Origin of the sequence: Pantoea sp., assembly GCF_039594315.1 — a bacterium.
Classification (GTDB): Bacteria; Pseudomonadota; Gammaproteobacteria; order Enterobacterales; family Enterobacteriaceae; genus Pantoea.
The window spans coordinates 114,978-171,735 of sequence record NZ_JBCNNP010000003.1; the positions used below are offsets into that span (position 1 = coordinate 114,978).

General features: G+C 52.8%; 54 protein-coding genes (2 of these 54 only partly in view). 35 read left to right on the forward strand and 19 right to left on the reverse strand.

The genetic code is table 11. The annotated features are described in order from the left end of the window. From ABDW13_RS03630 to ABDW13_RS03670, 9 genes are all read left to right on the forward strand, one after another. Window positions 1–918 carry the 3' portion of a C45 family peptidase gene (locus ABDW13_RS03630; RefSeq protein WP_343551047.1) on the forward strand. Its footprint begins 99 nt before the window's first position, so 918 of the gene's 1,017 nt are visible here — the last part of the coding sequence; its start codon lies beyond the left edge, outside the window; it ends in the stop codon at window positions 916–918. A 271-nt stretch (window positions 919–1,189) separates the two neighbouring features. After that, complete coding sequence (locus tag ABDW13_RS03635; RefSeq protein ID WP_343551048.1) at window positions 1,190–2,302, forward strand: lactonase family protein; 1,113 nt, start codon at window positions 1,190–1,192, stop codon at window positions 2,300–2,302. 152 nt (window positions 2,303–2,454) lie between these two features. After that, window positions 2,455–3,885, forward strand: coding sequence for a hypothetical protein (locus ABDW13_RS03640; RefSeq protein WP_343551049.1), 1,431 nt, complete (start codon window positions 2,455–2,457; stop codon window positions 3,883–3,885). Between the two features lie 421 nt (window positions 3,886–4,306). After that, window positions 4,307–5,512, forward strand: a complete 1,206-nt coding sequence (locus tag ABDW13_RS03645; RefSeq protein WP_343551050.1) for an SfnB family sulfur acquisition oxidoreductase — start codon at window positions 4,307–4,309, stop codon at window positions 5,510–5,512. Window positions 5,513–5,521: 9 nt separating this feature from the next. After that, complete coding sequence (locus ABDW13_RS03650) at window positions 5,522–6,724, forward strand: SfnB family sulfur acquisition oxidoreductase (RefSeq protein WP_343551051.1); 1,203 nt, start codon at window positions 5,522–5,524, stop codon at window positions 6,722–6,724. Beyond that, a complete protein-coding gene (locus ABDW13_RS03655) occupies window positions 6,721–8,082 on the forward strand; it encodes an LLM class flavin-dependent oxidoreductase (protein ID WP_343551052.1) in 1,362 nt (453 codons plus the stop codon). The genes ABDW13_RS03650 and ABDW13_RS03655 overlap by 4 nt, the downstream gene beginning before the upstream one ends. A 20-nt stretch (window positions 8,083–8,102) precedes the next feature. Continuing rightward, on the forward strand, window positions 8,103–8,909 hold the full coding sequence (locus ABDW13_RS03660) for a MetQ/NlpA family ABC transporter substrate-binding protein (RefSeq protein ID WP_343551053.1): 807 nt from the start codon (window positions 8,103–8,105) through the stop codon (window positions 8,907–8,909). A gap of 2 nt (window positions 8,910–8,911) precedes the next feature. Further along, window positions 8,912–10,012 carry an ATP-binding cassette domain-containing protein gene (locus tag ABDW13_RS03665; protein ID WP_343551054.1) on the forward strand — a complete coding sequence of 367 codons (1,101 nt, stop codon included), beginning with the start codon at window positions 8,912–8,914 and terminating at the stop codon, window positions 10,010–10,012. Continuing rightward, window positions 9,996–10,646, forward strand: a complete 651-nt coding sequence (locus ABDW13_RS03670) for a methionine ABC transporter permease (RefSeq protein ID WP_343551055.1) — start codon at window positions 9,996–9,998, stop codon at window positions 10,644–10,646. The genes ABDW13_RS03665 and ABDW13_RS03670 overlap by 17 nt, the downstream gene beginning before the upstream one ends. Window positions 10,647–10,705: 59 nt before the next feature. Here the strand turns inward: ABDW13_RS03670 and ABDW13_RS03675 are convergent, their stop codons facing one another. Beyond that, on the reverse strand, window positions 10,706–11,608 hold the full coding sequence (locus ABDW13_RS03675; RefSeq protein ID WP_343551056.1) for a LysR family transcriptional regulator: 903 nt from the start codon (window positions 11,606–11,608) through the stop codon (window positions 10,706–10,708). Between the two features lie 100 nt (window positions 11,609–11,708). Here ABDW13_RS03675 and ABDW13_RS03680 point away from each other — a divergent pair, with 100 nt between their 5' ends. Further along, window positions 11,709–12,776 carry an SDR family oxidoreductase gene (locus tag ABDW13_RS03680; RefSeq protein ID WP_343551057.1) on the forward strand — a complete coding sequence of 356 codons (1,068 nt, stop codon included), beginning with the start codon at window positions 11,709–11,711 and terminating at the stop codon, window positions 12,774–12,776. 63 nt (window positions 12,777–12,839) lie between these two features. Here the strand turns inward: ABDW13_RS03680 and ABDW13_RS03685 are convergent, their stop codons facing one another. From ABDW13_RS03685 to ABDW13_RS03700, 4 genes are read right to left on the reverse strand one after another with little or no spacing between them, the layout of a single operon-like run. Beyond that, a complete protein-coding gene (locus tag ABDW13_RS03685) occupies window positions 12,840–13,469 on the reverse strand; it encodes an NrsF family protein (protein ID WP_343551058.1) in 630 nt (209 codons plus the stop codon). Continuing rightward, on the reverse strand, window positions 13,456–14,016 hold the full coding sequence (locus ABDW13_RS03690) for a sigma-70 family RNA polymerase sigma factor (protein ID WP_343551059.1): 561 nt from the start codon (window positions 14,014–14,016) through the stop codon (window positions 13,456–13,458). Before ABDW13_RS03690 ends, ABDW13_RS03685 begins: the two co-directional genes overlap by 14 nt. A gap of 18 nt (window positions 14,017–14,034) precedes the next feature. Further along, window positions 14,035–15,267 (reverse strand): thioredoxin family protein, encoded by a 1,233-nt coding sequence (locus ABDW13_RS03695; protein WP_343551060.1) that lies wholly within the window; start codon window positions 15,265–15,267, stop codon window positions 14,035–14,037. A gap of 15 nt (window positions 15,268–15,282) precedes the next feature. After that, complete coding sequence (locus ABDW13_RS03700) at window positions 15,283–15,849, reverse strand: peroxiredoxin (RefSeq protein ID WP_343551061.1); 567 nt, start codon at window positions 15,847–15,849, stop codon at window positions 15,283–15,285. A 293-nt stretch (window positions 15,850–16,142) separates the two neighbouring features. On the opposite strand from ABDW13_RS03700, the gene ABDW13_RS03705 reads away from it, so the two are divergent. Next, on the forward strand, window positions 16,143–16,484 hold the full coding sequence (locus tag ABDW13_RS03705; RefSeq protein ID WP_343551062.1) for a type II toxin-antitoxin system RelE/ParE family toxin: 342 nt from the start codon (window positions 16,143–16,145) through the stop codon (window positions 16,482–16,484). Next, a complete protein-coding gene (locus ABDW13_RS03710; protein ID WP_343551063.1) occupies window positions 16,481–16,819 on the forward strand; it encodes an XRE family transcriptional regulator in 339 nt (112 codons plus the stop codon). The genes ABDW13_RS03705 and ABDW13_RS03710 overlap by 4 nt, the downstream gene beginning before the upstream one ends. A 78-nt stretch (window positions 16,820–16,897) precedes the next feature. Here the strand turns inward: ABDW13_RS03710 and ABDW13_RS03715 are convergent, their stop codons facing one another. Next, window positions 16,898–17,569 (reverse strand): TetR/AcrR family transcriptional regulator, encoded by a 672-nt coding sequence (locus ABDW13_RS03715; protein ID WP_343551064.1) that lies wholly within the window; start codon window positions 17,567–17,569, stop codon window positions 16,898–16,900. Window positions 17,570–17,648: 79 nt separating this feature from the next. Between ABDW13_RS03715 and ABDW13_RS03720 the strand changes: the two genes are divergently transcribed. Next, window positions 17,649–19,166: an MDR family MFS transporter gene (locus ABDW13_RS03720; protein ID WP_343551065.1), complete on the forward strand. Its 1,518-nt coding sequence runs from the start codon at window positions 17,649–17,651 to the stop codon at window positions 19,164–19,166. Window positions 19,167–19,420: 254 nt separating this feature from the next. After that, window positions 19,421–19,972 (forward strand): NlpC/P60 family protein, encoded by a 552-nt coding sequence (locus ABDW13_RS03725; protein WP_343551066.1) that lies wholly within the window; start codon window positions 19,421–19,423, stop codon window positions 19,970–19,972. Window positions 19,973–20,004: 32 nt separating this feature from the next. Here ABDW13_RS03725 and fhuE read toward each other — a convergent pair whose 3' ends face one another. After that, window positions 20,005–22,152 (reverse strand): ferric-rhodotorulic acid/ferric-coprogen receptor FhuE, encoded by a 2,148-nt coding sequence (gene fhuE, locus ABDW13_RS03730; protein WP_343551067.1) that lies wholly within the window; start codon window positions 22,150–22,152, stop codon window positions 20,005–20,007. Between the two features lie 476 nt (window positions 22,153–22,628). Between fhuE and ABDW13_RS03735 the strand changes: the two genes are divergently transcribed. Continuing rightward, window positions 22,629–23,723, forward strand: coding sequence for a YncE family protein (locus ABDW13_RS03735; RefSeq protein WP_343551068.1), 1,095 nt, complete (start codon window positions 22,629–22,631; stop codon window positions 23,721–23,723). Between the two features lie 31 nt (window positions 23,724–23,754). Here the strand turns inward: ABDW13_RS03735 and ABDW13_RS03740 are convergent, their stop codons facing one another. Continuing rightward, window positions 23,755–24,624, reverse strand: coding sequence for an AraC family transcriptional regulator (locus tag ABDW13_RS03740; RefSeq protein WP_343551069.1), 870 nt, complete (start codon window positions 24,622–24,624; stop codon window positions 23,755–23,757). A 472-nt stretch (window positions 24,625–25,096) separates the two neighbouring features. Between ABDW13_RS03740 and ABDW13_RS03745 the strand changes: the two genes are divergently transcribed. From ABDW13_RS03745 to ABDW13_RS03760, 4 genes are read left to right on the forward strand one after another with little or no spacing between them, the layout of a single operon-like run. Continuing rightward, window positions 25,097–26,506 (forward strand): sugar porter family MFS transporter, encoded by a 1,410-nt coding sequence (locus ABDW13_RS03745; RefSeq protein WP_343551070.1) that lies wholly within the window; start codon window positions 25,097–25,099, stop codon window positions 26,504–26,506. 17 nt (window positions 26,507–26,523) lie between these two features. Beyond that, complete coding sequence (locus tag ABDW13_RS03750; RefSeq protein WP_343551071.1) at window positions 26,524–27,534, forward strand: Gfo/Idh/MocA family oxidoreductase; 1,011 nt, start codon at window positions 26,524–26,526, stop codon at window positions 27,532–27,534. Window positions 27,535–27,569: 35 nt separating this feature from the next. Beyond that, entirely contained in the window at window positions 27,570–27,998 is a 429-nt protein-coding gene (locus ABDW13_RS03755; RefSeq protein ID WP_343551072.1) for a PTS sugar transporter subunit IIA, read from the forward strand. A gap of 19 nt (window positions 27,999–28,017) precedes the next feature. Then, window positions 28,018–28,959: a sugar phosphate isomerase/epimerase gene (locus tag ABDW13_RS03760; RefSeq protein ID WP_343551073.1), complete on the forward strand. Its 942-nt coding sequence runs from the start codon at window positions 28,018–28,020 to the stop codon at window positions 28,957–28,959. 115 nt (window positions 28,960–29,074) lie between these two features. On the opposite strand, the gene ABDW13_RS03765 is transcribed toward ABDW13_RS03760, so the two are convergent. Both ABDW13_RS03765 and ABDW13_RS03770 read right to left on the reverse strand, forming a co-directional pair. Then, a complete protein-coding gene (locus ABDW13_RS03765; RefSeq protein ID WP_343551074.1) occupies window positions 29,075–30,154 on the reverse strand; it encodes a mechanosensitive ion channel domain-containing protein in 1,080 nt (359 codons plus the stop codon). A 357-nt stretch (window positions 30,155–30,511) separates the two neighbouring features. Then, window positions 30,512–30,826: a hypothetical protein gene (locus ABDW13_RS03770; RefSeq protein ID WP_343551075.1), complete on the reverse strand. Its 315-nt coding sequence runs from the start codon at window positions 30,824–30,826 to the stop codon at window positions 30,512–30,514. A 163-nt stretch (window positions 30,827–30,989) separates the two neighbouring features. On the opposite strand from ABDW13_RS03770, the gene ABDW13_RS03775 reads away from it, so the two are divergent. After that, window positions 30,990–32,144 carry an epoxide hydrolase family protein gene (locus ABDW13_RS03775; RefSeq protein WP_343551076.1) on the forward strand — a complete coding sequence of 385 codons (1,155 nt, stop codon included), beginning with the start codon at window positions 30,990–30,992 and terminating at the stop codon, window positions 32,142–32,144. A 67-nt stretch (window positions 32,145–32,211) separates the two neighbouring features. Here ABDW13_RS03775 and ABDW13_RS03780 read toward each other — a convergent pair whose 3' ends face one another. After that, a complete protein-coding gene (locus ABDW13_RS03780) occupies window positions 32,212–32,694 on the reverse strand; it encodes a glutathione peroxidase (RefSeq protein ID WP_343551077.1) in 483 nt (160 codons plus the stop codon). Between the two features lie 294 nt (window positions 32,695–32,988). On the opposite strand from ABDW13_RS03780, the gene ABDW13_RS03785 reads away from it, so the two are divergent. The 10 genes from ABDW13_RS03785 (at window position 32,989) to ABDW13_RS03830 (ending at window position 42,199) form a co-directional block, all read left to right on the forward strand. After that, the gene (locus ABDW13_RS03785; protein ID WP_343551078.1) at window positions 32,989–33,528 is read left to right on the forward strand and encodes a sugar dehydrogenase complex small subunit; all 540 of its coding nucleotides are present in this window, start codon (window positions 32,989–32,991) and stop codon (window positions 33,526–33,528) included. A 20-nt stretch (window positions 33,529–33,548) separates the two neighbouring features. Continuing rightward, window positions 33,549–35,177 carry a GMC family oxidoreductase gene (locus tag ABDW13_RS03790; RefSeq protein WP_343551079.1) on the forward strand — a complete coding sequence of 543 codons (1,629 nt, stop codon included), beginning with the start codon at window positions 33,549–33,551 and terminating at the stop codon, window positions 35,175–35,177. After that, a complete protein-coding gene (locus tag ABDW13_RS03795; RefSeq protein WP_343551080.1) occupies window positions 35,177–36,553 on the forward strand; it encodes a cytochrome c in 1,377 nt (458 codons plus the stop codon). Before ABDW13_RS03790 ends, ABDW13_RS03795 begins: the two co-directional genes overlap by 1 nt. A gap of 51 nt (window positions 36,554–36,604) precedes the next feature. Further along, window positions 36,605–37,102, forward strand: coding sequence for a sugar dehydrogenase complex small subunit (locus tag ABDW13_RS03800; RefSeq protein WP_343551081.1), 498 nt, complete (start codon window positions 36,605–36,607; stop codon window positions 37,100–37,102). A gap of 21 nt (window positions 37,103–37,123) precedes the next feature. Continuing rightward, window positions 37,124–38,728, forward strand: coding sequence for a GMC family oxidoreductase (locus ABDW13_RS03805; RefSeq protein WP_343551082.1), 1,605 nt, complete (start codon window positions 37,124–37,126; stop codon window positions 38,726–38,728). Beyond that, complete coding sequence (locus ABDW13_RS03810; protein WP_343551083.1) at window positions 38,721–40,046, forward strand: cytochrome c; 1,326 nt, start codon at window positions 38,721–38,723, stop codon at window positions 40,044–40,046. Before ABDW13_RS03805 ends, ABDW13_RS03810 begins: the two co-directional genes overlap by 8 nt. A gap of 73 nt (window positions 40,047–40,119) precedes the next feature. After that, window positions 40,120–41,013 carry a dihydrodipicolinate synthase family protein gene (locus ABDW13_RS03815; RefSeq protein ID WP_343551084.1) on the forward strand — a complete coding sequence of 298 codons (894 nt, stop codon included), beginning with the start codon at window positions 40,120–40,122 and terminating at the stop codon, window positions 41,011–41,013. A gap of 115 nt (window positions 41,014–41,128) precedes the next feature. Beyond that, a complete protein-coding gene (locus ABDW13_RS03820) occupies window positions 41,129–41,344 on the forward strand; it encodes a YdgH/BhsA/McbA-like domain containing protein (RefSeq protein ID WP_343551085.1) in 216 nt (71 codons plus the stop codon). A 191-nt stretch (window positions 41,345–41,535) separates the two neighbouring features. Continuing rightward, a complete protein-coding gene (locus tag ABDW13_RS03825; protein ID WP_343551086.1) occupies window positions 41,536–41,751 on the forward strand; it encodes a YdgH/BhsA/McbA-like domain containing protein in 216 nt (71 codons plus the stop codon). 136 nt (window positions 41,752–41,887) lie between these two features. Then, window positions 41,888–42,199, forward strand: a complete 312-nt coding sequence (locus tag ABDW13_RS03830; protein WP_343551087.1) for a cupin — start codon at window positions 41,888–41,890, stop codon at window positions 42,197–42,199. On the opposite strand, the gene ABDW13_RS03835 is transcribed toward ABDW13_RS03830, so the two are convergent. Then, entirely contained in the window at window positions 42,196–42,945 is a 750-nt protein-coding gene (locus ABDW13_RS03835) for an IclR family transcriptional regulator (RefSeq protein ID WP_343551088.1), read from the reverse strand. The genes ABDW13_RS03830 and ABDW13_RS03835 overlap by 4 nt on opposite strands. Window positions 42,946–43,084: 139 nt before the next feature. Here ABDW13_RS03835 and ABDW13_RS03840 point away from each other — a divergent pair, with 139 nt between their 5' ends. Continuing rightward, window positions 43,085–44,224: an MFS transporter gene (locus ABDW13_RS03840; protein ID WP_343551089.1), complete on the forward strand. Its 1,140-nt coding sequence runs from the start codon at window positions 43,085–43,087 to the stop codon at window positions 44,222–44,224. A 176-nt stretch (window positions 44,225–44,400) separates the two neighbouring features. On the opposite strand, the gene ABDW13_RS03845 is transcribed toward ABDW13_RS03840, so the two are convergent. Continuing rightward, window positions 44,401–45,054 (reverse strand): GntR family transcriptional regulator, encoded by a 654-nt coding sequence (locus ABDW13_RS03845; protein ID WP_343551090.1) that lies wholly within the window; start codon window positions 45,052–45,054, stop codon window positions 44,401–44,403. A gap of 126 nt (window positions 45,055–45,180) precedes the next feature. Then, window positions 45,181–46,053, reverse strand: a complete 873-nt coding sequence (locus ABDW13_RS03850; RefSeq protein ID WP_343551210.1) for a transporter substrate-binding domain-containing protein — start codon at window positions 46,051–46,053, stop codon at window positions 45,181–45,183. A gap of 216 nt (window positions 46,054–46,269) precedes the next feature. On the opposite strand from ABDW13_RS03850, the gene ABDW13_RS03855 reads away from it, so the two are divergent. Further along, a complete protein-coding gene (locus ABDW13_RS03855) occupies window positions 46,270–47,691 on the forward strand; it encodes an FAD-dependent oxidoreductase (protein ID WP_343551091.1) in 1,422 nt (473 codons plus the stop codon). Window positions 47,692–47,931: 240 nt separating this feature from the next. Here ABDW13_RS03855 and ABDW13_RS03860 read toward each other — a convergent pair whose 3' ends face one another. The 5 genes from ABDW13_RS03860 to ABDW13_RS03880 form a co-directional block, all read right to left on the reverse strand. Next, window positions 47,932–48,894, reverse strand: a complete 963-nt coding sequence (locus ABDW13_RS03860) for a dihydrodipicolinate synthase family protein (RefSeq protein ID WP_343551092.1) — start codon at window positions 48,892–48,894, stop codon at window positions 47,932–47,934. Between the two features lie 119 nt (window positions 48,895–49,013). Continuing rightward, window positions 49,014–49,922 carry a dihydrodipicolinate synthase family protein gene (locus ABDW13_RS03865; protein WP_343551093.1) on the reverse strand — a complete coding sequence of 303 codons (909 nt, stop codon included), beginning with the start codon at window positions 49,920–49,922 and terminating at the stop codon, window positions 49,014–49,016. A gap of 24 nt (window positions 49,923–49,946) precedes the next feature. Beyond that, window positions 49,947–51,008: a proline racemase family protein gene (locus ABDW13_RS03870; protein ID WP_343551094.1), complete on the reverse strand. Its 1,062-nt coding sequence runs from the start codon at window positions 51,006–51,008 to the stop codon at window positions 49,947–49,949. Beyond that, window positions 51,008–52,114 (reverse strand): mandelate racemase/muconate lactonizing enzyme family protein, encoded by a 1,107-nt coding sequence (locus tag ABDW13_RS03875; RefSeq protein WP_343551095.1) that lies wholly within the window; start codon window positions 52,112–52,114, stop codon window positions 51,008–51,010. The genes ABDW13_RS03870 and ABDW13_RS03875 overlap by 1 nt, the downstream gene beginning before the upstream one ends. Before the next feature lie 107 nt (window positions 52,115–52,221). After that, window positions 52,222–53,448 (reverse strand): D-arabinono-1,4-lactone oxidase, encoded by a 1,227-nt coding sequence (locus tag ABDW13_RS03880; RefSeq protein WP_343551096.1) that lies wholly within the window; start codon window positions 53,446–53,448, stop codon window positions 52,222–52,224. A gap of 142 nt (window positions 53,449–53,590) precedes the next feature. On the opposite strand from ABDW13_RS03880, the gene ABDW13_RS03885 reads away from it, so the two are divergent. The 3 genes in view from ABDW13_RS03885 to ABDW13_RS03895 are tightly spaced (at most 20 nt apart) and all read left to right on the forward strand, a layout consistent with a single transcriptional unit that may run on beyond the window. Further along, complete coding sequence (locus ABDW13_RS03885; protein ID WP_343551097.1) at window positions 53,591–54,520, forward strand: amino acid ABC transporter permease; 930 nt, start codon at window positions 53,591–53,593, stop codon at window positions 54,518–54,520. Window position 54,521: 1 nt separating this feature from the next. Next, a complete protein-coding gene (locus tag ABDW13_RS03890; protein WP_343551098.1) occupies window positions 54,522–55,301 on the forward strand; it encodes an amino acid ABC transporter ATP-binding protein in 780 nt (259 codons plus the stop codon). Window positions 55,302–55,321: 20 nt separating this feature from the next. Beyond that, window positions 55,322–56,758 carry the 5' portion of an aldehyde dehydrogenase gene (locus ABDW13_RS03895; RefSeq protein WP_343551099.1) on the forward strand. The gene runs 36 nt beyond the window's last position, so only the first 1,437 of its 1,473 coding nucleotides appear in the window; it begins with the start codon at window positions 55,322–55,324; the stop codon falls past the right edge of the window.

The window sequence follows — 56,758 nt, forward strand, 5'->3', positions numbered from 1 at the left end:
CTGTGGCAAACCGTCATCGCCATGAAAGATGCGCCCCAAACGCTGGCGATGCGCGCGGCAGTGCAAACGCAGTTTCCGCTGATCTGGCAGGAGTTTGAAGGCATGGCGGCGGGCTTGCACGCGCCGATAGATGAGGTGTTTGCGTGGAACTGTCGCGGCGATCTGGTGCGCTCAACCTCGGACGGTTGCACCACGGTAGCTGGCGTAAGCGCCAACGGTGAGCGAGTGATTGCCCATAACGAAGACGGTTTCCCGCAGTTGCGCGAGGATTGTGCGCTGGTCAGCATCACGCCAACTGACGGTTTGGCCTTCACCAGCTTTGCTTATCCTGGCTCGATTTGCGGTCATACTTTTGCGGTGAATGAAAAAGGGCTGGTCAACACCGTTAACAATATTCGTGCTGTCGAACGTCCAGCTGGCATGCCGCGCCAGATTTTGGCGCGCGCCGCGTTGAATGCGCATACACTGGATGAAGCCATTGGCATTCTCACTGCCGCGTCGCGCGCAGGCGCGTTTCATCACACTTTAGGACAGCTCGGCGATTCTCGCGTATTCAGTGTCGAAGCCACAGGAACCGGCTGTTCGGTGCTGCCACTTGCAGCCGTTTTTGGTCACGCTAACCATTTGATACATCAGCAACTTGCTCCGCTGGAACAAGTGGTGACGGCAAGTTCTGGCTCGCGTCAGGCGCGGTTGCAAGATTGGCAGCGAACGCAGGCGCAACTGAATGCAGAGGATGCGCTGAAGATTCTGTCGGATCAGCATAATGCTGAATTACCAATCTACCGTCTGTCACCGCACGATCCCGATGAAGAGAACACGCTGGCAACAGCGATTTTTGTGCTCAGCAACCTGCAAGTCAGCGCGCAAATATTCACTGAAAATCGTGACGTTGCCGCATTGAAGCTGACGGTATAGCGCTTTTTTCCTAACAAATCTGCAACATTGTGAGCCCGATCACCTTGCTCGGGCCCCATTCAATTCAATCCCACTATAGTCGTTAAGCGGCCCGCATCTGTGGCGGCCATTCCGATAATAAATCCAATTTTTCAGTGATGTTTTGCTTAGAAAATTCCGATTATGGTGAGGTAGATCTATGAATAAGCACAATAAATCCGCTTATGGCGGTTTGGCATCGCGTTTATCCGTGGCATTATCGCTAGCTGTTTTTACTTTAGCGGGGAGTGCAATGGCAAACGCAGCGCAACACACCAATCAGACAGCTTTAGTGGGCACATGGACCAGCATCCCGGATGCGCCGTTGGTGCAAAATCCCGGTCATCCCAGCGAAGGTTTATACCGTCTGAAGGTCAATCACGACGGCAGCCTGACGCAGCTTGATTTCATCAAAATGAAAAGCCCATCGTGGATTGTGAAATCGCACGATGGGCATTTTGCTTACACCACTAATGAAGAAAATGCCGGTGCGGTCACTGCGTTGGCGATTGATAACAGTGGTAAAGTCCGCGTAATCAATGCCGTGGACAGCCATGGCCAACAGCCTACGCACGCGACTATTAGCCCGGACGGCAAATTCCTGTTTGTTGCCAACTATTCGGTGGCCAAAGGTGGCGCCAGCGTAGCGGTGTTCCCGATCCGTCATGACGGATCGCTGGGCGAACAGGTGCAGAATTTCCCGTTTGCCAGCGGAACGGGCGCGGTTAAAGATCGTCAGGATGGCGGCCATGCGCATTCGACCACCTTCACCCATGATGGCAAATATCTGTACGCGGCGGATCTCGGCGGCGACAAGTTGCATGCTTTTGCTTATCACGCCGGTAAAACTCAGCCATTAGTGGCCGATACCGCGCGTGATGTCAGCTTTACGCCAGGTTCTGGTCCGCGCCACATGCTGTTCTCGCCAGACGGCAAACATGCTTATGTCACCACCGAAATGGCCGGTGAAGTGGTGGTGTTTGCGGTGAAAGACGATCGTCTGGAGCCGCAAGCCAAAGTGAAGTTGAACACGGAAAACAGCAGCACCGAATTCAAAAGTGCCGGTGGCATAATCTTGAGCCCGAACGGCAAATATGTGATTGCCGCCAATCGTGGATCGGATAACAGTTTAGTGGTGTTCAAAATCGGCGCGGATGGCATGCTAATCGAACCGAAACGCTACAAAGCCGATGGTATTGAACCGCGCGCCTTCTCCTTTGATAACAGCGGCAAATATCTTTACGTTGCCAACGTGTTCACCAACAACATCACCCTGTTCCATTTCGATGCGCAAAGCGGCGCGCTGCAAGCAGCGGGTGAAGTGGCGAAGATGCCGAATCCTACCGATATCAAATTCTTTAACTGACTTTTGATGAAGGTGCGCATTAATGCGCACCTTTAATTCGTGCCAACTCTCACGGTCACCATAAATGGCGACCACATCACAAAAACGTGGCTAAAGCTACCCGTCTCAATGCCGATAACTCTCAGGAATAGTACACAACGAGGATTATTTTCATGCTAAACGGGATTGGCAGCAGCGTACTAAGAAATCTTATTGCGTCGAATGCGGTGGTCACGCCGTCGATCAACAACAAAAATGCGCAAAGTGCCTTAACGGCGGAAGCGTCAACCAAAGTGACGTTCAGTGAGGCCAGCGACGAAATCGCGGCGATCTATAAAATCGAACCGGCTAAGGTACAAAGTTCGGGCGATATCAGCAGCAAGCTACAAGCACAACTCAACGGCGCGGCTAATTCAGGCGGCGTGGCAATGAACGGCCTCGGCAGCACCTTGTTGAGTAATTTGGTCAGTCAGCGCGGCGATGTGACTTTGAGTGTCCCGGCGAGCGCAGCGGTTAGCGGCGCGCAAAGCAGCAGCCAAAGCGCATTGGCAATGACCATCACCACGCAATCTGGCGTGCAGGTCAGTTTGCAGATGACGCGTCAGCAAGACGGCATGGTGGTCGAGTTGAAAACCAGCGGCGGTCAGTTGAGTAATGACGAGGCGATGGCGATCGGCCAGTTATCCGCCGGTTTGCAAAAGACACTAGATGGTCTCGATGGCAGCAGCACCAAGCTCGATATCAGCGATTTAATGAAGTTTGGTAGTTCGCAATTGAAAAGCGTCGATTTGAAGACCGATCTGCGTAATGGCGACAAGGTGACACAATCACTGAATCTGCATGCGGATGATCAGGAACGTTGGCTCGGTTTCCATAATGGTGATGTCAGTATCAAGCTGGATACCGATGTGTCGAAACTGACCCAAGCGGGTAGCGCAGCACAGCAGCAAGCGGCGTTGGATCAGTGGAGCAGCAAGTTCGATCAGGCAGCGGCGCGCGGTCACGGCAATCGTGACATGCTGGATTTGTTTAAAGACAGCTTCCGCGCGCTCAATACCACCGACGGTAAAGCCAGCGAAAGCATTAATACCCAGCGCGTGAAGTCGATTGACGCTAATGCAGCGAAGAATGGTGCCATCAGCGGCTTGGCGGATTTCTCGGCTTCGTATCAGCAGACGCCGGTTTCCGGTAATCCGTACAAGCCGGAAGAGGAAGATACCTTCTCGCTCAACGTGGCGCAGAAAACCACTTCGCAGCAGCATGGCGACACGCAGGAGCTCAGCCAACAAACGCTGTTTAAACTCAAAGCCAGTTTCCATACCGCGCTGGATTCCGCTTCAGCGGCGAAGCTCACTGAGCAGAAATCCTCGCAAAACTACAAATATCATGTAATCGATGATGAAGAACGCAGCCAAACGGCGGTGACGCAGAATAAGAAAGGCGAACTGACGGCACACTATTCGCAGCAATTAACGCAGAACGAAACGGTGCAAACCTATCAGCTGGCGAAATTGGTGGATAGCGTGCAGATTCCGCATAGCGCGAAAAATGAATCCACGCGCAGTTTTGCCGCGGCGCTGTTTGACCCAGAAGTTAATAATTAAAATTTAAGCGCCGCTACTCAATCTCGCACGATCTGTAGCGGCGCGATTTATCGCGTTGTTTTGACTTTCTCGCCCCGACGCAACATTGCGCAATAAATTGCGCCGCTACGCAATGTGCGGGTATCGGCATTAATAACTATATGCGTAATTTAAAATTGAATTGCGTTATTTGATCTTAAGAATTACTCGCCGCATTTATATACGCATTAATTCCCCGCAGCGCCGCCGCCAGCCTATTGTTGTGCTTCAATAAATCCATAGCTTAATAATAGAAACCCATTGCAAGATATAGCATAACCTCGCTATTTACTTGTTTTAATCGCACTGATTATCATCGCGCTCAATGTGTTATTCATTTTAGGGTTCGCAGTACTTTTATTGCGGACTGACTCTTTACTGCGTCGTAAAAGTGGTATCCGCGATGACTCAGATCAGTGACTTTATTATTGACCATGCCGCTGTTTTAGATAGCGATGCCGCAGCGATTACCGCTGCGCGCCAAATTGCCGAACAGGCGAAAAAGGGTGCGCTAGAGCGCGATCAGCAGCGCCTTTACCCTATCGATTTCCTTAACCAATTCACTGCATCCGGCTTGGGCAGTATCAGCGTGCCGCGTGAGTTTGGCGGGGCGGGATTGTCGTTCCAAACCCTGGCAGAGGTTTTTCGGCTGATCTCCGCCAGCGATCCCTCGCTGGGACAAATTCCCCAAAATCACTTCGGCTTAATTCAGTTCATCCTCGGTGAAGGCACACCCCAGCAACAGCAACAGCTGTTGCGTGCGGTGGTCGGCGGGCAGCGTCTCGGCAATGGTGGTCCAGAGAAAAACACCAAACACACGCGTGATGTGCAGGCACAGCTGGTGACGACGTCACACGGCCTGCAACTCAATGGCGAGAAGTTTTATTCCACTGGCGCGTTGTTCTCCGACATTCTGGCCACCACCGCCATGCAGGATCAGCAACCGATGATGGCGTTTGTGCCGCTGCCCGCCAGCGGCGTGGAGATTGTGGATGATTGGTCGGGTATTGGCCAACGGACCACCGCCAGCGGCACGGTAAAACTGCAACAGGTGGCGATTGATCCGGCACTATTAATTCCGCTGCCTGGCGCTGATAAGCCGACGCTGCGCGGTGCGGTTTCTCAGCTGATTCAGGCGGCGATTGATGCCGGTATTGCGCAGGGAGCGCTGGATGACGCACTGGAATTTGTGCGCAGCAGTTCGCGTCCATGGGTCGATGCCAATGTCAGTCGCAACGCTGACGATCCCTACATCCTAGCCGATGTCGGGCGCATCAGCACCGAGCTTAGCGCCGCCAATGCGCTGTTGGTGCGAGCGGCAAAAGTGCTGGACCGTATCGACTTGCAATCGTTGACTGCCGAAAGCTGCGCCAGGGCATCGATTGCGGTGGCCGAAGCCAAAGTGCTCACCACTGAAGTCGCCCTACGCGCCAGTGAGAAGTTGCTCGAATGGGGCGGCAGTCGCGCAACGTTATTGCGCCATGGGCTTGATCGCCACTGGCGCAATGCACGAACCCATACGTTGCACGACCCGGTGCGTTGGAAGACGCACGCCATCGGCAACTATTACCTCAACGACGCGCTGCCTGCGCGTCATGCGTGGATTTAAGGAGCGAACATGACGCAGGTATCACCCAAGCAGCGGGCTTTGCGCATTAACAGTGCTCAGCAAGCCTTACAGCTGGCGCAAGAATTGGCGACACGTTTTCAAACTGGCTCCGCGCAGCGCGATCGCCAGCGTGAGTTGCCGCACCTTGAACTTCAGCAACTGTTTCAATCCGGACTCGGTGCCATCACCGTGCCGCGAGCTTTCGGCGGGATTGAGATTTCCACCGCCGCATTGGCCGAGATTTTCGTGATATTGAGTGCCGCGGATGGCTCGATTGGTCAGGTGCCGCAAAACCACTTTTACGCGTTAGAAGTGTTGCGAATTAACGGAAGCGAGGCACAAAAACAGCGTTTGTATGCCGAAGTGTTAGCCGGTGTTCATCATGGCAATGCCTTGGCGGAGTTCAGTTCAGCGGCGGCACATCAACGTTCAACCTCAGTGTCGCACCAGGCGCAAGGCTTACGTCTCAACGGCAACAAGTTCTACTGCACCGGCGCACTGTATGCCGATCGCATTCCAACGTTAGCGATTACCGATGACGGCAAAGAACAACTGGTGTTTGTACCGCGTCAGCAATCCGGCGTCGTCGTCATCGACGACTGGAGCGGCTTTGGACAACGCACCACCGGCAGCGGCAGCGTGCAATTTCATGATGTGGCGATTGCCGCGGAGGATGTCGTGCCATTCCAGACGGCATTCGAGCGCCCAACCACTGTGGGCCCGTTTGCGCAAATCATGCATGCCGCCATTGATCAAGGCATCGCACGTGCGGCGTTTAACGACATGCTGGATTTCCTGCGTCAGCGAGCGCGTCCGTGGCCAGACAGCGGCGTGGATCGTGCCACAGACGATCCGTTAACACTGGATCGCACCGGGCGTTTGGCGGCACGACTGAGTGCGGGCGATGCCTTGCTGGCGCTAGCAGGTGATGCTGTTGATGCTGCGCAGCGCGATTCCAGTGCAGAAAAGGTGGCGCTGGCCTCGATTGAAGTGGCTAAGGCACGGGCCTGGACCACCGAGGTGTCACTGGAAGCCAGCAATCTGCTGTTTGAACTCGGCGGTTCACGTTCCAGCCTGCGTGAACACAATCTTGATCGCCATTGGCGCAATGCGCGTACCCATACGTTGCACGATCCGGTGCGCTGGAAATATCCGGCGATTGGCAACTATCTGCTAAATGGCGTACTGCCGCCTCGTCGGGGAACGATATGAGCCAAAAACAGATTCTGCTCAACGCGTTCAATATGAATTGTGTTGGGCATATTCATCACGGTATGTGGACGCATCCGCAGGATCGTTCGGTGGATTTTAACTCGCTGGATTACTGGCTGGATCTGGCGCGTTTGCTGGAGCGCGGGCTGTTTGATGGCTTGTTTATCGCCGATATTCTTGGCGTGTATGACGTCTATCAGCACAGCATCGGCTTAACGGCTAAAGAGTCGATCCAGTTGCCGGTTAACGACCCCTTGATGCTGATTTCTGGCATGGCGAGCGTTACGCAGCATCTCGGTTTTGGCGTCACGGCCAATCTGAGTTATGAAGCGCCTTATCCCTTCGCGCGTCGCTTTTCAACGCTTGACCATCTTACTAAAGGCCGCATTGGCTGGAATATTGTCACCGGTTATCTCGACAGCGCCGCGCGCGCCATGGGTCAGCAGCAGTTGCTGGCTCACGATCGTCGTTACGATCAGGCCGATGAATTTCTTGATGTGGCTTATCAGCTGTGGGAAGGCAGTTGGCAGGATGATGCGCTGAAGCAGGACAAAGTGAATCGGGTATACGCCGATGCCGATAAAATTCGGCAAATCAATCATCAAGGCGAATTCTATCAAGTGCAGGGCTATCACCTGAGTAGTCCTTCGCCGCAGCGCACGCCGTTGCTGTTTCAGGCGGGATCCTCGGCGCGCGGCGTGCAGTTCGCCGGACGTCATGCTGAGTGCAGCTTTGTGAATGCCGCTTCGCCAGCGGCAATGCGCGAGCAATCATCCCGCTTACGTCATGCGGCGGTAGCGGCCGGCCGCCATCCAGACGATCTGCGCATTTTTATGGGCGTGAGTGTGATTGTGGCTCCGACAGAACGTGAGGCGCAGGAAAAACAGCGCAGCTATCTCGAATACGCCAGCCCGGAAGCGGGCATCGCGCACTTCTCCAGTTCGATTGGCTTGGATTTGGCGGCCTTCGAACTGGATGAGCCAATTCAAACTGGCGACACGCGCGCCATTGAATCGGTGAGCAAAGCCTTCAGCGGCTGGACGCGACGTCGCTTGCTGGAGCAACACGCCATGGGTAGCCGTTATCCGCTGATTGTTGGCAATCCTAACCAGGTCGCGGATGCGCTGATTACGTGGATCGATGAGGGTGATATCGACGGTTTTAACCTGACACGCATCCTTAATCCGCAGAGTTACCGCGATTTCATCGATTTAGTGGTGCCAGAACTGCAACAGCGCGGGCGCTTCAAAACCGCATATCAGCCCGGTTCGCTACGGCATAAAATCTTTCAACAACATGACCGTTTGCCCGATCGCCATCCGGCGGCGCGCTGGCGTGACACTTTTAACCTTCGCTAATTTAACCTCAGGGATCTGTTATGAACATGACTCGTCATTTTGCGCTGGCCGCCAGCGCCGCATTGCTAGCGTTTAGCGCCGTCGCCGCCGATAACTACAGCGGCACGCTGAAAGTGGGTACCACCGCCGCTTTTGCGCCGCCGCTGGAAACTGCGGTGGCTGAAGCCAAAAAACAGGGCTTGAATGTTGAGCTGGTGGAATTCACCGACTGGACTGCACCTAACGTCAGCGTGGAAAACGGTGATATTGATGTGAACCTGTTCCAGCACAAACCTTTCCTCGAGAACGCGAATCATCAGGGCGGATTCCATCTGGTGCCCTTTGCACCGGCAATCATCAATAACATCGGCCTTTATTCCAAAAAACATAGCGCGATTGACCAGATTCCCGATGGCGGCACGGTGGCGATTGCCAACGATCCGATTAACGGCGCACGCGGCCTGCTGCTGTTGCAAAAAGCCAAACTGATTACCCTGAAACCGGGCGTGGGTCTCAAATCCACCGTGGATGACATCGTCGCGAATCCAAAGCATCTCAAGATTATTGAAGTGGAAGCGGTGCAGCTTTCACGCTCGCTGGATGAAGTGGATCTCGCACAGGGCTATCCACACTATCTGCGCCTGTCGAAAACCATCGATCCCAACAATGCGCTGCTGTTTGATGGCCTCGAGCATCCCGAATATGTGATTCAGTTTGTGGTGCGCGATGGACATCAGAACGATCCGCGGTTGGCGAAGTTTGTTGATATCTACCAACATTCTCCAGTGGTGCGCGCCAAACTGGATGACTTCTACGGCAAGCTGTATCAACCGGGCTGGAGCCAGTAAGCATGGTTAGCCTGAGCCTCCCCGGGGAGCGCGATGCGCTGCTGTCACCGACGGCCGAGACGACAGGGAACGTTCATGTGCAGATTCGTGGCTTGACGAAGCGCTATGCCGGACAAACGCAGGAGGCGCTGAAGAATGTCGATTTGCAGGTCAAGCGCGGCGAGATCTTCGGCATTATCGGCCGCAGCGGTGCGGGTAAATCGACGCTGATTCGCTGTCTCAATCGGCTGGAAAATCCCACCGGCGGTAAGGTAGTGATTGATGGTATCGATCTCGGCAGTTTAAGCGATCGTCAGCTGGTGGATTGGCGGCGGCGTACCGGGATGATTTTTCAGCACTTCAATTTGCTGTCGGCGAAAACGGTGCGTGAAAACATCGAATTGCCACTGAAAGTGGCCGGAGTACCGGCGACAGAACGTCAGCGCAAAGTAGACGAGCTGCTGGCGCTGGTTGGGCTGGAAGCGCGTCAGCATGCGTGGCCCGCGCAGCTTTCTGGTGGGCAGAAACAGCGCGTCGGTATTGCGCGTGCGTTGGTGCACGATCCGGAATTGCTGCTCTGTGATGAAGCCACGTCGGCGCTCGATCCGGAAACCACGCGATCCATCCTGGCTCTGTTGAAGAAAATCAATCAGCAGCGTCACATCACTATCGTGCTGATTACCCACGAAATGGATGTGGTGCACGATCTCTGTCATCAAGTTGCGGTGATCGATCAGGGGGAAATCATTGAGCGCGGTGCGGTGTGGCAGGTTTATAGCAATCCGCAGCAAGAAACGACGCGGCAACTGCTCAATCCGCAATTCAGCACGCTGCCGGAAGCGGTTCAACCGTTATTAACGCCAACACGTCAGCGGGCAGATTCCCGCGTGCTGGTGCGCTTACGTTATACCGGACAAGGCGCGCAGCCGGATTTGGCCGCGCTCAGTGCGCGGGTTTCCGGCGAGTTAACGCTGGTGTACAGCGCCGTTGAGTGGGTGGATGGCAAACCTACTGGACAGATGTTGCTGCTGCTGGATGCGCGCCATGAAACGGATGCGGTGCAGCCGGTGTTGACACAACTGGCTGATCAACTGGAGATACCCGGCTATGTCACTGGCTATTGATCGTTTATGGATAGGGCTGCTGGATACGCTGCTGATGGTGGGCGTGTCATCGCTATTGGCGCTGGCGTTGGGATTGCCGATGGCGGTGATTTTGGTGGTAACCGGACGCGGCGATCTCTTTCCCAATCCGCTGTTAAATCGCGTGCTAGGTTGGTTGGTGAATCTGTTCCGCTCGATTCCTTTCTTAATTTTGATGGTGGCGCTGATTCCGTTTACCCGCTGGATTGTCGGCACCACTTACGGCGTATGGGCGGCGGTGGTACCGTTAACGCTGGCGGCGACACCCTTCTTTGCGCGTATTGCGGAAGTGAGCCTGCGCGAAGTGGACAAAGGGTTGACTGAAGCGGCGCAGGCCATGGGTTTTCATCGCTGGCATATTATCTGGCATGTGCTGCTGCCTGAAGCGCGCCCCGGAATCGTCAGCGGATTTACCATTACGTTGGTGACGATGATCAACGCCTCGGCCATGGCGGGTGCGATTGGAGCGGGCGGTTTAGGCGATCTGGCGTATCGCTACGGTTACCAGCGTTTTGATATGCAAGTGATGTTGACGGTGATTGTGGTGTTGGTGGCGTTAGTGACCGTATTGCAGTTCTGCGGCGATCGGTTGTCGCGGCGATTGAATCATCGTTAATTGCGGTGCGGTGATGGGCAGGGTCGCCATGGATGGCGACCTTACGGCGCGTATGGAATTTACCGAATCTGCAATCCTTCTAACGCCGCCAGCAACGCATCGACTTTCGGTAGCAGTTGTTTGCGGCGCGGCCAAATCAGCGACAACGCCAAGCCGTCCGGTTGCTGTTCGGGCAGAATAATCTCCAGATCGCCGCGCGCCAACGCTTCACGCACCAGCCATGACGGCATTTGCGCCACGCCCAGCCCGGCAATCAATGCCTGCATCTGCGCATCGACATCACCTAACGCCATGCGGTGCGGCACATTGCGCCAATGCGGATGCCCATCTTCGGTCATAAATAGCCACGGCTTGGTGCTGCCATCAACGCGTTCATACATGATCGCCTGATGTTGCAGTAATTCACTTTCACTGTGCGGACGATCCACGCGGTTTAGATAGGCGGGTGCGGCGCAAAACACCATGCGCTCGCGGCCCAGCTGTCGACATCCCAAAGAGGCAGGCAGATCGGGCGAACCGCCAATGCGCACTGCCATATCAATCCCTTCATCAAACAAGTCGATAAAACGATCGGAGAAACTCAGATTGAGTTCAACCTCCGGATGCTGCTGGCAAAACGGGATCAGCAGCGGCATCACTTCCAGCCGACCGTAAGTATTCGGCACCGCCAGGCGTAAACGCCCAGAAGGAATGGTGCGCTGCGCCGCCAGCACCGCCTCCGCTTCGGCCAACTCTTCCATGATGCGCAAACAAGTTTGGTAATAGGCGTTACCGGCATCGGTAAGTTTCAGGCTGCGCGTGGTGCGCTCCAGCAGACGCGAGCCAAGACGTGTTTCCAGCCGCGTGACGCTTTTGCTGATTGCGGAACCGGTGAGATGCAGGCGTTCAGCCGCGGCGGCGAAACTGCCACTCTCGACGCTGGCAACAAAGGGGACGATATCTTTCAGGCGCTGATCGTGCATCGATTAGTGAACTCAGGTTGTGAATGCTGTGAATTAATGCCAGAGATGAGAATTTTATTCTCTATTAAACTCATCATTACTGAAACTGAGGAGAATTGAAATGCAAAAGCAGGCATTGATTGTGGGCATCAGCGGTGTGATTGGCCGCGCGCTGGCAGAAAAATTACAGCACGAAGGTTGGCAAGTGTCCGGCTTGTCGCGTGGACGTGGCGCGGTGCCAGACGGTTGCCGCAGTTTGACCGCTGATCTTTCTGATGAAGGTGCTGTACGCGAGGCGCTGGCGCAGGAAAAACCCGATGCGCTGTTCTTTAGCGTGTGGTCGCGTCAGGAAAATGAGAAAGAGAACATCCGCGTGAATGGCGCGATGGTGCGTAATGTTATTGAGGCGTTGGGGGAGCGTTTGAACGGCGCGCATGTGGCGTTGGTCACTGGCCTCAAACACTATCTCGGTCCATTTGAAGCCTATGGCAAAGGTGCCGTGCCGACCACGCCATTCCGCGAGGAGCAGGGCCGCCAGCCGGTTGATAACTTCTATTACGCCCAGGAAGACGAAGTGTTCGCTGGTGCGGAGAAATATGACTATCGCTGGAGCGTACATCGTCCGCACACCATTGTTGGCTATGCGCTGGGTAACGCGATGAACATGGGCCAAACGCTGGCGGTGTACGCCACGCTGTGCCGTGAACAAGGTTTGCCGTTTATTTTCCCCGGATCACCAGAGCAATGGAATGGCGTCTCGGATGTCACCGATGCCGGTTTGCTGGCGGAACAACTATTGTGGGCAGCAACCTCACCTGACGCAGCCAATCAGGATTTCAATGCGGTTAACGGCGATGTGTTCCGCTGGAACTGGCTGTGGCCACGTTTGGCGGCTTATTTCGGCGTGGAAGCGGCGGCGTATCCGGCGCAGATGATGCCGTTGGAAGGGCGCATGCAGGATGCGGCTGACGCTTGGCGCGAAATCGCGGCACGTTATCAATTGCGTGAAGCCGATATTAACAAACTGGCTTCGTGGTGGCATACCGATGCGGATTTAGGGCGTCCGATGGAAGCGTTTACCGATATGAGTAAAAGCCGCAAAGCGGGTTTCACCGGTTATCGCTCTACGCTGGATGCGTTTACTCAACTGTTTGATCGGTTAAAAGCGGAGAAGGTGATTCCGCAGTAAGTTGCCGGAGGTGCGCAAAAATGCGCACCCAACGCTGTAAGGTCGCCATTTCTGGTGACCGGATCATTTCATCGTCACCCAGCGTTTCCCCACCAGCACCGTCATCGCCACAATCGTCACGATGGCCGCCAGATGCATCACGAAATCCAGCGGATGCAGATGCACCGGATGGCAAAATGCCAGCAGCGTCACCGCCATGCAGGATACGCCTAAACCGGCCATCGCCAAACTGCGCACCGGATGCAGTGCGCGGGTGCGGCGCAGGCTGGCGATCATCAACGCCATCATCGGCGTACTGACCACTAACAGAAAAGTGAAGCAGCGCGTGCTGTCGTTATCATGCTCGATCGGCGCCTGGCCGGGGATTTGGCTAAGGCTAATGCCGAGCCACAGTAGCGCAATCGGTAATAATGCTTTCCAACTGATGCTGCGACGTCCTGGAATGCTCATGTTGAATGCGCTACGAATCGCCAATGTGCCGAGCACAAAAGCCAGCACCAGTTGCACCATCGCTTGCATCGCGCCGGGCTGCGACCAGTCGGTGAAGCTGCGTTGTACCAACAGGCTCGCCAGTATGCCGCACGGCAACGCCAGCGCCAGCCAGCGAATGACGCGCCAACCGGTGGATCGCAGCGGTTTAACCGGCCGCATTTCGCGCCCGAGTTTTTCAATTAACAGGTCATGATCGGTCATGATTGGCTCCAAAACGGCGCAGATTGGTTAGCGCACGGTGTAACAGCGATTTCACCGCGGCGACACTCAAATTGTTATGCGCGGCCGCTTCCGTCAGGCTCATTTCGCACAGATGCACATGTTCCACAATTTCACGCTGACGCGAAGGTAACTGGCGCAAATAGCCGGCCAATTCATCCTGCGTATCATGCTGTCGTGGCGATTCCGGTGCGCTGGCCGCCGCCGACTGCGCTTCATCGTGGATTTCCCATTGTTGATGGCGGCCACGGCGACGCAGCGCATCAATGGCGCGCGCCGAGATGATGGCCATCAACCATGGCAAAAAAGGGTAGGCCGGATCGTAGGTGTGACGCACCCGATGCACCGTTAGCAGCACATCCTGAATCACATCTTCTACCAGTGCGTCATCGGTGAATTGTTTGCGTATTTGCCCACGAATCACCGGCACCAGTGCTTTCAGCAGTCGGGTATAGGCGAGTTGATCGCCCGCCTGCGCCCGTTCCATTAGCGCGGGCCAACTTTCGCGCGCGCTATCGCTTGTTTGCATAATCCGCCTTGTTGATCTTTACGCCTTTTTGCTTGCCGCCTCGTTCAACGCATTCACCACAATGCTCGGTGTTAACACCTGCGGCAACACTTTCGGCGGTCCGCCATCAGCGGGGTACACCAAATACATCGGTAAGCCACCTTGACCGAACTCGCTCATGGTGTCATCCACGTCCGGGTTAAATTTAGTGGAATCTGCCACCATGTACAGCGTACCGGTTTTGGCTAAGGCGTCCTTAACGGCTTGGGTCGAGAGTGAGGTTTTCTCATTTACCTGACAGGTGATGCACCACGATGCGGTGAAATCGACAAAAATGGCTTTACCGTGCCCGCGTTGCGCTTCGACCGCTTGCGGCGTCCATTTGGCTTTGGCTACTTCAGCGGTGACTTGATCGCCCGCTAATTCTGCGCCGGGTTTGATCAGGCTTGGCAGCGGGGCGATAACGGCCACAATCAGCACCGCGGTCACCGCAAATAATACCTTGTGGCTTTTGCCAGCAAAGTGGCGATGTTGCGCCATGCCATACAACCAGCCGGCGAAAGCGACAATCACCGAGGCGGCCAGTAAGGTTGCCAGTGCGGCGCTGCCGGCTTGTTGCGCCAGAATCCACACTAACCAGGCGTAAGCGCCAAACATCGGGAAGGCCAATCCGCGCTTTAACACATCCATCCACGCGCCAGGACGTGGCAGGAATTTTGCCAGCACCGGGAACAACGAAACCAGGGTGAATGGCGCGGCAAAACCTAACGCTAACGCGAAGAAGATCACCAATGCGATGGCGGGCGGCTGCACCAGCGCATAGCCAATTGCACTCGCCATAAACGGTGCCGCGCACGGCGTAGCGACAATGATCGCCAGCGCGCCAGTTAACGCTGAGCGCACAAATGCACCGCGACCGACTTCCATCGATCCTACCCGCTGCACGCTTAAACCCACTTCAAATACGCCGAGTAGATTGAGCGCAGCGGCAAGGATTACTAGCGAAAGCAAGGCAATAACTAATGGCGATTGCAGCTGGAAACCCCAGCCAACGGCGGCACCGCCAGCGCGGGCTGCCAACAATATACCGGCCAGCGCCATCATGGTGACGACCACGCCGAGTAAAAAGCCCAAACCTTCACGCCGCGCATTCGCAGCATTATCTGTGTGACGTAATAAACCCAGCGCTTTCAGCGAGATCACCGGAAACACGCAGGGCATTAAGTTGAGAATGATGCCGCCAATAAAGGCGGCCAGCATGGCGGTTAACATCGCTGGCCTCTTTGCTTAGTTAGTTTGCGGATGAGATGCGTCGTATTGCTTCACGGCGTCCATCGCTTTGGCGATATGCGTTTCAGGGTTTCTATCAGTGTAACTCAGCAGAATGTTGCCATCTGGCGCGATCACGTACGAGGTGCGATCCGACAAGGTTTTGCCTTTCATCTGCATGGTGGTTTCATATTGTGCCGCCACTTTCGCGCCGGGATCGGCTGCTACTGCAAACTTATCGCGGCATTCCAGTTTGGAGAAATCGCTGACCTGATCGGTATTACCGGCGGTAACGCCGACAACAGTGGCACCCATTTTGGTAAAGCTATCGGTGGCTTCAGCAAAATCGTGTGCTTCGATGGTACAACCGGCACTAAACGCCGCTGGGAAGAAGTAAAGAACAACCGGGCCTTTCTGGAGAGCTTTTTGCAGCGAGAACGTCATTGGTTTACCCGCCAGCGCACCTTGCAACTGGAAGTCAGGTGCTTTCGCGCCCACCGGCAATGCGGCACCGGCGTTAAATGCCGATAAGCCCAGCGCGGCGGTAATGCTCAGGGTACAAACAAGGGATTTCATGCGTTTCATTTTCTGCTCCTGCGAAGTAGGGGAGTTCCGATTTGGGTGACTCATTAATGCAGTTCGCTGGGGCGGGGAGGAAAGTTTCGGTTGAGGTGAAAAATATTTTTTACGAGCACTTCAGGCTGATGCGCTGATGCACACGGCATCCATCGTTAGGATTAGCTGTAAACTTTACCGCTAATGTTGATTGCGACGAACCTCGTTTTCACAGTTTGGTTTATTGGCTGTTATTTGTGCTCTCTTGAATAGGGTGTGTATAATATTTTATACGCACACGGATTCGTGTGGGGCATAATGCAATGGATGAAAAGATAATCGATTGGCGAGGAACGTCGCTGGAGGATGTGAAAGTTTTTCCACAGGACGTAAAAAAGGAAGTGGGTTTTGAGCTTAATAAGGTGCAGCACGGACATAGCCCAACTAATTTCAAACCTGTTAACCGCTGGGGGGCAGGTGTAATTGAAATCAAAATTAAAGGTGAAGATGGCGAGTATCGAGTTGTCTATGTTGCTAAATTTGCAGAGGCTATTTATGTTTTACATGCTTTCAATAAAAAGACCCAGCAAACTAGCCCAAAAGATGTGAAGACCATTTCGGAACGTTACAAGGTAGTTGTTGAAGAGCGGAGAAAATTACTATGACCGATGATATTGATACTTCATCGCGACACAAGACCAACGTCGGTGGCAATGTTTTTGCTGATCTCGGTTTCGAGAGAAGTGAAGCGGATGCTCTTCTTGCGCAATCTCAGCATGAGATCAGTCGGGCCGACGAACTCAAAAAACAGCTCATGAAGGAAATTGCTGAATGGATATCTTTCAGTGGGCACAAACAAATTGATGCAGCGAAAATTTTGCATGTTTCCAGGCCCCGAGTATCTGATGTGGTAAATCAAAAAACGGAGAAGTTCACAATAGATTCTTTGGTTTGCATGATTGCGGCGATGGGGAAAAAAGTACAATTGGTTATTGAGTAATCATGTTTTGCAAGATGATCAATTCTCTTACGTAACATGGCCAGATTTATCGCTGGCCGTTTGTATGTTGAGAGCGACTTAGATCTGATTCGTCGGCCGTATCCCCCGACAAAACAAACTCAACGTATGCTGCACAATGATTTCGCGGTTAAAAGCGGGATCGTTGGCAAAGCGGGTAAACGGCACCAGCACCAGACTTAGAATCGACGTCATTAGCAGTTGCGGTTCCAAATCCGCGTTGAGTAGACCTTGTTGCTGCCAGCCTTCAATCAGCTTTTTCACTTCATCACGTTCACCGTGGCCAAAACGTTTTTTGATGTGCTGACCTAAACCGCCTTCACCTTGCATCACTTCCTGCATCCACAACGGCGCAAACCAACTATTCGAACTGACAATATCCGCTACTTCGCGGATGAACGCGCTGAAAGTGGTGACAGGGTCACGCGGATCATTCGTGAAATGCGAGACTAAGCGCTGGCGCAACGGTAAAAACCGCTCTTCAACCACGATATCCAGCAAACTTTCCCGCGACTGAAAATAGTAATTGAGCATCGCCGGACTCACGCCCGCCTTGCGCGCAATCGCATTCAATGAGGTTTCACCGATGCCATTTTCGGCATACAGCGCCAGTGTGATATCCAGCAGCAATTCACGTTGCTGCACGTTGATCGCACCACCGCGCGGCCTGCCGGGACGGCGCGGTTTGGCGGCTGTGGTTTTCTCATCTTCAGGGACTTTTCGTGCGGTCATCTTTACTCGCTTGCTTGATTCGTGTCAGACTGCGCTCAATATTAATTGTGTATTTAATTAATTTCAATCGGTGTCTGTTATGAAACCCCAAACACTCGCGCCGCAATCGACCAGCGAGAAGGAGAATCCTCCTTCAGTCCGCTTACTGATGGGCGCTTTATTACTGGTCATGCTGCTGTCTGCATTAGACCAAACCATCGTTTCTACTGCCTTGCCAACCATCGTTGGTGAGTTGGGCGGGCTAGATCGCCTGTCGTGGATCGTCACCGCCTATATGCTGGCATCGACCATTGTGGTGCCACTGTACGGTAAATTTGGCGACCTGTTCGGGCGCAAAACCGTGCTGCAAATCTCGGTGATTCTATTCCTGATTGGCTCAGCGCTGTGCGGGCTGGCGCAAAATATGGAGCAGTTAATCTTTACGCGTGCGCTGCAAGGATTGGGCGGCGGCGGTTTGATGGTGGTGAGTATGGCGGCGGTGGCCGACGTCATTCCACCGCAGGATCGCGGTAAATATCAGGGCTTGTTCGGCGGCGTGTTTGGCCTCGCTACGGTGATCGGCCCGCTGCTGGGCGGATTTATCGTGCAGCACGCCTCATGGCGCTGGATTTTCTATATCAATCTGCCGCTGGGTTTGTTCGCTTTAGTGATCATCAACGCGGTGTTCAAAACCGATAACAAGCGCAAGCCGCATGAAATCGATTATCCCGGCGCGGTGTTTCTCAGTCTGGCGTTAGTTGGCATTACGCTGTTCACCAGCGAAGGTGGCACGCTGCGTGAGTGGTCTGATCCGATTTTATGGTGCGTGCTGGCCTTTGGTTTAATTGGCGTGATCGGTTTTATTTATGAGGAGCGTCGCGCATGGGAACCGATTATTCCGTTGTCGCTGTTCCGCAATTGCAGCTTTTCACTCGCCAGTTTGATGGCGTTTATTGTTGGGATGTCGCTGTTTGGTAGCGTGACGTTTTTACCGCTCTATTTGCAGGTAGTGAAAGGCTCTACACCAACCGAAGCCGGTTTGCAGTTGCTGCCATTAATGGGCGGATTGTTGGTTACCTCGATTATCAGCGGGCGCATTATAAGCCGCACCGGCAAATATCGGCTGTTCCCGATTTTCGGCACTCTGTTAGCGACCATTGGTATGGCATTGCTGACCACGCTGACGTTGGATGCGCCGCTGTGGCACATCTACCTGTTTGCCTGCGTGTTGGGAATGGGCATGGGGATGGTGATGCAAGTACTGGTGCTGGCGGTGCAGAACACCGTAACGCCGGACAGTATCGGCGTAGCTACTTCGTCGGTGACGCTGTTCCGTTCAGTCGGCGGTTCGATTGGCGTGGCATTGTTTGGCGCGGTATTTAGTCAGGTGTTGAAATCGGGACTGACTACGCTGGTGGAGCAGGGCAAGGAGTTACCCCGCGCGTTAGATCCGGTTGCGGTGCATCATTTGCCGAATGATGTGCAGCAAGCTTATTTACAGGTATTTGGTGACGCGGTACACGCGGCATTCCAAATGGCGGCGGGCGTTATGCTGCTCGCATTTATATTGTCGCTGTTCCTGCCTGAATCACCGTTACGTAATCAAGCCAAACGCTAAGAGAATTCTGCACTGATGTCGTGACATCGGTGCAGAATAAATTATCAGCACAGATTGACGGTTAAATAATCTCCGCTCAGTTAAACCTGCCTCGAAATATAGATTTTTAACTCAAATACAAGATGTTACCGTTACGTAAACTTAGGTAAAAACCCTCCGCAATTAAAAGTTTTCAGTGCGCAGCTATTTATTTCTGCAACTTTTTTACGGTATAAGTCTCTAAACACCGTCTCCCTCAGCGAAAACATCATCACATGATCAATTCTGCGGCCACCAAAGTTATTGCCTGCCTGTTCCTTTTTGCTCTGGCAGGATGTTCATCAAAGTCTTCACATGCGCCAGCCGATGAAAGCGTGGATACTTCCGCAGACGGTGGCAAGCAGCCGGATTTGATTCCGGTGATCGCGGCACTGCACGATCAAATGCATTCGTGGGAAGGCACCAAATATCAGTGGGGCGGTACGCAATTAACCGGCGTGGATTGTTCAGGTTTTGTCTGGCGCACGCTGAAAGATCGTTTCAATATTCCAATGGATCGCGTTACCACCAAAGAATTAATCGCCATGGGCAAACCGGTTGATCAAGCGCATTTGCAACCCGGTGATTTGGTGTTCTTTCGTATCAAGCGCGAGCTGCACGTCGGTTTTTATGACACCGATCACCAGTTCCTGCACGCATCCGTTAGCCAGGGCGTAATGCGTTCGTCGCTGAATAATCCGTATTGGAAATCAGTTTATTTAGAAGCCCGCCGCTTACCGAAAGAGCAAAATTCGCAGATCAGTTTCAATTATAAAAATAAGGTGTGATGTTGGGTGGCCTTTTACAGCCACCTAATGGATTAAAACTGATACGAAACGCTGATTGAGAAACTGCGCGGCGCACCATAAACATAACTGTTCATGTAGCTGTAATACTCGCGGTCAAATAGGTTATCGACGTTAGCTTGTACCGCCACTTGTTTCGTGACCTGATATTTCGCAAACAGCGACGCCAGTGGGAAGCTCCCTTGATACACGCGTACGGTATCACCTGATGCATTCGTCGCATCCTCAAAGACACGATTCTGCCAGTTTAGCCCGCCACCCACGGTTAAATCCGGCATCATCGGCAATTGATAGCGGGTAAACAATTTGAATGAGGTTTGCGGCTGATAACTGTTAAAGCGCCCCAGTTTATCGCGCGCTACATAACGTGTTGCGCCAAAAGTGAGTTGTAGATTGTCCGTCAACGCGCCATTTAGCTCAAACTCCGCACCTTTACTGATCGCCCCTTTCGCTGGCGCATAAGCCTGTTCGCTGCCGCTGAGATAAACCCCATCAATAGCCTGACCCACGTTATCCTGCTCAATGCGGAATATCGCCATCGTGGCTGTCAATCGTCCATCAAACCACGCTGATTTCAAACCGGTTTCGTAGCTTTTACCAGTGACCGGCGCCAGGTATTTTCCGCTGGTATCGCGGTAAGTTTGTGGCAGGAAGATCGAGGTGTAACTGCCATAAGCCGACCACGTATCGTTGATGTCGTACACCAATCCGGCGTACGGCGTAGTGTTGTTTTTGGTCATATCGCCGCTGCTGCCGTTGGTGCTCCATTGGGTGTAGCGCGCGCCGATGATCAACGACAAGGGATCGGCCAACGAGAAGCGGGCGGCGGTGTAAGCGGATTTTTGGCGGATGGTGTCGTTGGCATTCAGATACCAGCCTTGCCATTGCGGCTCGGCAATATTGCCATTCCAGCTGTTGTTGAAAATGCCCATATCGCTGGCTGCAATATCGTAGTTTTCAAGGTCGGTCACGCCATCCTGGCTATAGGTGGCATTGTGCTGACGACTGTAGCTTACGCCAGCCATTAATTGATGCTGGCGTCCTAATAGCTCAAATGGGCCGCTGGCGTAACCGTCGAACGAATCCATCTGACGCTTGCCACGATCCATGCTGCCGTAGCCGGTGGCACCTTCACCGCTGTCCTGATCGGCATAGCCCGTGACATACAGCAGTTTGTCGTTAAAAGTATTCTCCGCGTGCGTGCCATTGACGTGGATATTCCAACCGTTATCAAAATTGTGGTCGATATCGGCGAAGACTTTGCGGGAGTTGGTGTTGTAGCGCGCCCAGTTTGCGGCGGAATTGAGGCTGCGATCGTAATGTGTGGTGGCGTTGTTGCTGTAGAACATCGGCAAGCCGCCCCACGTTGGATTGCCGGTATTGGCATCTTCGTAGTCATAGCCCAATGACAGCGTGGTGTGTTCGCTGATGTCGGCATCAATTACGCCGTACAGAAAATTTTTGGTTTTGTGGTAGCGATCGAGCCAACTGTCTTCATCGCTATAACCTGTTACCACGCGACCACGCAAACTGCCATCCTGATTGAGCGGTGATGAGATGTCGGCAACGTAACGCTGTTTGTTCCAGCTGCCGTAACTGGCGCTAACCGTGCCGGTGAACGTTTTGCTGTCGGCATGTTTGCGCACCATGTTAATTGAGGCAGAAGGGCTGCCCGCGCCAGTCATCAAACCGGTCGCACCGCGCACGATTTCAATGCGATCGTAAATCGCAGTATCGGAAGCGGCATCACCGTAGTTCCAACTGTCATTAACTGAGGTGGGAATACCATCAAAGCTGAAATTGCTGATTTTGAAGCCGCGCGAATAGTATTCCGAACGTTCGCTGTCGATCAGATTGGTGGAGATGCCGGTGGCATTGGTTAGCACATCATTTACTGATTGCAGATTTTGATCCTGCATGCGCTGTTGCGTCACCACGCTGAGAGATTGCGGCACATCGCGCGGCGTCAGTAGCAATTTGGTGCCAGCGCGCGTGGTTTTCACTGCGTAATCCTGCTTTTCACTGTCGTCATTGCCATTGGTGTCGGCGTTAACCACTAAGTCTTGTTGATCTTCGTCGCTGGTTGCGGCGGCTTGTGCCATTGCGGGGATCAACAAGGCGTGAATCGCCATCGCCAGCAATGAGACGTTAAAGGTTTTCATAAACATTCCCTGAAAATAATTTTAATTGAGGCTTTGCTGCCTCGTTTGTATTTGTCTGCCACTTCCGTGTATGCCGATGCCGATGCTGGGGCTGGGGCAGGGGCAGGGGAATGGCATACAATGCGCCACTGATATTTGTTGAGAAAGCTAATGATAATCATTTGCTTTAAATAATCTTGCGAGGTTTTATCGGCAATTGAAACAATATGTAAACATTTTATTAATCAATATAATAAGACGTAAATTAACCGGTTAATTGCTGTTGTTTACGGAATTCAGGGTGGGATCGCAGGGCGGATTGACAATTTTTAAAGACTTGATGGCATGTGATTTAGAGCAAAAAGCGGGTGGGGGATGAGGTTAACTAACAAGAAAGTTGCTTCCTGTATGCTAATGCGTATGATTCTCATTCTTCTTGTACTCCTCCGTGCGCGTGCTCGCGTAACGGAGTCGTTCATCCATTGATGGAGTTGAGCATGAAATCGTTATTTAGCCCGCGCAAAGCCGCCGTTGCCGCAGCGATTGTTGCTGCATTCAGCCTGACGGCTTGCCAGGCACCTGCTAAAAAAGCCGAATCGCCTACCGCAGCTGAAACTAAGAAACCTGTCGATACCGCAGTCACACAACGCACCTTGGGCGATGGTCTGTACGAAATGGCCTATTCTCCAGCTGCGAAAGCGCTTTATGTTGCCAGCGCGCAGAGTTTCAAAGACGTTAACGGTGGCGTGATTTATCGCCTCGATCCAACCAGCCTGGAAACGAAAGGTCAGACGCATACCGATCTGAAAAACTTCGGCACCGCAATTGATGAGCAGGGCAACGTTTTCTACACCACTAACTCGCTGGATGGCGCCATCTCGAAAGTGGATGCGCAAAGCGGCAAAGTGCTTGAACGTTTGGTATTCCCAGGCAAAAAGGACAAAGAAGGATATCCGGCGGGCGCACGTGAAGTGTTGTGGCACGGTAACGAATTGTATGTCGGTCGTGTAGCGGATCCTGGCTACATTTCAGTGGTGGATGTTAAAACTTTCAAGCTGAAAGCCACGATTAAAAATGCAGGCAAGTGGGTCACCGGGATTATCTATTCACCTCTGACCGAACGCATTTACGCCACTAATGGCGCAGGCGAAATTCTGGTGATCAACCCACGCACGCATAAAATCGAAAAACGCTGGACTGCGGGCGATGGCAAAGAATATCTGTTCCTGAACATGGCAGAAGATCCTGCCACCGGTCGTCTATTTGTGACCGATGATTCCAAGGGCAAAGCGACGCTGGTATTTGATGAGCGCAGCGGAAAAGTGATTAAACGTATTGCAGGCGATGCATTGGGCATTAAATTCAACGCCAAGCGTAATGAGCTGTATATCAGCCAGCGCGAATCGAAGAAAGTGCTGCAATTGGATGCCACCACTTATGCGGTAAAGAACAGCTGGTCGTTTGATAATAATCCAAATAGCTTGCTGATTGGACCGGACAACAACACGTTGTATGTCACGTTGAAAGCCGAGTTCAATAAAGACTCTTCCACTAAAGGACAGGATCAGATTGCGCGTATCGCATTGAAATAAGGCTGGGCAGCAGGGCGGCTGTATCGCCGCCCTACGATTTTATTTGTCCAGTAAGCCAAAACTTCTTATAACGTGCTGGCGGATGACCGACCAAATTATGAAAGATACGATGGAAATTATTCACGTTATCGTAACCTACCGCATTCGCCACTTCCGTCACGCCTAATTCGGTACTTAATAATAAATTTTGTGCTTCGCCAATGCGACGGCGCGTTTGATATTGTTTGGGTGAATAGCCGGAATACGCTTTAAAAACATGCGCCAGATAAAATTGGTTCATGTTCATGGCGGCGGTAATTGAACTGAGAGCAATGTCTTCTTTATAATGGTTATCGATATAATCTTTAATGCGCTGACCTAACAAAGTATTGCTGCTTTCTTGTTCCTGCTTATTCTCAATCCAAATATTACGACATAGCAGCAATAACACGCCTAATAAATGATCGCCCATTTCAGAACTGTATAAACGCTTACTGCTGACGTGCGACCACATTTGATCAAACAGTTGGCAAATCTCCTGATAAAACTCACCGCTCGGCATCACCGCGGTTTGATTGCGCGGGGTAAGCACATTCATCGGTAAACCATCAATTTTTAACTGCTCAACGCCGCAGCTATAAATCAGTAAATCTTCCGTCGCGTCTGGATTTTCGTCATGTAATACGTTGGCATTAAACAGCAGTAAATCGCCTTGTTTAACGTTGTAGCCGCGTCCATCAATATTATAAATGCCGCGACCAGCGCGGATAAACATCACCTCAAAGCGATCGTCATGCTTATGCATCACCCGTGGAATGGCTTCTTCTGGGCCTTCAGCGCGGCAGATAAAGCTCAAGCGCGGCCGCAGATTGTTGTCGAAGCCGCGTGCAGAGGGATGCTCGTTCAGGCAAAAAGTGATCATAATCTCTCCTTTGAGGATGCCGCTATTCTGGCATGAGTTCAGACCGTGCGTAATCATCAATATTGCTTTTTATTAACCTCATTAAAATTATCGCAACATTCTTTCGTGTCGCAATAAGCTTGCATCCCTGCTTGCTAGCAAAAAATAGAGACAAAAAGCCTGTTTTAATCTATCTCCAATCTTGCTTTGTCAACGCGCCAATTCTCCAGTGTGATAACGATCACTGCATAACGTGCTTTATCGATTATTTATTTGATCGCCAGCACGCCGTGAAATCAGGCGCTGAGTCGCGACTGGTGTTTGTATTTAACTTCGGTATAACGTTGTCGTAACGATAAGGGCGGGCAAACGCTTTCTGTAAAAACAAATCGCGATAATTAAATTCTGATTCCGGCTGAAGTAATTAGCAGTCTGTAACTGACCGAAATAAACGGCCTGTAACGGTATTATCTTAAAACCAGATGGAACAGCTATGTATAACAAAACGAACCTGCAAAATCCGCAGCGCATGCGGCTGATTACTCTCGTCTCAACAATTGGTGGATTGTGTTTTGGTTATGATACTGGGGTTATTTCCGGCGCACTGATTTTTATGAAGTATGATTTAAATCTAACCCCAACGCAGGAAGGTTTTATTACTTCATTCCTGTTATTCGGTGCGGCGCTGGGTTCATTGTGCGGCGGCTATTTATCCGATAAACAAGGGCGACGTAAAAATCTTTTATGGGTGGCGGCAATATTCATGCTCGGCGCATTAGGCACCGCGTTTGCCTGGGATGTGCCATCGATGATAGTGGCGCGCTTTGTGTTGGGATTAGCGGTGGGTTGCGCATCGGTAACGGTGCCGATTTATATTTCTGAACTGGCGCGCGCCGATCAGCGTGAAAAGATGGTCACCGTTAATGAACTGATGATCGTTACCGGACAATTTCTTGCTTATTCGGTCAATGCCGCCATCGTTAATCTTTATCCAGAAATGCAACACAACTGGCGCATTATGTTAGCGATTCCCGCTTTACCCGGCGCGCTATTGTGGATTGGCATGTTAATGATGCCGGAATCACCGCGCTTCTTTATTCGTCGTGGTGAAACCGATAAAGCCGTCAAGGTATTAAAAACCTTGCGACTGCCGGAAGAGGTCGATCGCGAAGTCAGAGAGATTCAGCAAATTGTGAAAGCCGACGCGGTGAAATTCAATTTGCTCGACGAGTTGAAGCATCGCTGGGTGATTCAACTGGTGCTGATTGGCTTAATGATTGTGCTGGCTACGCGCGTCACCGGCGTTAATACCATCATGTATTACGCGCCAACCGTACTTAAAGCCACCGGATTGGGTGATGCGGCGGCGGTAACCGGCGCTGTGGCGAACGGCATTATTTCGGTGCTGGCAACGCTGTTGGGGATGGCGCTAATCGGCAAACATTCGCGCCGCCGAATGTTCTTCACCGGGCAGGCGGGCGTCACGTTGAGTTTGGTCGCCATTGGTTTGGCATTTAACTACTTTTTCCACACCGAAACCGTCAACGGCGTTGAAAGCTTGCACGCCAATTTCGCCAACGCACCTTACGTTATTCTCGGCTTGATGCTGGTTTTCCTGGTGTTTATGCAAGGCTGGATTGCCCCGGTATTTTGGTTGATGTTGGCAGAAATTTATCCGTTAAGAATGCGCGGTGTCGGCATGGGCTTTGCGGTATTTGGTTTGTGGATATTTGATTTCATCATCCAATCGATCTTCCCGTTCCTACTTAATCATTATGGCGGCGGCATGACATTTGGCTTCTTTGGTGCCAGCAACGTCATCATGCTTATTTTGTTGGTGAAATATCTGCCGGAAACACGTGGCCTAACATTAGAGCAAATCGAAAAGAAATTTCGTTTTTAATTACTGAGGATATTTAAATGACTGTCAAAATTGGCTTAATTGGTCTGGGCATGATTGGTCGCGATCATCTGAAACGATTCCAGCAGGTGATTTCCGGTGCGCAGGTCACGGCGGTTTGCGATATTAATCGCGCGGCGGCAGATGCCATCGCCAGCGAATATCATGCCACGGCGTTTTATGATGCCGAAGAAATGATTAATTCTGAATTAGTCGATGCGGTATTTATTTGCTCAATTGGACCGGTACATAAAGCGCAAATTCTGGCGGCGTTTAATGCGGGCAAGCCGGTATTTTGTGAAAAGCCGCTGACGCCAACCGCGGATGAATCACAGGAAATTATTGCGGCAGAAGTGAAAGCGGGAAAACGGCTGCTGCAGCTCGGCTTTATGCGCCGTTTTGATCCCGGCTATCAGGCGCTAAAACAAACGTTGGACAGCGGAGAATTGGGCGAAGTGATGTTGATTCACTGCGCACACCGTAATCCTTCAGTGCCAGACAGCTATACGCTGGAAATGGCGATTAACGATTCTGCCACGCACGAAATCGATATCATTCGCTATCTACTCAATGAAAACATCACCTCAGTACGCGTGGATAAACCGGGTAAAAAGACGCGTCGCGCCTTGCCACATCTGCAAGATCCACTGATCGTGATTTTTGAGACCGAATCGGGTGTGCGCATTGACGATGAGTTGTTTGTGAATTGCCATTACGGCTACGACATTCGTTGCGAAGTGATTGGCGAAGAGGCAATTGCGGCTTTAACCGAGCAACAAACCATCAGCACGCGTTCGCGCCACGGCAATGCGCATCATATTGCGCAAACCTGTATGGAACGTTTTGCCACCGCCTACGATCGCGAAGTGCAGCATTTCGTGGATAACGTTAAAGCCGGGAGTGAAATGAGCGGGCCATCATCGTGGGACGGCTATGTAGTGGCGTTGGTGTGCGATGCCGGTTTAGCTTCGCTAAAAGACGGCGAAAAACATCGGGTAGCTATTCCTGAACAACCGGCGCTGTATCGCTAATTCATTTCCATTGCGAGTCAGTAAGGAAATAAATAATGGTGCAATTAACAGCAGAGGCTTTGCATTTGCAATGCGAGGCCGCGAATAAAATTGAAGCAATTCAGCTTGCGGCGCATGCGTTAGAAAAAGCCGGCTATGTGAAATCCGGTTTTTTACACGGCATGCTGACGCGCGAAAAAAACGTATCGACCTATATTGGCGCCGGTATCGCCTTTCCACATTGCGCGAAAGAGAATATCGATCAGGTGATTAAAACCGGATTTCAGGTATTTCAGTTTCCGCATGGCGTCAGCTGGGGAAATGGCAAAGTGGCGTTTGTAGTGGTGGCTGTTGCCGCGACCGCGAATGAACATATTCAGGTACTAACGGATATTGCAGACTTATTGGGTGATGAAGTGAAAACCACCTTATTAGCTAACGCGACCAATAAACAAGAATTTATTGAGCAATTTACCAAAGCGTAATTTTCTCCGAGGAATATAGATGAAACTTGCATTGTGTACCGACGTTCTGGCGGATTTATCGTTTACTGCGATGCTGGATAAAGTCAAAGCTTACGGTATTAACGGCGTAGAGATGACGGCTGGCGGTTGGTCGCCATGCCCGCATGTGCAAACAGAAGCATTATTGGCTTCACCGGAAAAACTGGAGCAATTCAAAAAAGAGCTGGCCGACCGCGATATGCGCATCGTCGCCTTGAACTGTTCGGGCAACCCGTTGGCGCCGGGTGCATTGGGCGAGGCTCACAGCCACAGCAGTTATCGCACCGTCGAATTGGCCGCCAAACTGGGTGTGAAGAAGATCGTGATGATGAGCGGTTTGCCGGGCGGCGGGCCGGAAGATAAGGTGCCGAACTGGATCACGTCAACCGTTTCATGGCCGGATTACATGCCGGGCGTAATCGATTATCAGTGGAATCAGGTGGCGATTCCGTGGTGGAAAAAGTTTGTACAGCACGCCAAACAGCACGGTATCCAGCAGATCGCATTAGAAGAGTTCCCAAGCCAGTTGGTGTACAACCCATCAACGCTGCTGCGCCTGCGCAATGCGGTGGATGAGATGATTGGCATCAACCTTGATCCGTCGCATCTGATTGCGATGGGCGCCGATCCGATTGCGGCTGCGCGCGCGCTGGAAGGTGCGGTGTTCCATGTGCATGGCAAAGATGCCCGTATCGAACGCGGTTTGGCGGATATCGATGGATTGATGGAATATCAGCCGGTAACCAACACAAAAACCCGCACGTGGAATTATGTGGCGGTGGGTTGCGGTAAGGATCTGAAGTGGTGGAAGGAGTTTTTCTCGGTGCTGCGTATGACCGGCTACGATGGTGATGTGTCGCTGGAAATGGAAGATCTCACCATGAGCGTGGAAGCGGGATTGGAAACTTCAATTGAAGCGTTAAATGCCACCTTGAGCCGATAATAAACTGCCGGTCACCATAAATGGCGACCCTACAAAACCTTGCCTCGTCGTAGGGTCGCCATTTATGGTGACCGATGTGCCGGTGCGCAATAATGCGCACCTTACATTTACAGCGTTAATCTGCTGGCTTATCCAATCCAGCCTCTGTCAATGTCGCCCTCAGACGAGGCAGGCTTTGCGGGTAATTTTGCTGAACAAACTCAATCATTTTTTCTCGCACATGGCAGCGTAAATCCCAGGCTGTAGGCGAATTTTGTGCGGTCATCAATAAACGAATGGTCATGGTTTTATCTGTGGTGTCCGTCACCTGCAGCACCTGAGTTTGTTGATCCCACAACTTGGTTTCACTGAGCACTTTTTCAAAATGCTTGCGCAATGGTTCCAAAGGCATGGAGTAATCAAGGTAGAGAAACACCGAGCCCAATATTTGCGCGTTATTACGCGTCCAGTTCTGGAAGGCATTTTCTGTAAAGTAGGTAATGGGTAGTACCAGGCGTCGCAGATCCCAGATACGCACCACCACGTAAGTAAGGTTTATTTCCTCAATCCAACCCCACTCATTTTCAACTACCACCGCATCATCAATTTTAATCGGTTGCGTAAAGGCAATCTGAATGCCTGCAAACAGGTTAACCAGCGACTTCTGCAAGGCAAAGCCAATGATGATTCCCGCCACGCCAGCACCGGCAAGGATCGTCGTGCCGAATTTTCGTACACCAGGAAAGCTCAGCAAAATCAGTGTCAGGCAAAAGGAGACCAGAATGACAATCGCGACCTTTTTAACGTAGATGATTTGCGTGCGAATTTTACGCGCACGAAGATTATTAGACAGGTTGATGTCATAGCGGATAAATAACATATCCTGCGCGACATTCGTCAGGCGAATTAAAACGGAACACAATGACAATATAATAAATATGTTCAGCGTAGTAATAATAAAGGAGAGCGAGTCTGGGCTAACATTGACGTAACTTACCCCGACATTAATCAGCAGTAAGGGAATGAATAAAAACATCGATCCGCGCAAATGTTTTTCAAGTGATTTGAAGAGCTTCCTATCACGATTCTGCCAGTAGCGGATAAAGCGTAAGAGCAGGAATCGGGCGAGAAAACCCACGATTAAAGAGAGGGTGACGAGCAATACAGCAGGCACCCAAGTTGGAGCGCCAGATAACTCACCAAAAATTAACGGCATTATTTCTCCTTATATTGTGCTAACAATCTGTGATTGTCAGATAAGTCTCAAAAAATCCGCAATCGATAACCTCTCGGTTATCTAAGGATGACAACATCTACCGCTAATAGTTTATGAAAGATTGAGCTGACTGGTATTGTTAACGCATAAAAAAATGGAAATAAGTCTGATGGTCCAATAGGAAAATATTTTTTCAATAGGAAGGGCTACCACTTTACTTTCAAGGATGCAGGCAAAGGAAGGAAAAAATCTTGGGTGGAGGGTGTGGTTAATCTTTAATCCAAGATGCACGTCAGCACTGCGAATATTTTTGATGCTTTCCGTGTTTGATCTGTTGACCATCAACCATGACAGCCGTTAGTGGCGATTTTTCTTCCAGTAGCGCCAGGATTTAAACGAAAGTAGCGGAGGTTGGATAAAGGCCACAATCAGCATGGTGAGCAACAGCCCAATGCCGACTGATAGAGCATAGAGTCGGTCATGGGTAAACAGTACCCAAAGAAATACTGCGATACAGGCCAAATTGATCCAAAGAACAACCTTAAATCGGTTCGCAAGGCTTTGAATGGCTTCACCCAGCGTACCGCCATAGCTATCCACATTATTACGAATCTTTTTCAGATCGGAAGCTGTGAATCCAGCTCTGTGTAATGCTTCCTCACTCACTTTCATTGCTTTTGAGCCCTCATTAACGAATCAACCCACGCAGGTATAGAAGATTATTTTGACCTAATCGACTCTGTGATCTGGCTAACAGAGCGCCTTTGGTGCGGTTCAAGCTATGATGATGTTTATCTGATTTACTTCTTCAGCACCATCAATAAGGCCAAGCGCAATGAACGTGGAACGGTTTGAAATCAACGTGCCAGATGAGGAAATTGCTGATCTACATCTGCGACTGAAAAACACGCGCTGGCTTGAAGATCTCAACGCAAACGTGAACGAAGGGATTAGCCACGCTCTTTTAAAACGCGTGGTGAACTACTGGGCGGAAGAGTTTGACTGGCGTGAGCAGCAAAGGCGGCTTAATGCCTTTAGCCATTTTAAAGCCAACATCAACGGTCACAGCATTCACTACATTCACCAGCGTGGAAACGGGCAGAACCCGATGCCGCTTATACTGACGCACGGCTGGCCTGGCTCATTTGTGGAAATGTTGTCACTCATTCCTTTGCTGACCGATCCCGGCGCTTATGGCGGGGACCCGGCTGATGCCTTTGATGTGGTGATCCCGTCATTGCCAGGCTATGGATTTTCATCTATTCCCACGGAAAAGGGCACTGGCTCATACGAAGTGGCCGCGCTATGGAAAGCACTTATGAATGGATTAGGGTACCAGCGATTTGGCGCGCAGGGCGGTGATCTGGGGGCGGGTGTTTCGACGTGGTTGGCGTACCGATATCCGCAGGCGGTTACGGGCATTCATCTCAATTATATTCCGGGCTCCTATGCTCCTCCGCTTAGTGCCACTGAACCGCCAGTGACGGAACAAGAGCAAAAGTATCTGGATTATGTTCAGACGTGGAGTAATGAAAATGCGGCCTATAGCCGGTTACAGAGCACCAAACCGCAGAGTCTTGCTGCCGGTTTAAATGACTCGCCAGCGGGTTTGGCTGCCTGGATAACGGAGAAGTTTGCAGCATGGTCAGATAACCATGGAAACCTCGAAAGTGCTGTACCGCTTGATGTCTTACTGACGAACATCTCCCTGTATTGGTTTACGCGGACTATCGGCTCATCATTCAGAATGTACGTTGAGGGCAAAGCCAGACCAGCCGCCTTCAAAAGCGGTGAGCGTGTTTACCCGCCGCTGGGGGTCGCCTTATTTCCTGCTGAACTTCCCCTGCCACCACGTTCGTGGGTGGAGCGTGGTTATAACCTGACGCACTGGGAATCTATGCCTGCTGGCGGGCACTTTGCTGCACTTGAACAGCCACAGATTTTGGCCGCCGATATTCGAAAATTCTTTCGGCCTTTACGCAAGTCATGATCGATTCAGAACGGGAAGGCGCTTTTAACAACGCGATTAACAAGTCTCGCGTTTAAGGCGAACGCTTTTAAATTTTCAGCGCAGCAACGAGGGTGGCTTCCATATTCGCTGGGGTGGACATCGGTGCAAAACGTTTAAGCGGTTTACCATCGCGTCCGATCAGGAATTTAGTGAAGTTCCACTTAATTCGCCCACCGAGCACGCCAGGCAAGGCATGTTTCAGATAACTAAATATCGGGTGCGTTGCGCTGCCGTTGACCTCCACTTTCTCGAACATTGGGAAGCTCACGCCGTAATTCACGTAGCAGGTTTGCGCGATTTCGTCGGCACCGCCAGGTTCTTGCTTGCCGAATTGATTGCAGGGGAATCCAAGCACCACCAAACCTTGGTCGGCATACTTCTGGTAAAGCGCTTCAAGGCCGGCGTATTGTGGCGTGAAACCACAATGGCTGGCGGTATTCACCACCAAAATCAGCTTGCCAGCGTAATCACGCATTGAGATCGACTGGCCATCCAGGCTGGTGGCCGAAAGTTCGTAAAATGCCGTCATGTTGAAATCCTCACTGCAGAATCAATTCGAAAGCGATGCAATCTAGTGCGTCGATCCTACTTACTATTGTGCATTTCTCCACTCATACTTGATTTGAAAACGTCATTTACGTATGGCTTTTGTTTAAGATCCATTTATTATATTAATAATCAACGTAACTATGAGTTATCGAATTAATGTAACGTTGCGTGATTGTTAACTATCAATAGATTTACCGTTACTACCAATAATAAATGCCGTTTTCACCACCGCTTTGCGGGGGTTTTGAGTAATGTCACTAATCAGGGATATACCATGAGTGCTTCGCATGACCTGCCTTTCGGCGAGGTCCAACTGTCACGTCGTAGAGTGCTGCTCTCCGGCGTGGTGATCGTGGCTGCTGGTCTCGTTACCTCAGCCTTACCGCGTTTTGCTTTTGCTGACTCATCTAAAAACTTCATTCCTTTCATGCAGCTATCGCGCCTGTTGGTCAATCATCAACTCGATGATGCGGTAGGCCAGCGCATGCTGGCGTTACTGGAACTGGAACAGCCGACACTAATGGAAAATCTCAATCATCTGTTAGCGATTGCCAAGGCAAATAACGCGCAGATCGTTGAGGATTTCTTCCCAGCGATTCCGCAGGGTGTGTTGCAGGATCTGGCGCACAAAATCATCTTTGGCTGGTACACCGGTTGCCTTGAGCCTAAGCGCTCGGCGAAGGCATTCGCCTATGAACAGGCGCTGACCTGGCACACCACGCTGGACGCCATCACCATTCCATCGTATGGCATCAGTGGTCCTAACAACTGGCAGCGCGCCAACACACCGGTTCTTCCCGTACCGCAATTCTGACCTGAAAGAAGAAGATAATTATGGCAGCCCCTTCACAATCACCTGTGGTGATCGTTGGCACCGGCGTGGTCGGTGTGGTGATCGCAGAGCAACTGTTGGACGCCGGAATTCCGGTATTGATGTTAGAAGCCGGTCCGCGCGTTTCGCGTGCCGAAATCGTGGAAAATTACCGCAATCTGCCGCTGGCGGCGAAAGGCAACCCGATCGAGTGTTATCCCTCGCGCGATTGGGCGCCGCATCCGGAACCGGCGGGCGCAGGCAAAGGTTATCTGCAATTAAGCGGAGTCGATTCCTATGCGCAAAGCTACGTGCGTTATGCCGGTGGATCGACCTGGCATTGGGCGGGTACCTGCTGGCGTTTGACCCCGGCCGATATGCAACTGCATACCCGTTACGGCGTTGGACGCGACTGGGCGTTTGATTACGACACGCTGGAGCCGTATTACGCGCGCGCGGAATACAAACTCGGCATCTGTGGCCCAGACGATCCTGCGTTGCAATGGCCGCCGCTGCGTTCCAAACCTTATCCGATGCCAGCGCTGCCATTTGGTCCCGGCGAAGCGCGCTTTACCGAAGTGGTGCGCGAAAAACTCGGCTTGCACAACATTCCTACCGCGCAAGCGCGTAACAGCGGCACGTCGTATGACGATCGCCCGGCGTGCTGCGCCAATAACAATTGCGTGCCGGTGTGCCCGGTTGGCGCGAAATATGATGGTGCTACCGCGCTGTCACGCCTCGAAGCCAAAGGCGCTACTATCCTCGATAACGCGGTGGTGTGGCGCATTGAAACCAACGCCAGCAACCAGATCGAAGCGGTGCACTATTACGATCAGCACAAGCAAACCCATCGCGTCAGCGGCAAGTTGTTTATCGTCGCCTGTAATGGTTTAGAAACGCCAAAACTGCTGCTGATGTCGGCGGACGCACGTAATCCAAATGGTCTCGCCAACAGCTCGGATCAAGTCGGCCGCAATATGATGGATCATCCGCAAATCACCATGACGGTGACGCTGGATGAACCTTATTGGGCGGGCGTTGGCCCGGTGGTGAACAGCGGCATTATGGAAACCTCGCAGGGCGATTTCCGCTCGGAGCATGCGGGCGCTTATTTCCGCTTTAACAACTTTGCACGCAATCGCTTCGTCACCTTCGGCGCATTGGAAAAAGGCCTGGTCGGTAAAGCGTTGGATGAAGAGATCCGTCGCATGACCGCCTGCACCGCCGATATTGTGCTGGCACATGAAATCCTGCCAGACGCCAATAATCGTCTGACACTCAGCGATAAGAAAGATTGGCTTGGCTTGCCGAAACCGGCGATTCACTATGACGTGGGCGATTATGTGCGCCGCTCGTTGCAAAACTATTCGATGCCAATTGCCAACCGCATTGCCGAAGCGATGGGCGCCACCGAGAAAAAATTCTCCAAACAGTTCAATCAGAGCAAACACATCATGGGCGGCACCATCATGGGCAACGATCCGGCCAATTCGGTGGTGGATAACGAATGTCGTGCACACGATCACCGCAATCTGTTCCTGCCAGGCGGTGGCGCGATGGCGAGTACCGCTTGCGGAAACAGCACGTTGACGATGGTCGCTCTGGCATTTAAAGCCGCAGATGCGATTGTTAAACAAGCGCAGGAGGCGTGATGATGTTGCAACTTAAACACCTCGCGCTGGCCTTGGCTCTGGCAACCGGCGCGGCCCATGCTGCGGATGATGCGTTGATTAAGAAGGGCGAGTATCTGGCAGTGGCGTCGGATTGCACCGCATGTCACACCACGGAACATGGGCAGCCGTTTGCCGGTGGCAAAGCGATTGAATCGCCGGTTGGTGAGATCATCGCCACCAACATCACGCCATCGAAAACCGCCGGTATTGGCAACTACAGCGAGCAGCAGTTTGCCGCGGCGCTGCGCAAAGGCGTGCGCGCCGACGGTGCTAATCTCTATCCGGCGATGCCGTACACCGCGTATGCCACGCTGACCGATGACGATGTGCATGCGCTGTATGCCTATTTCATGTCTGGCGTAAAGCCGGATGACCAGTCGACGGCGCAGACGCATTTGCCATTCCCGCTCAACCTACGTTTCTCGATGATGTTCTGGAACGCGCTGTTCCTGAAAGCGCCGGGTTACACGCCAGATACCACGCAAAGCGACAGCTGGAATCGCGGCCGTTATCTGGTGGAAGGCGCGGCGCACTGTAGCACTTGTCACACGCCGCGTGGTTTCCTGATGCAGGAAAAAGAGAGCGAAGCTTTCACCGGTGCGCAGGTTGGGCCGTGGTTTGCGCCGAACATCACCGCCAACAAAGTCAGCGGCATTGGGCAATGGTCGCAGCAGGATTTGATCACTTATCTGCAAACCGGTCGTTTAGCGGGCAAAGCGCAAGCCGCGGGCAGCATGGCAGAAGCCATCAGCCACAGCTTCCAGCATCTTTCACATGATGATGTGGCGGCGATGGCCGAATATATGAGCAGCGTTGCGGATAGCAATGCACCTGCCAGCGGCGCATCACGTTTTGAACAAGGCAAAGCGGCTAACAATTTGGTGGCATTTCGCGGCCAGCCGTTTAACGCGGCAGTGAGTGATGAAGGCGCGCGTTTGTTCTCCGGTAACTGTGCGTCTTGCCACGGCAGCAGTGGGCAAGGCACGTCGGATGCGTTCTATCCGAGCCTGTTCCACAACAGCGCCACAGCGGAAAACAATCCATCCAATTTGATCGCCACGATTCTGTTTGGGGTGGAACGCAAAACCCAGCAGGGCGATGTGTTTATGCCGCCGTTTGGCGCCCAGCCGAATGCGCTTAATCATCTTGATGATCAGCAAGTCGCGACCTTGTCGAACTGGATTTTGCACCATTACGGCAATGTTGACGTGACGGTGTCACCCAAGCAGGTGGCGGAAATCCGTCGCGGCGGGCCATCCTCACCGTTGGTGTTGATGGCGCAGATCGGCGTCGGCGCGGGCGTGCTGGTGGTGATCGTGCTGCTAGGTTGGTTGCTGTATCGCCGTAAACGTTAATTTCTAACGGGCGCAGATTGTTGCGCCCAATCTCTACGCAGGAAAATTACCATGACGCACTATTCACGCCGCCGCGTGTTGAAGCTGGTCGGGCTGGTGACTGTCGCCAGCGCTGCCGGACAGCTTCTGCCGTTGCCGCGTTTACGCGCTGCTCAACCTGACGCGCCTGTTGCCGGTCTTGATGACTTGATGCAGGTTTCGCGATGGTTAACGCAGCAAGATAGCCTCAATCTCACCGTGGGGCGCGCGCTGTTGCAGGCGTTGAACCAAACGCAGAAAGGCTTTATTGGCAGCTTGATGCAGCTAAAAACCTTGCTGCAAAGCCAGCCTGATTTGTTGCAGCAAGATCGTCTGAACTTTGCTGATGCCGACAGCGAGAAGTTGGCGAAAGTGATTTTAGGCGGCTGGTACAACGGCGTGGTCGGAAAAGGCCAGCACGCGCTGTACGTCACCTATGTGAATACGCTGGCGAATCAGCTGGTGGATGACAAATTAGTCCCGCCGAGTTTTTCTTACGGTGAATGTGGTAGCTGGGCGCAGCAGCCCTGATTTAAGTGAGCTAAGCAGTTAATGAAAACTAAGAATTCTGCCGATGTGGTGGTGATTGGCGCGGGCGTCAACGGCTCGCTGCTGGCAACCCGTTTGGCAAAAGCCGGGAAATCGGTGTTGTTACTTGAATCCGGCCCGAAAGTGGCGCGCGATCAACTGGTTGAACGCTTCCGTGTTTCGGCCTTCAAATCTGATTTTATGTCGCCGTATCCGTTCTCGCCGCAGGCACCGCATCCGCGTTATACGCCGGAACCGAATGATTATCTGCATCAGGCCGGTCCGCATCCGTTTGCCGCGCAATACATCCGCATGTTTGGTGGCACCAGTTGGCACTGGGCGGCGCAACTGTGGCGCTTTGTGCCGAATGATTTCCGTCAACACAGCCAATATGGTATCGGCAAAGATTGGCCGATCGGCTACGACGATCTGGAAGAGTATTACTATCAGGCCGAAGTGATCGCCGGTGTCGGTGGATCGCCAGACAATGGTTCGCCGCGCAGCAAACCTTATCCGATGGAACGCGTACCGGCTTCCTGGTTACAACAGCGTGTTACCGCGCGTTTGGCACCGGATTTCACCGTGCTGGATGACAGCACCGGCCGTAACAGCCACAGCTATGATGGCCGTCCAGCCTGTTGCGGCAACAATAACTGCATGCCGTTATGCCCGATTGATGCGCAATATCACGGCGGTTTAGCGGCGCAGCAAGCCGAAGACAGCGGCGTGCAAGTGATCACTGAAGCGGTGGTTTATCAGTTGGAACACGATGCGCAAGGCAAGATTGTGGCTGCCAACTATTACGACTGGAATAAAGTCAGCCATCGCGTCACGGCTGAGACCTTCGTGCTGGCGGCGAACGCGATTGAAACGCCAAAACTGCTGTTGATGTCGGTGAGCGATAAATTCCCGCACGGCATCGCCAATGCTCGCGATAACGTGGGCCGCAATCTGTGCGATCACCCGGCGATTGGCGTGACCTTCGATGTAGATGAAGAGATCTGGCCGGGTCGCGGTCCAGTGAGCCCATGTTCAATTGGTCAATTCCGTGACGGCGATTTTCGCAGCCAACACGCGCCGTTCCGCATCGACATCTCTAACGCCTCACAAGTCGCGTCAGTGACCAAAGAAGTGCTGGCAGAAGGCTTGTTCGGCAAAAAATTGCAGGAACAAATCCGTTTCCGTGCAGCGCGTCGTCTTAGCATCAAAAATGCGCTGGAACAGCTGCCCGATCCTAACAACCGCGTGACATTGAGCGATAACAAAGATGCGCTTGGCTTGCAGACGCCATCGCTGTATTGGGATGTGAATGATTACGTGGTTAAAGGCACCGAGAAAACCCGCGAGTGCTATGACGCGATTGCTGCCAAGCTTGGCGCAACCAACATCAAACATAGCAAAAGCGGCAAATTCTCCAACCGCCAGCACATCACCGGCACGCTATCGATGGGACTGGATCCCGCCACCAGCGTTACCGATGCGTGGGGACGTGCACACGACCACGCTAACTTATTTATGGTTGGCACTGGTGTGATGCCAACCGTTGGTACTTGTAACGTGACGTTGACCGCGATGGCATTGGCGTTACGTACCGCCGACAAAATTTTGCAGGAGACGCAACATGGCTAAGCAATGGAAAAGCGGGCTGGCGGCCGTTGCGTTATTGATGCTGTGCACATCCGTGCAAGCGGCGGATCAAAATCTGATCAAACGTGGCGAATATCTGGCGATTGCCGGTGACTGTGGCGCGTGCCACAGCGAGGAGGGCAAAGCGCCGTTCAGCGGCGGCCATGCTATCGCTAGCCCGCTTGGCACCATTTTCAGCACCAATATCACGCCGTCGAAAGTGGCGGGTATCGGTAATTACAGCGAGCAGCAATTTGCCGCTGCACTGCGCAAAGGTGTGCGCGGCGACGGCAGCCAACTCTATCCAGCGATGCCGTATACCGCCTATGCCAAACTGACGGATGAGGATGTGGCGGCGCTGTACGCTTACTTCATGCAAGGCGTGCAGCCGGTCGATGTGCAGCCGGAAAAAACCGCGTTGCCGTTCCCGTTTAATTTGCGCTTCAGCATGGCGGCTTGGAATCTAATGTTCCTCGATAGCAAACCGTTCCAGCCGGATGCGGCGCAATCTGCGCAGTGGAATCGCGGTGCCTATTTGGTCGAAGGTTTGACCCATTGCAGCACTTGCCACACGCCACGCAATTTACTGATGGCTGAGCAGCAGGATAAAAATCTGCAAGGCGCTTCATTGGGAACCTGGTTCGCGCCAGATATCAGCGTCGATGCGCTGCAAGGCAAAGCACATTGGACGCGAGAAATGCTGGCGGACTATCTTGCCACCGGCCATGCCAGCAATGGCGCGACCGCAGGCGGACCGATGCTGGAAGCCATCGATAAAAGTTTCGCGCGCATGACGCCAGACGATCGTCAGGCCATCGCCAGCTATTTATTGCCCGCTTCAGGCAACGCCAATCCGCCTGCGGCAAAAAAAGGCTTAACCAAAGTGCAGGGCGATGACACGCCAGCGGCCTGGTCGGGATTAGGCGAAGGCGCGCAAATCTACCGCAACAACTGCGCATCCTGCCATAACTTGTCGGGACAAGGTCTGAACGGTTTACCGGCATTACAAAACCATCCGGTGCTGGATAAACCCAACGCCGATAACGTGGCAATGGCGATTCTGCAAGGCGTGTGGCCGGAGAAGCAGCAGGGGATGATCGGTTTTGCGGGTGAGTTGAATGATCAGCAGATCGCCTCGGTAACCAATTATGTGATGCAGGATTTTGGCCACAGCCAGATGCAAATCAGTGCCGAGCGCGTGGCAACATTGCGTGCGGGTGGTGAAGCTTCACCGCTGATGCTGTTGTCGCGTATTGGCATGGTGGCGGCGGGCGTTATCGTGCTGCTGTTACTCTGGTGGTGGCGCAGAAAACGCAGTTAACAGTATTCTGATTCCTTTCAAACCAGGTCGCCGTTTATGGTGACCTGGTTATGTTTAGGATCAGGAGCTAATCATGTTCAAAGGACTTAGTGCGTTTCCGCTTACTCCGTTCAATGCGTCCGGCGTTGATGAAACCGCCTTTCTCAACCTTCTCGCGCGTCTCACCTCCGCCAAAGTGGATTCGTTAGGCGTGCTCGGTTCCACCGGCAGCTACGCCTATCTCACCCGTGAACAGCGAAAGCGCATCGCCACGCTAGCGATACAACACGCGGAGAAAATTCCAGTGATCGTCAGCATTGGTGCGGTCAGTACCGACGAAGTGCTGCGTCTGGCAGACGATGCACAGCAAGCCGGTGCCAGTGCACTGCTGCTGCCCGCCGTTGCCTATCAAAAACTCACTGATGATGAAGTGTTTGGCCTGTATCAAGACGTCACGCGACATGTCTCTGTACCGATCTGCATTTATGACAATCCTGGTACCAGCCACACCCTTTTCTCCGATGCGCTGCACGCGCGCATTGCCGCGTTGCCGCATATTCAGTCGATCAAAATTCCCGGCGTTCCGGCGGATCTGGCCGCCGCGCGGCAGCGTGTCGAGAGCTTGCGTGCACAGATTCCAACTAGGGTGAGTATTGGCGTCAGCGGCGATGCCTTTGCCGCAAACGGATTAATCGCCGGCTGCGATTTATGGTATTCGGTGTGCGGTGGCTTGTTCCCGCGCAGCGCCAAAGCGATGACCGATGCCGCACAAGCGGGGGATTTCGCCTTAGTAGAACAACAAGCGCAACGGCTCGCTCCGCTGTGGGCGCTGTTCAGCAAACACGGCGGCAGCATTCGCGTTATTGCCGCCGCTGCCGCTCTTTTGGGTCTGGCTGAAAAGGATTGTTTGCCACGTCCGCTACGTTCGCTGGCAGCGGCAGACATTGAGGAAGTGCGTCAGGTGCTAAACCAACTCCAACTGGAATAATTAGCCCGATCATCGTGATCGCACTAATAGTTAATCTGATAATAGTTTCTATGGTTATTATTTTTTCCATCGGAGGCGCACAGCCTTCACAACAAACAACCAAAGGATTACGACCATGAAAACTATCAAAACTCTGACTATCGCCGCTGCTGCCGCTCTTTCACTGATGTCTGCTGCGAGCTTTGCACAAACCGTTTCAGCCACTTCAACCACGCTGGACGGTGCAGAAGCCAAAATCGCCGCACAAGCACAGCAACATGGTGACCAGTACCGCATTCTGGAAGCCAGCAACGGTAACAAAGTCCACATGACTGCTGAACTGTATAAATAACGGAATGGTTGCATAAGGATGTGCCAGAACAGGTCGCCTTACGAGGCGGCCTTTTTTGTGGAAGCAGATATTATTAGCAAGATCACGATTACCGCACTAATAGTTAATATGGAAACGATAACTAGAGTTATTATTGTTTCATCGAAAGCAAACAGCCTTCGTAACCAACCAAACCATTAAGGATTATGACCATGAAAACTTCAAAATTACTGACTATCGCTGCTGCCGCTACTCTTTCACTGATGTCTGCTGCTAGCTTTGCACAGAGCATCTCCGTTGAGTCTTCTACACTTGATGGCGCAGAAGCAAAAGTAGCCGCTCAGGCACAACAGCAGGGCGCACAGTATAAAATTACCGAAGCTAACACCAACAATCGCGTTCATATGACCGCTGAATTGTACAAATAAGATTTCTGATGTTGTTTTAAGGCCGCCTCCGGGCGGCTTTGCTGTTTCTATCTGTCCGTAAAGCGTCCCATCTTGTCCCGCATGAATCTGGCGCTATCAGTATCATCAGCGCAACCTTCATTGCCGTGGATAACTTATGAAAATCACCCACAGTAAAAATTTCACGCCTGCCAAAGCCTGGGAAGCGTTAGACATCGCTAATTTCGATGGCACCAGCGTGCGCCTGCATTGGACCGACCAACCTTACAAATGGCACATCAATGATGGGCAAGAAGTGTTTGCGGTGCTGGATGGTGTGGTGGAGATGCATTATCGCGAAGCGGGCGAAGTGAAAAAAGCCATGCTGCAATGCGGTGATATTTTTTACGCCAGCATCGGCACTGAACATGTGGCGCATCCGCAAGGCACGGCGCGCGTGTTGGTGATTGAAAAAGAAGATTCGGTTTAACGCGCGACTAACGCTTCAATCTCAACTTTTGCCTGCAACAATGACGCTAACAGATGGGCGAACTGCTCATCAAAACGCAACGCTGGTGCGGCAATCGCCAGCGCATAGCGTTCGCCGACACCGGTTTGCAACGCTACGCTGATCCCACACACACCACGCGCATGTTCTTCGCGATCAACCGCATAACCTTGCTGGCGGATAAGCGCAATCTCTGCCAATAACGTTTTACCCGTTTGCAAAGTATTGCTGGTGCGGGCTTCGGTTAGCTGCGGTAATAACACATCAAGCGCTTCATCACTTTGTTGCGCCAATAACGCTTTGCCGTGCGCCGCGCAGTGCGAAGGAAACGCGGTGCTCACCGGCGACGTCACCCGCAACTCTTGATCCGATACAAACTGACTCACCAACACGGTATGGCTGCCGCGCCACACGCAAAGATCCACGGTTTCGCGTGTGCGGCGGCCTAATGTCGCCATCGCCGGTTGTGCCAGCGCAATAATGTCGATATGCGCCGATGCCGCCAACCGCGCCAGCGCCGGGCCCAGTTTGATACCGTCGCTATCCTGCAACAGCATTTGCTGAGTGATTAATGAGGTCACTAAACGGTGCACGGTGGTGCGCGGCAAAGCAGTGGCCTTCGCCAGTGCCGACATCGACAATCCAGCCGGTTGATCTTCCAGCGCGCGCAAAATTGTCGCCGCGCGTGCGATGACCTGAGAACCGTTACCTTCTGAATCCGCGACCATTTTTGTCTCTTCTGCCGATGAAAAAGTGGCAAGACTATAGCATGTAACCCTTTGCTGAATAATAACCTGCGTAATTGTTCTTTCGGAATTGTCCGTTATATGGGTATATTGTCCGTATAATGGATAGCAGGTAAAGAACATGTCAACCATCAACAAAGTCGGTGCGATAACCTTACTGGCCGTCAGTTGCCTAACGATTATGGTCGGCTGCGTGATTGTGCCGGGATTGAGCGAGATTGCCGCGCAGCTTGGTGTGAGTCATTTAGCGAACTGGCTGGTTACGTTGCCTTCGCTGGGCGTGGTTTTAGCCGGCCCGCTGGCAGGACGCGCCATCGATCGCTGGGGCGCGTATTCGCTGTTGCTGGTTGGCTTATTCAGCTACGGCTTGCTCGGCGTAGCCGGTGCGTGGTTGCCGGGTGCGCTGCCGCAGGTCATTGATCGACTGCTGCTGGGCTGCGCCACCGCGATTGTCATGGCATCTGGCACCAGCTTGATCGCCAGCTTTTATGCCGGTGACGCGCGTTTAAAAATGATGGCGCGGCAGGGCATGGCCATCGAATTGGGCGGCGTGATTTTTTTGTTTATCGGCGGCATTTTGGCGTCGATCAGTTGGCGCTGGCCTTACGCGCTGTATCTGTTCGCATGGCTGATGTTGCTGCTGGTGGCTATCACTGTGCCGCGACCGATGCCATCTTCAACTGAGCCGGAAGACAATCCCTCAACCAATAGCGATCGCTTGCTACGCCCGGTTTTGCTGGCTGCGGTGTGCTCGATGATGTGTTTCTTCACCGCAGTGATTATGTTGCCGCAGCGCTTTGCGGCGATGCACGTCAACGCCGCGCAGATCGGTTATTTCCTCTCCTTCGTCTCGCTGGTGGCGGTGCTCGCCGCCGCGATGATGCCGGATGTGGCGCAGCGTTTCGGCAGTTACGCCACCTTGGTGATGGCGTTCATTTGTTATCTGCTGGCTCATCTGGAATTTGCTGCTGCGCCGAATATGCTGCTGTGCCTGCCCGGTGGAATTTTGCTGGGTATGGGATTTGGTTTGTCGATTCCGCTGGTCAATCACATGACGGTGGAAATCAGCCAGCCGCAAGAACGTGGTCGGCAATTGGCACGCCTGTCGATGGCGATTTTCTCAGGACAGTTTTTGGCGGCATTTATGGCGTATCTGCCCGGCGGCATCGTCAGCGCGTTTATCGCGGCAGCGGTATTGGCGGCGGTGAATGTGTTTGTCATGGGAAAATGGGGTCGCTCAACGGCAGTCAATACCAAATAATCGTGCGAAAAGTAACCGCAGGCGCGCATCGGGCGCTGCATGCTGCAATGCGAGATTTATCCACAGGTTAGCGCGGCTTCTACGCACGGGGATTGTGGATAACCTGCTTTTATCGTTGTAGAAATAGCAAAGCCGCCAAATAGGCGGCCTTGAAAAAGCAAGCAAAAAGAGTGGAATTAACCGGCCCAATCGCCCACTAAATGGCTGAGATGCTCTGTCATTAGCTTCATGGTCAGTTTGGCATCGCCTTTCACCATCGCATCCAAAATCGGCTGATGTTCTTCAGCGGATTTAATCAGGCCGCCGGTATCACGCAGGTTTTTTAAGCCGAACTGGCGTGACTGATCGCGCAGGTTTTCTACGATAGTCACCAACTGCTCATTGTCCAGAATCGCCAGCAAACCAAGGTGGAACTGGCGGTCCATTTCCAGATAACTCACGATGTCGCCTTCTTTGGCGAAGTTCACCATATCGCTAGCAATTTTGGTGAACTCGGCTTCACGCGCCTGGATTTTCTCCTGCATGCCCGCCAGTTTTCCCATTGATGGGATTTCCAGCAAAATGCGCAATTCATAAATGTTTTGGCGTTCTTTGGTGCTCAACGGCAACACGCGAAAACCGCGATTGCGCACCGCTTCCATCAATCCCTGGTTCACCAGTGTTAACATCGCTTCGCGAACTGGGCTGTTTGATACGCCTAATTCTTCCGCCAACGCCGATGCTGAATAAATCTGGCCTGGAACGAGATCGCCGGAGACCAGGCGCAATTTCAAGATCGACAACGCCTGATCGCGCAGATTGGTTTGTCGTAGTTGCAGTTCCGGTTCCATGTGTACTCCGCTTGTAAACTAAGTAGTCGATAACAGGCTACATTTTATTCTTTTTACTTATAGTTCTCAATATGGTTATTTCATGCGGTCGCCATTGCTGACGACCGTAACTCAGTAGCTCAGAACTTAATTAAACGCATAAGTCGGCGGCGTTGAATCTTGCTGATAGATCACCGCGGTTTTGGCAGCGCCGTACGCGGTATCATTGTTCTGCAAAATCTTCATGTAATCGCCGCTTTGAATCAGGCTGTCATAAGCGGCTTTTATTGCAGGCAGCAACTGTTCAGAATTCCCATTGCGTGCCACTGCCGTCGCGGTTGGGCCACCACCGATTTCACCCGATGCATCCAGCTTGCTGTCCATATGAATCGCCTCCTGCGCGCCGCCGCGGTTGATCAAAACGCCTTCGACGCGGCTACTGTTAAGCGCCAATATCGCCTGATTAATCGAAGCAAACGCGCTGATCATCGGCGCTTTACTGCCGCACGGTGCGACCGCCGTTTTCAGCGTGGCGAGCTCGGCGGAACCGGCCATCGCGCCCACTTTGTGGCCGCAGATTTCCTTGAGTGTCGTCGGTTTGAAATCATTGGCTTTGGCTACCAGGAATGAGCTGTAATCCTGCCAATTGGTGACGAAATCAGCCACCTTAAGGCGTTCTGCAGTGACGTAAAACTCACCGTAGGAGACGTCATATTTATCCGCCTGCAAACCGGTCAACGCCGCAGCGAACGGCACCAGATGCACATCCGCTTTCAACCCCATTACCTGCGCGATCGCGTGCCCCAATTCAACATCCATGCCTTTTAACTCACCATTTTCTTTATATGCCAATGGCTTACCGATATCGGGAATCGCGATACGTAGCGTACCGGACGATTTCATCGCATCGGGTAGCAGCGCCGCAACCTGATCGTTTTTGGCAATAGCAGCCTGTACGGAAGCCGTCAAAACGCTGGTGGCGGCGAGCAGGGCATAACAAACCATTTTGCTTTTATACATTTTCACGATAACGCTCCTCTGGATGACCTATGGCACGCTGGTGTTTGAACAAAAGACGACACATTGACAGCTAGAAGTTACGTGTAATATATTACCCATTACGGATGACGCTGGCAAGGTGCTTGTGTAAAGCGCCCCAAAATTGGCTCAGCCAGCACCATAACTCCATGCTTTTACGATGATTCAGTACACACACGCTATTGAGGTAAGTGAATAATGGATAAACCAGATTTTGATGTGATTGTGGTGGGTGGTGGACCTTCCGGCCTCTCAGCGGCTTGGGAGTTGCGTGACAGAAAGATCATGATTCTGGAAAAAACGCACCGTTTGGGTGGTCGACTGTTCTCCATGAGTCGCGGTGATTACTGGATCAACCTTGGCGGTCATCTGTTTCCTCCGGCGGGTTCGCACATGCGCAATATCCTGCACTCCATTGGGCTGGAGGTGATCGGCATTCCGGGCAATAAATTCGCCATCTGTTGGGACGGCAAAGTGTATAAACCGAAGTCAGTTTCTGCGTTGCCGCTCACCATGAAGATGAAAATCGGTGAACGCATTGCACTGGCGTGGAATGGCTTACGCATCATGAAAGCGGTGCGCGGTTGGCAGGAGGAGATGAAGCCAATCTACGGTGAAAGCAATCAACATCGCCGGGCGCGCGTGGCGCGTTATATGTCCGATCAATCATTCCGCAAATTTATGGGACCGCTACCGAAACGCCTTGAAGCGCTGTTCCAGTCGGCGGCACGACGTGCAGCGGCGGAGATGGAAGATCAGCATGCGGGCGTGGGCGTATCGCTGTTTGGCGCAGTATGGGCGGGCAAAGGGGATTCAATGGCGCTGAACCTCAACGGCGGTTCCGGCCGGTTTGGTGAAGTGATGATGGAATTGATGGGCAGCCGCGCCACCTATCACACCACAGTGAAAGCCGTTGCCAAAACCGGCAGCTACAACACCGTGGTCTATGAAACCAACGGCGTTGAACATACCGCCACGGCGGCGCAGGTGATCATTGCGGTACCGGCGTATCAGGCAGCGCAAATCGTCAAAGATTTGCCAACCGATGTACGTGAAACGCTGCAAGGCGTGCAGTATGGCCCGTTCCCCACCATGGGCATTATCACCGATGAAACTGGGCCGATGCCGTATGACGATATCTACGCCATCACCACGCCTGATGCATCGTTCGACATGTTCTTCAATCACGCCAACCCATTACGTACCGGACCACGCAAACCCGGCGGCAGTTTAATGGTTTATTCCGGCGGCGAACCAGCGCGCGCCATGCTGAAGTTGAGCGACGATGAGATTCGCGATCGTTATTTGGCCGATGTCTACAAAATGTTCCCTGAGTTGAAAGGGCATGTGGTGGAAACCATCGTGCAGCGCTGGGAGCCGGGCAATACTTATCGTCCGGCAGGCTTCAATTTCGAACCGATGCTGGCGTATTGCGAACGTAAGGATGTAGATATTCACTTTGCCGGTGATTATTTTGCCGAGATCGGCAACATGGAGATCGCCACCGGCACCGGCCATGAAGCCGCGCGTCGTGCCAGAACACGTTTGATGAGTGGTGAAGGCAAGGTGACGCCATTTCGACCCGTCGCCGAGCCAGTAGCGATGGAGAAGAAAGCCTGATTTTTCGCGATGGCAGTGATATTTAACAGCGGCTTATGCCGCTGTTTTTGTATTTATTGAACCGCAACTCATGATCGCACATACCGTAGCGGCGCGATTTATCGCGTTCAGTTGAGTTTAATGAGGTCAACACAACGCAATAAATTGCGCCGCTACGAATCGTGCGCTCTATAATGGCGGCTTTCAACCAACACAAAAAAAGCGATGATTCTCATCATCGCTTTTTCATTGCTAGCGCAATCAAGCTTTGTAATCTTGCACCACGCCCGGTAACTGGCTCCAGGAAGCATACCATTGATTAAACAGCGCAAACTGTTGCTCAACGTAACCTTGCTGGCTGCCGGTCAGCGCATCGCTGGCATTGAAATGCAGCTGATATTCGCTGTCGCCTTTCAACACCATCATATGTTTGAAATACAACACCAAATCCGGACCAGCATCGAAAGAAGAGAGCACCGCCAGCGCTTCTTCCAACTCTTGTGCGCGCTGGCGTGCCTCGGCATTACCCGCTGCGGCGGCTTTGGCCAGATTACACAGATGCAGCACTTCTTTAGGCAACACGTTGCCGATACCGGTAATCGCGCCGACGGCGCCGCAATTAACGAAACCGTGGAATACCGCAGTATCAACGCCTATCATCAAGGTCACATCATCATCGCGGCTGGTGATGTTCTCGGCGGCATAGCGCAAATCGTCATTGCCGCCGAACTCTTTGAAACCAATCAGATTGGGATGCTCAGCGCGCAGTGCAAAAAACAGATCCGCGCGGGTCGCAAAGCCGTAATAGGGGCTGTTATAAATTACCGCCGGCAACTCAGCAGCGGCGGTCAAAATTGCTTTGAAGTGCTCTTTCTGCGCAGCAATTACCGAGCCACGCGACAGCACGCGCGGGATCACCATCAAACCTTTCGCACCCACTTTTTGCGCATGCGCCGCATGCGCCACCGCTGAAGCGGTATTCACCGCACCGGTACCGACAATCACCGGAATGCCCGCCGCCACTAAACGCTCGACGCCTTCCATGCGCTGGGCATCGGTGAGCAGCGGCCAATCGCCCATCGAACCGCAATACACCACTGAAGACATGCCCGCCGCAATCAGCTGACGTGCCTTTTTCACCAGCGCATCAAAATCCGGTGACCGGTCTGCTTTACAAGGCGTCATTAACGCCGGAATGACGCCAGAAAAAATATCCGATTTCATATTCATCTCCAGTGATGAAATAAGCGTAATAAAGCGCCCAGCACTTTATTATATTGGGGGTGGTTAATAAGTGGTGGCGCGCCGCAACGCGCCCAATTAATACAGTGATAAAAAGTTAATTATTTATTTGCTGCTTTGGTTAATAATGATGGATCAAGTTGATTCAGAATGACTTTTAATTGCTCTTTCTGCGCGGCGGTAAATTGTGGAATTGGCGCACGTACCGGGCCGACAGTTAAGCCCAGCAGCTCACACGCCGCTTTCACACCGCTACTGTAGCGGTTGCTGGCGAGGAAACGAATCAACGGATTAATTTCGCGCCAGATATCGACAATAGTTTGATCATCACCGGTTTCACTGGCGTGCTGTAATTTCGCCAGACCCGGCGACATAAAGTTAGCCACGCCCATCACCATGCCCGGCGCTTTTAACATTAAGGCTGGCAGCATTAATACATCTTCGCCATTTAAAAACGTAATATCATTAGCGTGATCGGCCAATAAAGTATTCATCTGCATAATATTCGAGGATGAATCTTTGACATATTTAACTTGAGGGATTTCACGCGCTAATTTAACCAGAAAATCGACGTCCAAATGCAAGCCGGTGGCGGGCGGGAAATTGTAAGCGCAAATCGGCAACGACGTGGCATCGGCCACCCCGGCGTAATAACTCCAGGCTTCATCAAAACCAATCGGCTCATAATACGGTGTCGCCAGCATCAGCGCGGTGGCACCGACTTCTTCGGCGTGCTTACTCAATTTTACCGCTTCACGCGTCGATGTCGCGCCGGTATGTGCCAGCACGCTGGCGCGTCCGGCGGTTTGATCGACCACCACTTCAATCAGGCGCATTCTCTCGGCTTGCGACAGCACTGAAAACTCGCCGGTGCCGCCAGCCGGGACAAAGCCGTCTACGCCATCTTCGATACCTTGTTCAACCAGCGCACGCAGCGCAGCTTCATCAATTTGCTCACCATCTGGCGTGAAGGGGGTCACGATGGCGGATAGTACACCTTTAAGCGTCATGTTATTTCTTCTCCATTAAGTCAGTCAGAGTGGGGCAAAGCCGTCTGCGAGTTCATCCTCGGCATCTGCGGCGATATGCAGAAAACCATTGATACGGGCGCGCCCGGTTAAGGCAGGCGTGATGTACAACCGTTGTGGCGTGCGGCGCAGTTGATGCGTAGCGACGCTAAACGTCGAACCGATAATGCTGGTGGTGGTCAGCGTTTGTTGCTCGGCTAACAATCCTTCGGTCACCAGCTTGGCAAAAAACGCGCTGCTGCCGGTACCGCACGGCGAGCGGTCAACCACGCCGGGCGGGGCGATTACTACGATTTTGGCTTGATCGGGTATTTCCACATCGTAGTGATAAAACAGCACTTGATAGACGTCGAGCAACGCATCATCGAGCGGATCGCGCACGCCATGTTGCGTGTAGCTGGCACGCAGCGCGCGCGCCATGCGCACGATTTCCGTGGCATTGTCGCGATCCAATGACAAACCTAATGCGCTGGCATCAACGGAAATGTAGTAATCGCCGCCGTACAGCAACTCGACCGCAACGGTTTTGCCGTCGATAAGGTGATGATCTTTGCGCACCACAAAAGATTCGACATTGGTTAGCGTCACGCTTTCCAGTTCACCGTTATCACAGTGTGCGGTGATGCCAATCGCCCCGGCGGGCGTACGAATGCGGAAAGCCAAACTGCCGTCGTCCTGCGGCTGCAAGTTGGGCAGCCAATTCAGCTCTACAATCACTGAGGCAAAGCCAATCATGCAGTGGCCGCACATCGGTGGATAGGAACCCGGTTCCAGCAATACTGCGCCGATGTCGCAATTATCTTCTTGCGTAGCGATGGGCAACACCGCACAGGTTAATCCGCCGCCGCGCGGTTCGTGCACTAAACGACGACGCCAATGATCGGCGTGATCACGTAGCCAGGCGCGCGCCGCATCTACGCCCTGAATCTCTGCGGGCAGTTCGATGCCAGACATCACGATACGCGTTGGGTTACCGCCGGTGTGCGAATCAATGGCGGTAATCAGTTGGCGATCGCTTTTCTCCAGCCAGCGTTGCATCGCGGCGGGCAGGGCGTATTGATCGCTCATCAGCGCGTTACCTCAAACAGTGCCGGGCCTAAAGCCGCGCGATCCACCGTGATGCCTAATCCCGGCGCGGTTGGCGCGGTGCCGCGACCGCGTACCGAACGCGGTTGATAGCCAGCAACATGCTCCTGCGTCCAGTCATTAAAGAACGAGGCGTGCATCAGCGCATCCGGGCGCGTACTGGCGGCGACATGCGCCACCGCTGCGCTGGTGACATCGCCGCCCCAAACGTCTTCAATGCAGATGGTCATGCCCAGCGACTGCGCCAAATCGCGCATGCGCATCGCGCCGGTTATGCCGCCTACGCGCGCCAGTTTAATATTGAGCGAACTGGCTCCGGCATCATATTTCGCGCGATACAACTCCGCCGCATTGGTCACCGATTCGTCCATCGACAGCGGCAAGCTGCTCATGCGTTGCACCAGTGCGCAATCGGCGGTGTCACGACAAGGTTGTTCGACAATCACGTTCAATCCGGTCATTTCGCGCACCGCGATGGTGGCGCGCGGCAAATTCCAGCCGCCGTTGGCATCGGCAACAATCACTGCATCGGCTGGGCAGGCTTCTACGACGCTGCGGGTGCGCAGGGCATCCTCGAACGGATCGTTACCGACTTTAAGCTGAAAGCGATTAATGCCGACTTCCTGACGCTGGCGCACAAACGCCACCATCGCTTCTGGTGAGGCCAGCGGCACCGCTTCATATAAAGGAAAATCAGGTTGCGCGATGCCACCGATCAGCATGGAGATCGGCAAGCCCGCTGCTTGTCCAAGCAGGTCCCAGCAGGCGATGTCGATAGCGCTTTTTGCCCCTTCCTGACCGAGTAGCAGCGCATCCATTTGCTGATGGATCAGTGAGAGATTGGTGGCATCCATTCCGATCAGCGAGGGAGCCATAACCTGCACCGCTGCGCGAATCCCTTCAGCAAACGCCGGCAAATAGGTGCCGCCCAACGTGCTGCTCTCGCCCCAGCCAGCCATTCCCTCGGCGGTACGAATGCGTACCAGCGTGGAAGCCTGGCGCTGCGCTGCGCGTCCACCAGACATCACATATTCGCCGTGTGCGTATGTTAACTCGTAACCAAAAACGTCAATCGCAGCAATCTTCATCAGTCGATGCACTCACAGTGGTTGGTAATGGGTAATATATTACATGCGACACTTAAGCTGTCAACGTTGTTTTGTTCGCCAGTTTTCGCTGGTTAAAAAAGTGCGATTCATCGCGCAGCAAACAACGTCGCTAAATGCGGATTGAGGAATAAATCATGCGGGTCAAACTGCTGGCGAATCTGCTGGAATCGCGCGTAATCGGGATAAATTTCCTCTACACGCTGGCGATCGAGATAATGCAATTTGCCCCAGTGCGGGCGCGCCTGAAACGGACGTAATGTTTCATCCACCGCTCTAAGGAATGGCTGATAATCGCGGCCAATTTCACCGGAAACCGAAATTGATGTGCTGTCGCGCCCCGACTGCGCCGAGAGAAAACCGCGATCCGCTTGTTGCCAGCGCACCTGCAACGGCGAAATTTCATCTGGAAAACGGTTTTTCATCAGTTGGCACATTTCCGCCACTGCACCTTTGGCATCGCTGGCCGCCACCATATATTCCAGTTCGTGAAATTCGGCATCGGTGGTGCCGTCGGGATAGATACGGTAGGCGCGGTCAGTGCGGTGATTGGCGTCGCCGGGCGGCAGATCCAAACCGTCATCGGGGATTTCACGCAGCAGTTTGACGAAACAGTGATCGGCGGGCACATCACCCAATTTATACATATCCGCTGAGCGATCGGTTGGCATCCACCAGAAGGAAAAGTGGCGATATTCCGCCAGTAAATAATCCCACTGGCGCAGCACTTCGCTCATCGGCAGGATGATATTTTCCTCCCGCAGCTTATACGCCGGCACCAACTGTAAACCGACGCGCAGCACCGGGCCGAGCAACCCTAACGAAACCTGCGCCGCTTGCAGCCAATCCGGCTGTGAGTCATCAATATCCACCACTTCGCCGAGGCCGTTCACCACGCGTAGGCTGGTGACGCGTGATGACAGCGAACCAAATTGCGTTCCCGACCCTTTGGTGCCGGTAGCAATTGCCCCGGCAATAGACTGCACATCAATATCGCCCTGATTGGCGATGGATAATCCGTGGTTCCACAGAGGTTCACCGAGATCGGCGATGCGTGAACCGGCCCACACATTGGCCTGCTGTTTAGCGTGATCAATATCAATCACCCCGCTGATTGCCGAGAGATCCACCAACAATCCCGACGTCGCTACCACCGGCGTAAATGAGTGGCCGCTGCCCGCCACGCGCACCGCTTGCCGCTGACTAATGGCGTGCTGAATCTGCGCTATCGCGTGATCTTCATTATCCGGTCGTACGTAACCCGCGGCGGTGAACGCCTGGTTCTTACCCCAGTTTTTCCATGTAAATGACGTCATAAGTTTTTCCTCGGTATTTGCGGTTGTTTTGGACTTGACTCACAAATTTGAAACAAACAAGATGTAAGCGGCTATCGGTTATCGATTACTATAGATTCTTAACACATCCATATCGAGTTTCAAGACTGTCAGGGGAACAAACGTGGCACAGACACAATTGTTAAATCGTCAGGTAGTGAGAGATATGCGTGAAATTGAAAAGATGCCAGTGGTTCCATTGAAGCACCGCGGGCGTTGGATCGCGGCGGCAGTCATGATGCTGGTAGCCGCCGGGTTGGTGATGTCGATGGTCACTAACCCACGCTTTGAGTGGAACGTGGTGGCGCAATACATGTTCGATCCTTCGATTCTCAGCGGATTGCTAACCACGGTGTGGTTAACGCTGGCAGCGATGACCATAGGCATTTTGCTGGGCACGCTGGTGGCGTTGATGCGGCTGTCGCAAAACCCGGTTTTGGAAAGCATCGCCAATGGCTATTTATGGATCTTTCGCGGTACGCCGCTGCTGGTGCAGCTGATTTTCTGGTTCAACCTTTCCGCGCTGTACCCAAAAATCACGCTAGGTTTCCCCATCGGGCCGAATCTCGGCACCTTCGACGCCAACACCTATATCACTGTGTATGTCGCGGCGCTGCTGGGATTGGGACTGAATGAAGGCGCGTATATGTCGGAGATTGTGCGATCCGGGCTGAAATCGGTGCCAAACGGCCAACGTGAAGCCGCCGAAGCGCTGGGGATGTCGAGCTTCCGCGTGATGTTTCGCGTGATTCTGCCGCAGGCAATGAAAATCATTATTCCGCCTACCGGCAACCAATTGATTGGCATGCTGAAAACCACCTCGCTGGTCAGCGTGATCGCGCTGGAAGAGTTGCTCTATTCGGCGCAGCTGATTTACACCGCCAACTTCCAAACCATTCCGTTGCTGATTGTGGCGTCGATTTGGTATCTGGTACTGACCACCGTGCTGACGCTACTGCAACACTTCCTCGAACGTCACTTTGGCCGCAGCGATCGCCGCACATTGCCGACTGCCGCGCCTTGTGATGACGCGCCAACTGCGAAAGGAGCCTGATATGTCTGTTGCTCAAACTCATGCGCATGCGGTGGTAGCACGCGGCGTCGAGAAATCGGTTGACCATTTGGCGGTGCTGAAAGGCATCGATCTCACCGTTGAGTACGGCAAAGTGTGCTGCATTCTTGGCCCGTCCGGCTCCGGTAAAAGCACCTTTCTGCGCTGTATGAACCATCTGGAGCGCATCGATAAAGGCTTGCTGCAAGTCGGCGGCAGTTTGGTGGGTTATCGCGAGCACAACGGCAAACTGTATGAAATGAAGAAGTCGGAGATTGCCAAACAGCGCGCCGACATCGGCATGGTGTTTCAGGGTTTCAATTTGTTCCCGCATATGACGGTGCTGGAAAACATTATCGAAGCGCCGGTTGGCGTGCGCGGCATCAGCAAGCGTGAAGCCATCGAACACGCACATCAACTGCTGGCGAAAGTCGGCCTGGCGGCGAAGGCCAACTCCTATCCGCAAACCCTTTCTGGCGGCCAACAGCAACGCGTGGCGATTGCGCGCGCGTTGGCGATGAAACCGCGTTTGATGCTGTTTGATGAGCCAACCTCGGCGCTCGATCCTGAGTTGGTGGGCGAAGTGCTTACCGTGATGCGTGAACTGGCTGATGAAGGCATGACCATGGTGGTGGTCACCCATGAATTGGGCTTTGCGCGTGAAGTCAGCGATCAGGTGGTGTTTATGGATAACGGCGTGGTGGTTGAGCAGGGTAATCCAGAACAATTTTTCAATCACACGCAGCATGCGCGTGCCAAGGCATTTCTTGGAAAGGTCTTATAAATTAACTTTTTGGAGTATTTATGACTTCTTTACCCGAAACAGTGCGTACCCGTGCCTTTATTAATGGCGAATTCAGCGATGCGGAAAATCAGGCGGTATTCGATAACTTCAATCCTTCGACCGGCGAAGTGCTGAACCAAATCGCCTTTTGCTCAGCGGCGGATGTTGATCGTGCGGTGGCCGTCGCGCGTGAAAGCTTTAAGCAAGGCAGTTGGAGCAAGCTGGCACCGCGTGAACGTAAAAAAATCTTGCTGCAATTTGCCGATTTAATCGATGCCAATGCCGCTGAACTGGCGCTGTTGGATTCCATCGATGCTGGTAAAACGCTGTGGGATTGCGAAAATCTCGATTTGCCGGATGTGGCGAACAACATTCGCTGGTACGCCGAAGCCGCCGACAAGCTGTTTGGCAAAATCTCACCCACCGGCGACAGCAATCTCGGCCTGATTGTGCGTGAAGCAGTGGGCGTGGTTGGCATGGTGTTGCCGTGGAATTTCCCGGCGGGCACGCTGTCATGGAAGATCGCTCCGGCGCTGGCGGCGGGCAATTCGATTGTGGTGAAACCGGCGGAATTGGCTTCGCTTTCGGCGCTGCGCATTGCCGAATTAGCCTATCAAGCGGGGATTCCAGCCGGCGTATTTAACGTGGTGCCGGGTTTGGGACACGTTACCGGCAAAGCGCTGGGACTGCATGCGGATGTCGATATGCTGACGTTTACCGGTTCAACCGAAATCGGTCGCCAGTTCCTGCGTTATGCCGCCGACAGCAACCTGAAAAAAGTGGTGCTGGAGTGTGGCGGCAAAAGCCCGCAAATCGTGATGAACGATATGGCGGAACAACTCGATGACATCGCCGAAAACCTCGCCAACGCGGCCTTCTGGAATATGGGGCAAAACTGCACCTGCGGCTCACGCATTCTGGTGCAATCCGGCATTAAAGACGCCTTTACTAAAGCGCTGATCAAAGCGGCGCAGGTGTGGAAAGTCGGCGAACCCACCGATCGTAGCAGCAAACTGGGGCCGCTAATTGAAGCTTCTGCGCTAAAACGGGTGCTCGGTGCCATCGACACCGCTAAACAACAAGGTGCGCAAGTGGTTCACGGCGGTCATCAGGCTTTGCCGGAAAGCGGCGGTTGGTTTGTTGAAGCCACCATTATTGATGGCGTAACGCCGGAGATGCGCCTGGCGCGCGATGAAATCTTTGGCCCGGTGGTGGCGTTGATGAGTTTTGAGACCGAGGAGCAAGCCATCGAACTCGCCAACGATTCTGCATATGGCCTGGCGGCGACGCTGTTTACCAACGATCTCAACGTGGCGATCCGCATGGCGCGACAGATTCAGGCCGGTACCGTGGCGGTGAACGGTTATGGCGAAGGCGATATCACCACGCCGTTCGGCGGCTTTAAAACCTCCGGCTTTGGCGGTTATGACAAAGGCACTGAAGCGCTCGATCAGTAC

Bases quoted from the DNA above. Each gene is read 5' to 3' on its own strand.
- ABDW13_RS03825 (WP_343551086.1), top strand. From the start codon at position 41,536: ATGAAAACTTCAAAATTACTGACTATCGCTGCTGCCGCTACTCTTTCA.
- ABDW13_RS03660 (WP_343551053.1), top strand. From the start codon at position 8,103: ATGAACATGACTCGTCATTTTGCGCTGGCCGCCAGCGCCGCATTGCTA.
- ABDW13_RS03755 (WP_343551072.1), top strand. From the start codon at position 27,570: ATGGTGCAATTAACAGCAGAGGCTTTGCATTTGCAATGCGAGGCCGCG.
- ABDW13_RS03705 (WP_343551062.1), top strand. From the start codon at position 16,143: ATGGATGAAAAGATAATCGATTGGCGAGGAACGTCGCTGGAGGATGTG.
- ABDW13_RS03765 (WP_343551074.1), bottom strand. From the start codon at position 30,154: ATGCCGTTAATTTTTGGTGAGTTATCTGGCGCTCCAACTTGGGTGCCT.
- ABDW13_RS03645 (WP_343551050.1), top strand. From the start codon at position 4,307: ATGACTCAGATCAGTGACTTTATTATTGACCATGCCGCTGTTTTAGAT.
- fhuE (WP_343551067.1), bottom strand. From the start codon at position 22,152: ATGAAAACCTTTAACGTCTCATTGCTGGCGATGGCGATTCACGCCTTG.
- ABDW13_RS03710 (WP_343551063.1), top strand. From the start codon at position 16,481: ATGACCGATGATATTGATACTTCATCGCGACACAAGACCAACGTCGGT.
- ABDW13_RS03640 (WP_343551049.1), top strand. From the start codon at position 2,455: ATGCTAAACGGGATTGGCAGCAGCGTACTAAGAAATCTTATTGCGTCG.
- ABDW13_RS03815 (WP_343551084.1), top strand. From the start codon at position 40,120: ATGTTCAAAGGACTTAGTGCGTTTCCGCTTACTCCGTTCAATGCGTCC.
- ABDW13_RS03735 (WP_343551068.1), top strand. From the start codon at position 22,629: ATGAAATCGTTATTTAGCCCGCGCAAAGCCGCCGTTGCCGCAGCGATT.
- ABDW13_RS03820 (WP_343551085.1), top strand. From the start codon at position 41,129: ATGAAAACTATCAAAACTCTGACTATCGCCGCTGCTGCCGCTCTTTCA.
- ABDW13_RS03845 (WP_343551090.1), bottom strand. From the start codon at position 45,054: ATGGAACCGGAACTGCAACTACGACAAACCAATCTGCGCGATCAGGCG.
- ABDW13_RS03860 (WP_343551092.1), bottom strand. From the start codon at position 48,894: ATGAAATCGGATATTTTTTCTGGCGTCATTCCGGCGTTAATGACGCCT.
- ABDW13_RS03665 (WP_343551054.1), top strand. From the start codon at position 8,912: ATGGTTAGCCTGAGCCTCCCCGGGGAGCGCGATGCGCTGCTGTCACCG.
- ABDW13_RS03890 (WP_343551098.1), top strand. From the start codon at position 54,522: ATGTCTGTTGCTCAAACTCATGCGCATGCGGTGGTAGCACGCGGCGTC.
- ABDW13_RS03775 (WP_343551076.1), top strand. From the start codon at position 30,990: ATGAACGTGGAACGGTTTGAAATCAACGTGCCAGATGAGGAAATTGCT.
- ABDW13_RS03770 (WP_343551075.1), bottom strand. From the start codon at position 30,826: ATGAAAGTGAGTGAGGAAGCATTACACAGAGCTGGATTCACAGCTTCC.
- ABDW13_RS03835 (WP_343551088.1), bottom strand. From the start codon at position 42,945: ATGGTCGCGGATTCAGAAGGTAACGGTTCTCAGGTCATCGCACGCGCG.
- ABDW13_RS03785 (WP_343551078.1), top strand. From the start codon at position 32,989: ATGAGTGCTTCGCATGACCTGCCTTTCGGCGAGGTCCAACTGTCACGT.
- ABDW13_RS03655 (WP_343551052.1), top strand. From the start codon at position 6,721: ATGAGCCAAAAACAGATTCTGCTCAACGCGTTCAATATGAATTGTGTT.
- ABDW13_RS03805 (WP_343551082.1), top strand. From the start codon at position 37,124: ATGAAAACTAAGAATTCTGCCGATGTGGTGGTGATTGGCGCGGGCGTC.
- ABDW13_RS03800 (WP_343551081.1), top strand. From the start codon at position 36,605: ATGACGCACTATTCACGCCGCCGCGTGTTGAAGCTGGTCGGGCTGGTG.
- ABDW13_RS03700 (WP_343551061.1), bottom strand. From the start codon at position 15,849: ATGAAACGCATGAAATCCCTTGTTTGTACCCTGAGCATTACCGCCGCG.
- ABDW13_RS03830 (WP_343551087.1), top strand. From the start codon at position 41,888: ATGAAAATCACCCACAGTAAAAATTTCACGCCTGCCAAAGCCTGGGAA.
- ABDW13_RS03675 (WP_343551056.1), bottom strand. From the start codon at position 11,608: ATGCACGATCAGCGCCTGAAAGATATCGTCCCCTTTGTTGCCAGCGTC.
- ABDW13_RS03880 (WP_343551096.1), bottom strand. From the start codon at position 53,448: ATGACGTCATTTACATGGAAAAACTGGGGTAAGAACCAGGCGTTCACC.
- ABDW13_RS03725 (WP_343551066.1), top strand. From the start codon at position 19,421: ATGATCAATTCTGCGGCCACCAAAGTTATTGCCTGCCTGTTCCTTTTT.
- ABDW13_RS03720 (WP_343551065.1), top strand. From the start codon at position 17,649: ATGAAACCCCAAACACTCGCGCCGCAATCGACCAGCGAGAAGGAGAAT.
- ABDW13_RS03840 (WP_343551089.1), top strand. From the start codon at position 43,085: ATGTCAACCATCAACAAAGTCGGTGCGATAACCTTACTGGCCGTCAGT.
- ABDW13_RS03635 (WP_343551048.1), top strand. From the start codon at position 1,190: ATGGCAAACGCAGCGCAACACACCAATCAGACAGCTTTAGTGGGCACA.
- ABDW13_RS03850 (WP_343551210.1), bottom strand. From the start codon at position 46,053: ATGTATAAAAGCAAAATGGTTTGTTATGCCCTGCTCGCCGCCACCAGC.
- ABDW13_RS03780 (WP_343551077.1), bottom strand. From the start codon at position 32,694: ATGACGGCATTTTACGAACTTTCGGCCACCAGCCTGGATGGCCAGTCG.
- ABDW13_RS03750 (WP_343551071.1), top strand. From the start codon at position 26,524: ATGACTGTCAAAATTGGCTTAATTGGTCTGGGCATGATTGGTCGCGAT.
- ABDW13_RS03790 (WP_343551079.1), top strand. From the start codon at position 33,549: ATGGCAGCCCCTTCACAATCACCTGTGGTGATCGTTGGCACCGGCGTG.
- ABDW13_RS03875 (WP_343551095.1), bottom strand. From the start codon at position 52,114: ATGAAGATTGCTGCGATTGACGTTTTTGGTTACGAGTTAACATACGCA.
- ABDW13_RS03715 (WP_343551064.1), bottom strand. From the start codon at position 17,569: ATGACCGCACGAAAAGTCCCTGAAGATGAGAAAACCACAGCCGCCAAA.
- ABDW13_RS03690 (WP_343551059.1), bottom strand. From the start codon at position 14,016: ATGCAAACAAGCGATAGCGCGCGCGAAAGTTGGCCCGCGCTAATGGAA.
- ABDW13_RS03855 (WP_343551091.1), top strand. From the start codon at position 46,270: ATGGATAAACCAGATTTTGATGTGATTGTGGTGGGTGGTGGACCTTCC.
- ABDW13_RS03695 (WP_343551060.1), bottom strand. From the start codon at position 15,267: ATGTTAACCGCCATGCTGGCCGCCTTTATTGGCGGCATCATTCTCAAC.
- ABDW13_RS03865 (WP_343551093.1), bottom strand. From the start codon at position 49,922: ATGACGCTTAAAGGTGTACTATCCGCCATCGTGACCCCCTTCACGCCA.
- ABDW13_RS03760 (WP_343551073.1), top strand. From the start codon at position 28,018: ATGAAACTTGCATTGTGTACCGACGTTCTGGCGGATTTATCGTTTACT.
- ABDW13_RS03740 (WP_343551069.1), bottom strand. From the start codon at position 24,624: ATGATCACTTTTTGCCTGAACGAGCATCCCTCTGCACGCGGCTTCGAC.
- ABDW13_RS03650 (WP_343551051.1), top strand. From the start codon at position 5,522: ATGACGCAGGTATCACCCAAGCAGCGGGCTTTGCGCATTAACAGTGCT.
- ABDW13_RS03685 (WP_343551058.1), bottom strand. From the start codon at position 13,469: ATGACCGATCATGACCTGTTAATTGAAAAACTCGGGCGCGAAATGCGG.
- ABDW13_RS03680 (WP_343551057.1), top strand. From the start codon at position 11,709: ATGCAAAAGCAGGCATTGATTGTGGGCATCAGCGGTGTGATTGGCCGC.
- ABDW13_RS03870 (WP_343551094.1), bottom strand. From the start codon at position 51,008: ATGAGCGATCAATACGCCCTGCCCGCCGCGATGCAACGCTGGCTGGAG.
- ABDW13_RS03670 (WP_343551055.1), top strand. From the start codon at position 9,996: ATGTCACTGGCTATTGATCGTTTATGGATAGGGCTGCTGGATACGCTG.
- ABDW13_RS03745 (WP_343551070.1), top strand. From the start codon at position 25,097: ATGTATAACAAAACGAACCTGCAAAATCCGCAGCGCATGCGGCTGATT.
- ABDW13_RS03795 (WP_343551080.1), top strand. From the start codon at position 35,177: ATGATGTTGCAACTTAAACACCTCGCGCTGGCCTTGGCTCTGGCAACC.
- ABDW13_RS03810 (WP_343551083.1), top strand. From the start codon at position 38,721: ATGGCTAAGCAATGGAAAAGCGGGCTGGCGGCCGTTGCGTTATTGATG.